At 30.3% G+C, this 57,671-nt stretch carries 52 protein-coding genes and 12 pseudogenes (2 of these 64 cut by a window edge); 51 read left to right on the forward strand and 13 right to left on the reverse strand.

Translation table 11 applies throughout. The annotated features are described in order from the left end of the window. Both ACZ1HD_RS11295 and ACZ1HD_RS11300 read left to right on the forward strand, forming a co-directional pair. A pseudogene (locus ACZ1HD_RS11295) lies at positions 1-437 on the forward strand (arsenate-mycothiol transferase ArsC); it begins 174 nt to the left of the window's first position. Between the two features lie 4 nt (positions 438-441). Further along, a pseudogene (locus ACZ1HD_RS11300) lies at positions 442-916 on the forward strand (DUF6428 family protein). A 71-nt stretch (positions 917-987) separates the two neighbouring features. Here ACZ1HD_RS11300 and ACZ1HD_RS11305 read toward each other — a convergent pair. Both ACZ1HD_RS11305 and ACZ1HD_RS11310 read right to left on the reverse strand, forming a co-directional pair. Next, positions 988-2,036: pseudogene (locus ACZ1HD_RS11305) on the reverse strand (RluA family pseudouridine synthase). 61 nt (positions 2,037-2,097) lie between these two features. Continuing rightward, the gene (locus ACZ1HD_RS11310; protein WP_340933163.1) at positions 2,098-2,655 is read right to left on the reverse strand and encodes a PASTA domain-containing protein; all 558 of its coding nucleotides are present in this window, start codon (positions 2,653-2,655) and stop codon (positions 2,098-2,100) included. A gap of 91 nt (positions 2,656-2,746) precedes the next feature. Between ACZ1HD_RS11310 and ACZ1HD_RS11315 the strand changes: the two are divergent. The 14 genes and pseudogenes from ACZ1HD_RS11315 to ACZ1HD_RS11380 all read left to right on the forward strand — a co-directional run bounded on the left by ACZ1HD_RS11315 (position 2,747) and on the right by ACZ1HD_RS11380 (position 13,003). Continuing rightward, positions 2,747-3,723 (forward strand): annotated as a pseudogene (locus ACZ1HD_RS11315) (D-alanine--D-alanine ligase). Positions 3,724-3,765: 42 nt separating this feature from the next. Continuing rightward, positions 3,766-4,224, forward strand: coding sequence for a pantetheine-phosphate adenylyltransferase (gene coaD / locus ACZ1HD_RS11320; RefSeq protein WP_079736968.1), 459 nt, complete (start codon positions 3,766-3,768; stop codon positions 4,222-4,224). 6 nt (positions 4,225-4,230) lie between these two features. After that, positions 4,231-5,974: pseudogene (locus ACZ1HD_RS11325) on the forward strand (M14 family metallopeptidase). 38 nt (positions 5,975-6,012) lie between these two features. Further along, positions 6,013-7,080: a lactonase family protein gene (locus ACZ1HD_RS11330; RefSeq protein ID WP_472689341.1), complete on the forward strand. Its 1,068-nt coding sequence runs from the start codon at positions 6,013-6,015 to the stop codon at positions 7,078-7,080. 45 nt (positions 7,081-7,125) lie between these two features. After that, positions 7,126-7,593, forward strand: coding sequence for a (2Fe-2S)-binding protein (locus tag ACZ1HD_RS11335; RefSeq protein WP_472687475.1), 468 nt, complete (start codon positions 7,126-7,128; stop codon positions 7,591-7,593). A gap of 69 nt (positions 7,594-7,662) precedes the next feature. Beyond that, on the forward strand, positions 7,663-7,923 hold the full coding sequence (locus tag ACZ1HD_RS11340) for a molybdopterin cofactor-binding domain-containing protein (RefSeq protein WP_472687476.1): 261 nt from the start codon (positions 7,663-7,665) through the stop codon (positions 7,921-7,923). Positions 7,924-7,940: 17 nt separating this feature from the next. Then, positions 7,941-8,345, forward strand: coding sequence for a hypothetical protein (locus ACZ1HD_RS11345; protein WP_472687477.1), 405 nt, complete (start codon positions 7,941-7,943; stop codon positions 8,343-8,345). Further along, positions 8,267-8,857: a molybdopterin cofactor-binding domain-containing protein gene (locus ACZ1HD_RS11350; protein WP_472687478.1), complete on the forward strand. Its 591-nt coding sequence runs from the start codon at positions 8,267-8,269 to the stop codon at positions 8,855-8,857. The genes ACZ1HD_RS11345 and ACZ1HD_RS11350 overlap by 79 nt, the downstream gene beginning before the upstream one ends. Before the next feature lie 119 nt (positions 8,858-8,976). Then, complete coding sequence (locus tag ACZ1HD_RS11355) at positions 8,977-9,420, forward strand: hypothetical protein (RefSeq protein WP_472687479.1); 444 nt, start codon at positions 8,977-8,979, stop codon at positions 9,418-9,420. Next, positions 9,369-9,797 carry a molybdopterin cofactor-binding domain-containing protein gene (locus ACZ1HD_RS11360; protein WP_472687480.1) on the forward strand — a complete coding sequence of 143 codons (429 nt, stop codon included), beginning with the start codon at positions 9,369-9,371 and terminating at the stop codon, positions 9,795-9,797. The genes ACZ1HD_RS11355 and ACZ1HD_RS11360 overlap by 52 nt, the downstream gene beginning before the upstream one ends. Positions 9,798-10,380: 583 nt before the next feature. After that, positions 10,381-11,397, forward strand: a complete 1,017-nt coding sequence (dcm, locus tag ACZ1HD_RS11365) for a DNA (cytosine-5-)-methyltransferase (RefSeq protein ID WP_472687481.1) — start codon at positions 10,381-10,383, stop codon at positions 11,395-11,397. 52 nt (positions 11,398-11,449) lie between these two features. Continuing rightward, entirely contained in the window at positions 11,450-11,851 is a 402-nt protein-coding gene (locus tag ACZ1HD_RS11370) for a DNA cytosine methyltransferase (protein ID WP_472689342.1), read from the forward strand. Between the two features lie 29 nt (positions 11,852-11,880). Then, a complete protein-coding gene (locus tag ACZ1HD_RS11375; protein ID WP_472687482.1) occupies positions 11,881-12,129 on the forward strand; it encodes a hypothetical protein in 249 nt (82 codons plus the stop codon). Continuing rightward, positions 12,101-13,003 (forward strand): HNH endonuclease, encoded by a 903-nt coding sequence (locus ACZ1HD_RS11380; RefSeq protein ID WP_472687483.1) that lies wholly within the window; start codon positions 12,101-12,103, stop codon positions 13,001-13,003. Before ACZ1HD_RS11375 ends, ACZ1HD_RS11380 begins: the two co-directional genes overlap by 29 nt. Before the next feature lie 29 nt (positions 13,004-13,032). On the opposite strand, the gene ACZ1HD_RS11385 is transcribed toward ACZ1HD_RS11380, so the two are convergent. The 4 genes and pseudogenes from ACZ1HD_RS11385 to ACZ1HD_RS11400 form a co-directional block, all read right to left on the reverse strand. Then, entirely contained in the window at positions 13,033-13,272 is a 240-nt protein-coding gene (locus ACZ1HD_RS11385; protein ID WP_472687484.1) for a hypothetical protein, read from the reverse strand. A gap of 91 nt (positions 13,273-13,363) precedes the next feature. Next, complete coding sequence (locus ACZ1HD_RS11390; RefSeq protein ID WP_472689343.1) at positions 13,364-14,689, reverse strand: SulP family inorganic anion transporter; 1,326 nt, start codon at positions 14,687-14,689, stop codon at positions 13,364-13,366. A 6-nt stretch (positions 14,690-14,695) separates the two neighbouring features. Continuing rightward, positions 14,696-15,255: pseudogene (locus tag ACZ1HD_RS11395) on the reverse strand (SulP family inorganic anion transporter); the annotation flags it as partial. A gap of 51 nt (positions 15,256-15,306) precedes the next feature. After that, a complete protein-coding gene (locus ACZ1HD_RS11400) occupies positions 15,307-15,831 on the reverse strand; it encodes an NUDIX domain-containing protein (RefSeq protein ID WP_472687485.1) in 525 nt (174 codons plus the stop codon). 78 nt (positions 15,832-15,909) lie between these two features. Here ACZ1HD_RS11400 and pyrE point away from each other — a divergent pair, with 78 nt between their 5' ends. Both pyrE and ACZ1HD_RS11410 read left to right on the forward strand, forming a co-directional pair. Continuing rightward, positions 15,910-16,551 carry an orotate phosphoribosyltransferase gene (gene pyrE / locus ACZ1HD_RS11405; RefSeq protein ID WP_077809748.1) on the forward strand — a complete coding sequence of 214 codons (642 nt, stop codon included), beginning with the start codon at positions 15,910-15,912 and terminating at the stop codon, positions 16,549-16,551. Between the two features lie 183 nt (positions 16,552-16,734). Then, the gene (locus tag ACZ1HD_RS11410; RefSeq protein ID WP_472687486.1) at positions 16,735-16,956 is read left to right on the forward strand and encodes a hypothetical protein; all 222 of its coding nucleotides are present in this window, start codon (positions 16,735-16,737) and stop codon (positions 16,954-16,956) included. Here the strand turns inward: ACZ1HD_RS11410 and ACZ1HD_RS11415 are convergent. Next, positions 16,953-17,630, reverse strand: coding sequence for a biotin--[acetyl-CoA-carboxylase] ligase (locus tag ACZ1HD_RS11415; RefSeq protein ID WP_472687487.1), 678 nt, complete (start codon positions 17,628-17,630; stop codon positions 16,953-16,955). The two genes, ACZ1HD_RS11410 and ACZ1HD_RS11415, sit on opposite strands and share 4 nt — an antisense overlap. A 140-nt stretch (positions 17,631-17,770) precedes the next feature. Here ACZ1HD_RS11415 and rsfS point away from each other — a divergent pair, with 140 nt between their 5' ends. From rsfS to ACZ1HD_RS11470, 11 genes and pseudogenes are all read left to right on the forward strand, one after another. Then, entirely contained in the window at positions 17,771-18,139 is a 369-nt protein-coding gene (gene rsfS, locus ACZ1HD_RS11420; protein WP_472687488.1) for a ribosome silencing factor, read from the forward strand. Between the two features lie 20 nt (positions 18,140-18,159). Then, positions 18,160-20,145, forward strand: a pseudogene (gene ftsH, locus ACZ1HD_RS11425) (ATP-dependent zinc metalloprotease FtsH). 21 nt (positions 20,146-20,166) lie between these two features. Beyond that, positions 20,167-20,751: an LUD domain-containing protein gene (locus ACZ1HD_RS11430; protein WP_077809752.1), complete on the forward strand. Its 585-nt coding sequence runs from the start codon at positions 20,167-20,169 to the stop codon at positions 20,749-20,751. An 89-nt stretch (positions 20,752-20,840) separates the two neighbouring features. Further along, positions 20,841-21,548 (forward strand): phosphatidate cytidylyltransferase, encoded by a 708-nt coding sequence (locus ACZ1HD_RS11435; protein ID WP_472687489.1) that lies wholly within the window; start codon positions 20,841-20,843, stop codon positions 21,546-21,548. 2 nt (positions 21,549-21,550) lie between these two features. Beyond that, positions 21,551-22,207, forward strand: coding sequence for a phosphatidylserine decarboxylase family protein (locus tag ACZ1HD_RS11440; RefSeq protein ID WP_079736983.1), 657 nt, complete (start codon positions 21,551-21,553; stop codon positions 22,205-22,207). A 5-nt stretch (positions 22,208-22,212) separates the two neighbouring features. Then, positions 22,213-22,485, forward strand: a complete 273-nt coding sequence (locus tag ACZ1HD_RS11445; protein WP_079736984.1) for an acyl-CoA-binding protein — start codon at positions 22,213-22,215, stop codon at positions 22,483-22,485. Beyond that, positions 22,482-23,096, forward strand: coding sequence for a YceI family protein (locus tag ACZ1HD_RS11450; RefSeq protein WP_079736985.1), 615 nt, complete (start codon positions 22,482-22,484; stop codon positions 23,094-23,096). Before ACZ1HD_RS11445 ends, ACZ1HD_RS11450 begins: the two co-directional genes overlap by 4 nt. A gap of 114 nt (positions 23,097-23,210) precedes the next feature. Then, a complete protein-coding gene (locus ACZ1HD_RS11455; protein WP_472687490.1) occupies positions 23,211-24,134 on the forward strand; it encodes a hypothetical protein in 924 nt (307 codons plus the stop codon). 152 nt (positions 24,135-24,286) lie between these two features. Further along, entirely contained in the window at positions 24,287-25,210 is a 924-nt protein-coding gene (locus ACZ1HD_RS11460; protein ID WP_472687491.1) for a hypothetical protein, read from the forward strand. A 217-nt stretch (positions 25,211-25,427) separates the two neighbouring features. Beyond that, on the forward strand, positions 25,428-26,744 hold the full coding sequence (locus ACZ1HD_RS11465) for a T9SS type A sorting domain-containing protein (protein WP_472687492.1): 1,317 nt from the start codon (positions 25,428-25,430) through the stop codon (positions 26,742-26,744). Positions 26,745-26,762: 18 nt separating this feature from the next. After that, complete coding sequence (locus ACZ1HD_RS11470; protein WP_472687493.1) at positions 26,763-26,942, forward strand: hypothetical protein; 180 nt, start codon at positions 26,763-26,765, stop codon at positions 26,940-26,942. Positions 26,943-27,556: 614 nt separating this feature from the next. On the opposite strand, the gene ACZ1HD_RS11475 is transcribed toward ACZ1HD_RS11470, so the two are convergent. Further along, positions 27,557-28,432 (reverse strand): TIGR01777 family oxidoreductase, encoded by an 876-nt coding sequence (locus ACZ1HD_RS11475; RefSeq protein WP_472687494.1) that lies wholly within the window; start codon positions 28,430-28,432, stop codon positions 27,557-27,559. 95 nt (positions 28,433-28,527) lie between these two features. Here ACZ1HD_RS11475 and ACZ1HD_RS11480 point away from each other — a divergent pair. The 6 genes and pseudogenes from ACZ1HD_RS11480 (at position 28,528) to ACZ1HD_RS11505 (ending at position 35,861) form a co-directional block, all read left to right on the forward strand. Next, a pseudogene (locus ACZ1HD_RS11480) lies at positions 28,528-29,671 on the forward strand (vWA domain-containing protein). Between the two features lie 59 nt (positions 29,672-29,730). Beyond that, positions 29,731-31,196 (forward strand): annotated as a pseudogene (locus ACZ1HD_RS11485) (MoxR family ATPase). 405 nt (positions 31,197-31,601) lie between these two features. After that, on the forward strand, positions 31,602-32,768 hold the full coding sequence (locus tag ACZ1HD_RS11490; RefSeq protein ID WP_472687495.1) for an HAD-IIB family hydrolase: 1,167 nt from the start codon (positions 31,602-31,604) through the stop codon (positions 32,766-32,768). 74 nt (positions 32,769-32,842) lie between these two features. Next, positions 32,843-33,694 (forward strand): amylo-alpha-1,6-glucosidase, encoded by an 852-nt coding sequence (locus tag ACZ1HD_RS11495; RefSeq protein WP_472689344.1) that lies wholly within the window; start codon positions 32,843-32,845, stop codon positions 33,692-33,694. A 4-nt stretch (positions 33,695-33,698) separates the two neighbouring features. Continuing rightward, entirely contained in the window at positions 33,699-34,973 is a 1,275-nt protein-coding gene (locus ACZ1HD_RS11500; RefSeq protein ID WP_340933126.1) for a glycosyltransferase, read from the forward strand. A 6-nt stretch (positions 34,974-34,979) separates the two neighbouring features. Beyond that, positions 34,980-35,861 carry a carbohydrate kinase family protein gene (locus tag ACZ1HD_RS11505; protein ID WP_472687496.1) on the forward strand — a complete coding sequence of 294 codons (882 nt, stop codon included), beginning with the start codon at positions 34,980-34,982 and terminating at the stop codon, positions 35,859-35,861. An 8-nt stretch (positions 35,862-35,869) separates the two neighbouring features. Here ACZ1HD_RS11505 and ACZ1HD_RS11510 read toward each other — a convergent pair whose 3' ends face one another. The 3 genes and pseudogenes from ACZ1HD_RS11510 to ACZ1HD_RS11520 all read right to left on the reverse strand — a co-directional run bounded on the left by ACZ1HD_RS11510 (position 35,870) and on the right by ACZ1HD_RS11520 (position 38,735). Next, positions 35,870-36,661, reverse strand: a complete 792-nt coding sequence (locus ACZ1HD_RS11510; protein WP_472687497.1) for a M23 family metallopeptidase — start codon at positions 36,659-36,661, stop codon at positions 35,870-35,872. A 1-nt stretch (position 36,662) separates the two neighbouring features. Beyond that, positions 36,663-37,990: pseudogene (locus ACZ1HD_RS11515) on the reverse strand (M28 family peptidase). 118 nt (positions 37,991-38,108) lie between these two features. Beyond that, a complete protein-coding gene (locus ACZ1HD_RS11520) occupies positions 38,109-38,735 on the reverse strand; it encodes a DUF2914 domain-containing protein (RefSeq protein ID WP_472687498.1) in 627 nt (208 codons plus the stop codon). A gap of 639 nt (positions 38,736-39,374) precedes the next feature. Between ACZ1HD_RS11520 and yaaA the strand changes: the two genes are divergently transcribed. Beyond that, positions 39,375-40,133, forward strand: coding sequence for a peroxide stress protein YaaA (yaaA, locus tag ACZ1HD_RS11525; RefSeq protein WP_472687499.1), 759 nt, complete (start codon positions 39,375-39,377; stop codon positions 40,131-40,133). Beyond that, positions 40,133-40,507: a ribosomal maturation YjgA family protein gene (locus ACZ1HD_RS11530; protein ID WP_472687500.1), complete on the forward strand. Its 375-nt coding sequence runs from the start codon at positions 40,133-40,135 to the stop codon at positions 40,505-40,507. The genes yaaA and ACZ1HD_RS11530 overlap by 1 nt, the downstream gene beginning before the upstream one ends. Here ACZ1HD_RS11530 and ACZ1HD_RS11535 read toward each other — a convergent pair. Next, positions 40,504-41,928 carry an L-serine ammonia-lyase gene (locus ACZ1HD_RS11535; protein WP_340933108.1) on the reverse strand — a complete coding sequence of 475 codons (1,425 nt, stop codon included), beginning with the start codon at positions 41,926-41,928 and terminating at the stop codon, positions 40,504-40,506. The two genes, ACZ1HD_RS11530 and ACZ1HD_RS11535, sit on opposite strands and share 4 nt — an antisense overlap. An 89-nt stretch (positions 41,929-42,017) precedes the next feature. Then, a complete protein-coding gene (locus ACZ1HD_RS11540; RefSeq protein WP_077811369.1) occupies positions 42,018-42,359 on the reverse strand; it encodes a DUF2853 family protein in 342 nt (113 codons plus the stop codon). A gap of 237 nt (positions 42,360-42,596) precedes the next feature. Between ACZ1HD_RS11540 and dnaK the strand changes: the two are divergent. From dnaK to ACZ1HD_RS11610, 14 genes and pseudogenes are all read left to right on the forward strand, one after another. After that, a pseudogene (dnaK, locus tag ACZ1HD_RS11545) lies at positions 42,597-44,503 on the forward strand (molecular chaperone DnaK). Positions 44,504-44,767: 264 nt separating this feature from the next. Next, a complete protein-coding gene (locus ACZ1HD_RS11550; RefSeq protein ID WP_472687501.1) occupies positions 44,768-47,662 on the forward strand; it encodes a sensor histidine kinase in 2,895 nt (964 codons plus the stop codon). Positions 47,663-47,666: 4 nt separating this feature from the next. Further along, positions 47,667-48,419, forward strand: coding sequence for a LytR/AlgR family response regulator transcription factor (locus ACZ1HD_RS11555; protein ID WP_077809770.1), 753 nt, complete (start codon positions 47,667-47,669; stop codon positions 48,417-48,419). 114 nt (positions 48,420-48,533) lie between these two features. After that, the gene (locus ACZ1HD_RS11560) at positions 48,534-49,934 is read left to right on the forward strand and encodes a hypothetical protein (RefSeq protein WP_472687502.1); all 1,401 of its coding nucleotides are present in this window, start codon (positions 48,534-48,536) and stop codon (positions 49,932-49,934) included. Next, positions 49,934-50,626: a hypothetical protein gene (locus tag ACZ1HD_RS11565; protein WP_472687503.1), complete on the forward strand. Its 693-nt coding sequence runs from the start codon at positions 49,934-49,936 to the stop codon at positions 50,624-50,626. The genes ACZ1HD_RS11560 and ACZ1HD_RS11565 overlap by 1 nt, the downstream gene beginning before the upstream one ends. Beyond that, entirely contained in the window at positions 50,586-51,101 is a 516-nt protein-coding gene (locus tag ACZ1HD_RS11570; RefSeq protein ID WP_472687504.1) for a T9SS type A sorting domain-containing protein, read from the forward strand. The genes ACZ1HD_RS11565 and ACZ1HD_RS11570 overlap by 41 nt, the downstream gene beginning before the upstream one ends. Before the next feature lie 93 nt (positions 51,102-51,194). Then, positions 51,195-52,082 (forward strand): metallophosphoesterase, encoded by an 888-nt coding sequence (locus tag ACZ1HD_RS11575; protein WP_472687505.1) that lies wholly within the window; start codon positions 51,195-51,197, stop codon positions 52,080-52,082. Positions 52,083-52,199: 117 nt separating this feature from the next. Then, the gene (locus ACZ1HD_RS11580) at positions 52,200-52,613 is read left to right on the forward strand and encodes a hypothetical protein (protein WP_472687506.1); all 414 of its coding nucleotides are present in this window, start codon (positions 52,200-52,202) and stop codon (positions 52,611-52,613) included. 64 nt (positions 52,614-52,677) lie between these two features. After that, positions 52,678-53,973 carry an NAD(P)/FAD-dependent oxidoreductase gene (locus ACZ1HD_RS11585; RefSeq protein ID WP_472687507.1) on the forward strand — a complete coding sequence of 432 codons (1,296 nt, stop codon included), beginning with the start codon at positions 52,678-52,680 and terminating at the stop codon, positions 53,971-53,973. A gap of 2 nt (positions 53,974-53,975) precedes the next feature. Beyond that, on the forward strand, positions 53,976-54,284 hold the full coding sequence (locus ACZ1HD_RS11590) for a hypothetical protein (protein WP_472687508.1): 309 nt from the start codon (positions 53,976-53,978) through the stop codon (positions 54,282-54,284). Position 54,285: 1 nt separating this feature from the next. Beyond that, positions 54,286-54,657 (forward strand): hypothetical protein, encoded by a 372-nt coding sequence (locus ACZ1HD_RS11595; RefSeq protein WP_472687509.1) that lies wholly within the window; start codon positions 54,286-54,288, stop codon positions 54,655-54,657. After that, on the forward strand, positions 54,635-55,126 hold the full coding sequence (locus tag ACZ1HD_RS11600; RefSeq protein ID WP_472687510.1) for a helix-turn-helix transcriptional regulator: 492 nt from the start codon (positions 54,635-54,637) through the stop codon (positions 55,124-55,126). The genes ACZ1HD_RS11595 and ACZ1HD_RS11600 overlap by 23 nt, the downstream gene beginning before the upstream one ends. Continuing rightward, positions 55,078-55,572: an AraC family transcriptional regulator gene (locus ACZ1HD_RS11605; protein ID WP_472687511.1), complete on the forward strand. Its 495-nt coding sequence runs from the start codon at positions 55,078-55,080 to the stop codon at positions 55,570-55,572. Before ACZ1HD_RS11600 ends, ACZ1HD_RS11605 begins: the two co-directional genes overlap by 49 nt. A gap of 77 nt (positions 55,573-55,649) precedes the next feature. Continuing rightward, positions 55,650-57,671 (forward strand): annotated as a pseudogene (locus ACZ1HD_RS11610) (TonB-dependent receptor) (it continues 137 nt past the right edge of the window).

The raw sequence follows: 57,671 nt of genomic DNA on the forward strand, positions 1-57,671 counted from the left end.
CAAATATGGGCACAAACACTTGCCAACTATTTTAATTTTAAAAATGTTACCACTTATTACGGTGGTACAGAGGCTACAGCAATGTTTCCTATGGTTGCAGAAACTTTAAAAAATACAGGTTTCGAAATTTTAGAATTGTCTGAAAGTAAAAACCCTGTATATGCAATAAAGTTTAACGACAACACAAATCCTATAATTGGTTTTTCTAAAAAATACGATGCAAAATTTAATCCTGCTTCGGTTTTGCAGCAATCATGACGTGTTCTCAAGCAGATGGTGGTTGTCCTTTTATTGCTGGTGCAGAAAAAAGAATACCAATTACTTACGATGACCCAAAAATGTTTGACAATACACCTCAGCAAGCAGAAAAATACCAAGAAAGAAGTTTACAAATAGCAACAGAAATGTTCTATATATTTTCTAACATAAAAAAGTAACCTTATGAAATTATCAGAAATTAAAAATCACTTAAAAGGTTTAGAAACCATAGGTTTTATATTACCTAACGGAGAGTTGGTAGCAAGTCATTTTCACGTTACAGAAGTTGGTAAAATCACCAAAGATTTTATTGATTGTGGTGGCAAGGTTAGAAATGAAACAGTTATCAATTTTCAATTGTGGGAAGAGAATGATTACGACCATAGATTGCATCCGAGAGAAATTGATAAATATTATTGAGTTGTCAGAAAAAAAGTTTCAGTTTGATGATTTAGAAATCGAAGTTGAATATCAAGGTAAAGAAACTATTGGTAAGTACGGATTGGATTTTGACGGAACAAACTTTTTGTTAACATCTAAAGTTACCGCTTGTTTAGCCCCAGATGCTTGCGGGATAACACCTTCGAAACCAAAATTGCAATTTTCAGAATTAAATAGCGGTGTAACAAGTTGCAGTCCTAACTCCGGTTGTTGTTAATCAATACCTTTAAAAAGCAAAAAAACTGTTATCTAACATAGATAACAGTTTTTTTTATTTCATAATATCGACTATAACAAATCGTCTGAATCTACGTCTTTCGAGTTTTCAGAATAAGTCCTCCATTTTTCTAAACACTCTGTAATATCCGAAGGTATTTCAGAATTAAACTGCATAAACTCGCCCGTAGTTGGGTGTGTAAAACCTAAGGTTTTTGCGTGCAATGCTTGTCTTGGTAATACTTGAAAACAGTTATTTACAAATTGTTTGTATTTTGTAAAAGTGGTTCCTTTTAAAATAGCATTACCACCGTAACGTTCGTCGTTAAAAAGTGTATGCCCAATATGCTTAAAATGTGCTCTAATTTGGTGCGTTCTACCTGTTTCTAATTTACATTGTACTAAGGTTACGTAGGTAAGTCTTTCTAAAACTTTAAAATGAGTAACAGCGTGTTTACCAAATTCCCCATCAGGAAAAACAGCCATTTGCAATCGGTTTTTTAAACTTCTACCAATATTGCCTTCAATTCTTCCTTCATCTTCATCTATATTACCCCAAACTAAGGCATAATATAAACGTTCTGTTGTTCTGTCATAAAATTGTTTAGATAAATGCGCCATTGCAAATTCTGTCTTTGCAACCACCAACAAACCACTAGTATCTTTATCTATTCGATGCACCAAACCTGGTCTTTCGTTAGAGTTGGTTGGTAAATTTTCTATATGATGAATTAGACCGTTTACCAAAGTACCGAATAATTACCATGCCCAGGATGCACAACCATACCTGCGGGTTTATTTACTACAATAACAGCATCATCTTCATACACAATATCGATAGGAATATCTTCTGCTACCAAAAGATTTTCTGCTGGCGGATACGCCAACACAACACGAACTACATCGTGTGGTTTTACTTTATGATTCGATTTTACAGCAACATCATTTACCAAAACATTACCTGCTTTTGCCGCTTGTTGTACTTTGTTACGTGTAGCATTTTCAATAAAATTCATTAAAAACTTATCTACTCTTAAAGGTACTTGCCCTTCACTAGCAGTAAACCTATGGTGCTCGTACAACTCTTCTTTTTCTAAATCTTGATTTTGATTTTCTTGCAAACCGATTTTCTTTATTTCTAATTAATTACTTACTACTCGCAATACAACAATAAAAAGTAAATTAATTACCGTTACCGTCTCCTAACACTAAATCTACAATAGAGTTTAAAGGCAGTTTATCGCCTTCATTTAAAACTTTTCCTTTGTAGCGCAAACCTCTAACAACATCTTTACCAATATCATTTACATACGTATAGTTTGTACCAACAATTAAGCCCATTGCTCTTAATTGAGAAGATGCTTGTCTTTTGGTTCTACCGTTTAAATTCTGAATAGTAACATCTCTGTATTTAGACGGATTTAAGGTTAAATAGATTTTACGTTTTTCTTTTACAAAATCACCTGCTAAAGGTGTTTGTTCGATTACAGATTTTTTTGGATAATCTGGATTAAAGCTAGCACTATCTATAATTTTATAAGTTAAATCTAATTCGGTTAACTTTCTTTCTACCTCATCTAAAGAGAGTTTTTGTAAATCTGGAACCTGTATTTTTTGGTTATGATTGGTGGTAACACCTAACCAAAATTTTAGTGCAAAAACAAACACCAATAAACCGATAACTACAATAGCTATTTGTACAAAAAAAGTTTTACTTTTTAAAAACTGAATTAAACTCATAATCATTTTTTTAATCACGCAAAGATATAAAAACTAAACGTTGCTATTTCTATTTATATTTTGATAAATTTGTTTTATTATTTTTTATAAAATGAAGCAAAATATTGCCATAGTAATGGGTGGTTATTCATCTGAAGTTCACATTTCTTTAAAAAGCGGAAATGTAGTTTATAACCATCTAAACAAAGACAAGTACAATGTCTATAGAGTCCTTATTTTAAAAGAAAAATGGGTTGTATTAGATCATAATGAGAAAGAATACCCAATAGATAAAAACGATTTTTCTTTTATTTATAACAATGCTAAAGTTACTTTTGATTGTGTTTTTAATGCCATACATGGTGCTCCCGGAGAAAACGGACAACTGTTAGCGTATTTCAACCTTATCAATATAAAGCACACCTCTGCCCCATTTTATCAAATGGCTTTAACTTTTAATAAAAGAGATACGTTAAGTGCGGTAAAAGCTTATGGCATTCAAACAGCAACATCTATTTACATCAATAAAGGCGATTTTATAGATATCGACGCTATTGTAAAAAAAGTAGGTTTGCCTTGTTTTATCAAACCAAACAATGCAGGTTCTAGCTACGGTATTTCTAAAGCGCATACAAAAGAGGCCATTTTACCTGCCATAGAAACTGCTTTTAAAGAAGATTCAGAAATTTTAATCGAGTCTTTTTTAGATGGTACAGAAGTTTCTGTTGGTGTTATTCAATACCAAGGTAAAGTTAGAGTGTTACCAATTACAGAGATTGTTTCTGAAAACGATTTTTCGATTACGAAGCAAAGTACCAAGGCAAGTCGCAAGAGATTACGCCGGCAAGAATTTCTTCTATACAAGAAGCAAAAGTAATAGCAGTTGCCAAAAAAGTATATACCATTTTAAACATGCGTGGTTTTTCTAGATCTGAATACATTTTTGTAAACGACGAACCTTACTTTTTAGAAATGAATACTGTACCAGGATTAACAGAAGAAAGCATATTACCACAACAAGCACAAGCTGCAGGCATTACTTTAGCTGCATTATTTGAAAATGCCATAACTACTGCTTTAAACAACTAAAAAATGCCACAGTTATACTGTAGCTAATTTAAAATATTAAACATGAAAAGAGCAATTTTTCCGGGATCTTTTGACCCAATTACACTAGGCCATTTCGATATTATCGAAAGAGGTGTTACCCTTTTTGATGAATTGATTATTGCCATTGGTGTAAATGCCGATAAAAAATATATGTTTTCGTTAGAAGAACGTAAAAACTTTATTGAAGAATGTTTTAAAGACAATCCAAAAATAAAAGTAGTGACCTACAAAGGTTTAACAGTCGATTTTTGCGAGCAAAATGATGTTGATTTTATATTAAGAGGTTTAAGAAATCCGGCAGATTTCGAATTCGAAAAAGCCATTGCACACACCAATAGAGATTTAGCAGCTATAGAAACAGTGTTTTTATTAACTGCGGCTAGCACTTCTTATATTTCTTCTTCTATTGTAAGAGATGTAATTAGAAATAATGGTGATTACACCAAATTAGTTCCGAAACCTGTTAGAGTAAAACAATAAACTACCATGAAAAAACTACTACTATTTGTCTTAACTCTTTTTATAATTTCTTGTAATAAAGATGCAAAAGATACCATCGATTTTACAACTCAATTCGAAAAATCCAAAGGTAAAGAAACTCCGAATACAAAGATGTAATTTCTTATTATGAAAATTTAGCAGATGCTTATTCAGAAATTTCTGTATTTACCTTCGGACAAACAGATGCAGGTGAACCCTTACATTTAGTTACTTACAATAGAGAAGGTATTTATAATGTTGATGAAATTACCAATTCTTCTAAAAACAGAATTCTGATAAACAATGGTATTCATCCAGGAGAATCAGACGGAATTGATGCATCGATGATGCTTCTAAGAGACATCGTTCAAAATGATTCTTTGCAAAAAAAATACGAAAACTCAATAATCGCTGTAATACCGGTTTATAATGTTGGTGGTTCTTTAAATAGAAATTCGCACACAAGAACCAATCAAAATGGTCCTGTAGCCTATGGTTTTAGGGGCAATGCTAGAAACTTCGATTTAAATAGAGACTTTATAAAACAAGACACTAAAAATGCGGCGGCTTTTGCAGAAATTTTTCATACGGTAAATCCTGATGTTTTTATAGACAACCACGTTAGCAACGGTGCAGATTATCAATATGCAATAACACACTTATTTACGCAGCACAATAAATTAGGCGGAAAACTGGGGCGCTTTTTAGAAGCTACCATGAGACCAGAAATAGAACAATCCTTAGAAGAAAAAAACATTATTATTACGCCATATGTAAATGTTTGGGGTAATACGCCGAAGCAGGTTTTTCTCAATTTTTCGATTCGCCAAGATACTCTACAGGCTACACAACTTTATTTCATACCCTGGGTTTAATGGTAGAAACACATATGCTAAAACCTTATAAAATAAGAGTAGAACAAACCTATGAATTAATGCTTTCTGCTTTTGATTTTACTGAGAAAAATTCAGTAAAAATTAAAGAATTAAGAGCAAATGCTTTAGAAGAAATTCTTGCTAAAAAAACATATCCTATTGCATTTGGTGTAGATGTTAACAATCCTACAACACTAAATTTTAAAGGGTACGAAGCAAGCTATATAGATAGTAAAGTTACAACAGGTAAAAGGTTGTTTTATGACACAACCAAACCTTTCGAAAAAGAAACAAAATACTATAACAACTTTAACATCAAAAAAGAAATCAACATACCAAATGCCTACATTTTAAAACAAGGTTGGCATAAAGTTGTAGATCGATTAGAAAATAATGCAATAGAGTTTTCTCGTTTTAAAAACGATACAACAATTACTGTAGAGGTTTCTCATATTAAAGATTTTAAAAGTAGAAACGCTCCATACGAAGGACATTATTTACATTATGGTACAGAAACTATAAAAACCGTAAAAGAAGTAAAATTTAGTGCTGGCGATATATTTATTCCTACAAACCAAAACGGCCTTCGATATATTATAGAAACTTTAGAAGCAGAAGCAACAGATTCGTTTTTTAATTGGAACTTTTTTGATACAATTCTTCAACAAAAAGAAGGGTATTCTGCTTATGTTTTTGAGGATATTGCAGAAAAATATCTTGCAGAAAATTCTAAATTAAAACAAGAACTAGAAGAAAAAATGAATACTGATGAAACATTTGCAAAAGACCCAAGAGCTCAATTAAACTTTATTCATAAAAACTCACCACATTACGAACCAGCGCATTTACTATTACCTGTTTTTAAGCTTTATTAAACTATGAAAAATTTGTATGTATTCTTCTGTTTTTTGCTATTGTTGGTTGCAAAACTTCTAAATTAAAAAATAATAAGAATTTAGATTTCTATGTTGGTACTTTTACAGATAAAGAAAGCAAAGGTATTTATAAATACAGTTTAACAAATACCGGTAAATTAACAAGCTTGGGCTTGGTAGCAGCAGTTAAAAACCCTAATTTTATTACAAAATCGAAAGACAATAAAACATTGTTTGCTGTTGGCGAAACCACAAAAGAAGGTAAAGGTGTTATTAGATCTTACAACATTAAAGAAAGCTCTTTAGAATTTATAAATAGTGCAGAAACTGGCGGAGCAGTTCCTTGTTACGTAACAGCCAATCATCAAAACTATATTTTAACAGCCAATTATGTGGGTGGCAATGTTGGTTTGTTAAGTTTTAAAGATTACGGCCAGTTAAATCCGCTACACTATGTGCAACAACACACCGGTAAAGGATCTACAAATAGACAGAAAAAACCACATGCACATTCTGTTTGGTTTCATCCAACTAAAAACGAAGTTATTTCTGCAAACCTTGGCACAAATGAGTTGTGGTTTTCTAAAATAGATAAAGCACAAAATAAACTTATGTACACCCATCAGAAAAAATTAAAAATGGCTGTAGGTGCAGGACCTAGACATTTAGTGTTTCATCCCAACAATAAATGGTTTTATGTTTTAAACGAATTAAATAATACTGTTTCTCTTATCAAAGAAAAAAACAATATGTATTATGTAGATTTCTCTATAAGTACTTTGCCAAAAGATTTTAAAGCCTTTAGCAAAGCTGCAGATATTCATATTTCTAAAGATGGTAAATTTTTATATGCCTCTAATCGCGGGCACGAATCTATTGTTATTTATAACGTAAATTCTAAAAACGGAAAATTAAATGTTATAGATTATCAAAATGTTTTAGGAGAACATCCAAGAAACTTTTCTTTATCTCCGGACAACAAGTACTTATTAGTTGCCAATCAAGACACTAATACCATCATTTCTTTTAAGCGAAATACAGCCAATGGTAAATTAACTTTTACAGATAAAATTACTGCACCAACCCCTGTTTGCATTTTATTTTAAAATATAGTTTGGTTTATGTAACTTGTAGACTTAAAACTTCTACAAGTGAATATCAATATATCTATAAACGGAAAACCGCATACTATAAACACGCAAGAAGATACGCCACTTCTTTGGGCAATTAGAGACATTGTTGGCTTAACAGGTACTAAGTTTGGTTGCGGTGTTAGCCAATGCGGTGCTTGTTCTGTACTATTAGATGGTAAATTAACCAAATCTTGCAGTGTACCGGTTTCTTACGCTCTAGACAAACAAGTGTTTACAATCGAAGGGAGTTCTAAAAATCTAGAAATCTTAAGACAAACTTGGTCAGAAAATAATGTACCGCAATGTGGCTATTGCCAATCAGGGCAATTAATTGCAGCTACTGCTCTACTCGATACTATTACAAACCCTACAGACCAAGATATAGACAAAGCCATGAGCGGTAATATTTGTAGATGTGGCACTTATACTCGAATTAAAAAAGCGATACACCAAGCAGTAGCTCTTAAAAACAAAGCAGATGAGTAACATACAAAAAATAGATAGAAGAAATTTTGTAAAACTATTTGGTTTGGCCTCCGGCGGAATAATTTTAGGATGCACAGCTACTACAGTAGAAAAAAATTTAAACCAGCTATCGATTCAGATTTTTTTGAGCCGAATTTATTTGTACAAATTGATACATCCGGTACTGTTACTTTAATTGCTTCTAGATCTGAAATGGGACAAGGAATAAGAACTTCTTTAGCATCTGCAATTGCTGATGAGTTGGAAGCAGATTGGCAATACGTAAAAGTAAAACAAGCCACAGGACATGAAAAATACGGAAACCGAACACTGATGGTTCTAGAAGTGTAAGAACAAGATTAGAACCTATGCGTAAAATGGGTGCCGCAGCAAAAATGATGCTAATATCTGCCGCAGCCCAAAAATGGAACATCGCTGAAAAAGATTGTAAAGCAGAAAATCATTTTATTGTAAATACCTTAAATAATGACAAGTTATTTTATGGTGATTTGGTGGCATTGGCCTCAGAACTTGAAGTACCTAATCAGACAAAAATTGAATTAAAAAAAGTAGCCGATTTTAAATATATTGGTAAAACCTTAAAAAGCGTAGATTTAAAAGAATTTACCACCGGAACCGCTACTTATGGTATCGATATACGAATACCCAATATGCAATTTGCAGCCGTTGCCGGATGTCCGGTAGCTTTTGGTTCTGTAAAAAGTTTCAAAAAAATAAGGCAGCACAAGTTTCGGGTGTTTCACAGATTATAGAATTACAAAGACTTACTCCACCTATTGGTAAGTTTTTTGGTATGTTAGGTGGTGTTGCGGTAGTTGCCAATACTACTTGGGCGGCTTTTCAAGGAAAATTAGCTTTAGATATCGATTGGAATCTAGGAGAAAATGTTTCTTTTGATACAGAAAAATTTAAACAAACACTTACAGAACGTGTGGGCAAAAGAGGTAAATTGGTACCTGGTGGCAACGGAAACGTAAATAGTGCATTTAAACAAGCCAACCAAATCGTAGAAGCTACTTATCATGTGCCTTTTTTAGCACATGCACCTATGGAGGTACCCAATGCCACCGCATGGTTTCAAAAAGATAAAATTGAAGTTTGGGCACCTGTGCAAGACCCACAAACTGCTAGAAGTGAATTAGCTCACTTTTTTAAAATTCCGATTGAAAACATCACCATTCATGTTACTTTTTTAGGTGGCGGTTTTGGGAGAAAATCAAAATCTGACTTTGTAGTGGAAGCCGTTGCTATTTCAAAAAAATAAATGCACCTGTACAAGTTGTATGGACTCGTGAAGACGACATACAACACAGTTTTTATCACGCAACAAGTGCACAATATTTAAAAGGAAGTTTAGACAAACAAGGCAATGTAACCGGCTGGTTGCAAAGAGTTGGGTTTCCTTCTATTGTTTCTTCTTTCAAACCTTTGTCTGATTATGCCTCTGGTTTCGAACTTGGTCAAGGTTTTACCAAACCCATATATCAACTACCAAATTTTAGATTAGAAAATGTAAAAGCCGAAGCAAATCTTAGAATTGGTTGGTTGCGTTCTGTAGTGCACATACATAGTGGCTTTGGTAACAACTCTTTTGTAGACGAATTGGCTTATGCTGCAAAAAAAGATCCGGTACAGTTTCATTTAGATTTATTAAAAAAAGAAACGAATAATGTAAAATTAGTGCCATTGCAATTTAATAGCAACAGAATGATGGACGTATTAAATCAAACTGCTAAAATGGCCAATTGGGGTAAAAACTTCCTAAAAACCACGGGTTGGGTGTTGCCATACATTATAGTTTTTACAGTTATGTTGCCACAATTGTAGAGGTTTCTGTTATTGATAAAAAAGTAAAATTAGAAAACGTATTTACCACAATAGATTGTGGTTTGGCTTTAAATAAAGACAATATAAAAAATCAATTAGAAGGTGCAACTATGTTTGGCATGTCTTTAGCTATGCATGGTAAAATTTCGACTAAAGATGGTGCTGTAGAACAACACAATTTTTTCGATTACCAAATGGCGCGTATGCAAGATGCCCCCAATATAAACATTCATATTATGGACAAAATGCACGAACCACCAACAGGAGTTGGCGAACCTGGTGTACCTGTAATGGCACCTGCTATTTGCAACGCTATTTTTAATGCTACTGGGCAACGTGTAAGAAGTTTGCCTTTAACAGATGTAGGCTTTTTATAAACAATTATAATGTTTTTAAAAGTAGTTTCTTTTTAAAATCTTTAAATTTCCATGAAAAAAAACCATCTTAAAAAGGACTTTTTAAGTTTTAAAAACGTATATTGTAAAATGTGCATACACACCTATAAAACAAGGACATACAAGCAACTCTTGTAAAAAACTACAATTTCCTAAAATTTATACTAGTATAATTACAAAAATATACTAGTATATTTTCAAATATATTCTACAACTTTTACAAACAAGCTCCTGTGCGATGTAACAATTGCTCAGTAGCTATGTAGCATTAGCTACTGAGCTGTGTAGTGATTGGTGCCTGATTAGTTCTATTACTCCTTTATTTTTTCATAAATTCGTTCGAATAATTCTATCTTATATATGTTAACAATGAAGAAAACACTGCAAGTTACTTGTGCAATCATTTTATTTGACGAAAAAGTTTTAGCAGTTCAAAGAAGTAAAACAATGAACTCCTCTTTAAAGCAGGAAATTTATGTTGAATCAATTTAATACAGAAAAATTTAATAAGCGATAGGTTTTCCATATTTTTGGACTATTTTTGTCCTAAAACAAGATATTAAATATGACAGTAACTTTTGGAGAGTATATAAAAAAACGAAGAACGGAACTTGGATTTACGCTAAAAAAAGTAGCTTCACATTTAGATATAGATACTTCAACATTAGGTAAAATAGAGCGTGAAGAAAGAAATATATCAGAAAACCTTCTTAGTCCTCTTGCCGAAATATTAGAAACTGAGCAGAGGAGTATACTAAATTACTACTATTCCTCCAAAGTAACACAAGAAATTAAAAACTACTCTCATTATAAAGATGTCTTAAACATTGTAGAAGAACAATTAGAACTCCATTTTACTGAAACAAATCACGAGGAAAATTGGACAGAGAAAGAATTCTCTAATCCAAAAGCTAAAATTAGAGTAGCTACAATGTTTTCAGGAATCGGGGCAATCGAATATTCCTTTAAAAGATTAAAATTAGATTCTGAAATTATTTTCGCTAGTGACATTGATAAATACGCTAAAAAAAGTTATTTTGCTAATTATAAAATAGAGGAAGAGAATTGGTATGATGATGTTAAAAAAATAAAAGGAAAAAAATATAAAGGAAAAGTAGACTTGTTAGTTGGAGGAAGTCCATGTCAATCATTTTCAATGGTTGGAAAACGTAAAGGTTTTAAAGATACTAGAGGAACTCTTTTTTATGAATTTGCAAGAGTTGTAAAAGAAAGTCAACCTAAGATTTTTATTTTTGAAAATGTTAAAGGTCTAATTAATCACGATAGTGGCAATACATTTGAAACAATAAAAGCTACTTTTGATGAATTAGGTTATAAATATTATTACCAAGTTTTAAATTCAAAAAACTATGGAGTACCACAGCACAGAGAGAGAATATTTGTCATTGGTTTCAAAGACAAAAAAATAAAATTTGATTTCCCAAAACCTATTAAGCTTGAATATAAAATGCAAGATTTTCTTGAAGATTATACAGATAGTAAATATTATTTAAAAGAAAAAGGTGTCAAATTTGTAACAAGTTCTAAAAACAGAAAAAAGATACACCCAAATAAATGGTGAAATAGCTATCTGCCAAAAAGCAAATCAACAATTTAATTGGCATGGAGATTTTATCTTTGAAAGTCAAGAAAAACCAGAATTTAATGAACTAGTTTTTGACGTAAATGAAGTTGAAGAAAAATATTACCTTCTTGAAAAGACAAAAAAATATGTTCTCACTGAAGGAACTAAAAATTTCAAAACATCTATTAAAACCGATTTAGAGGTTGCAAGACCGTTACTACAATCAATGCATAAAATGCATAGAGCTGGTGTTGACAATTATGTAACACACAATAAAGGAAGAATACGCAAACTAACTCCAAAGGAATGCTTAAGATTAATGGGATTTAGAGATGACTTTAAGCAAGAAGTTAGTGATACTCAAATGTATAGACAAGCAGGTAATAGTATTGTTGTCGATGTATTAATTGCATTATTAAAACAAATGGATATAACTAAATTTGGAATATAAATAAAATCTACAAAGAATCAACACCTATAATGGAAAATCTACAAAAAATAAAAATTGAAAGTCAAGAGTACTATATCATAGATTCTATCCAAGATTTTAGAGCTGAAGATAGTTTTATCCACAGAAAAAATAAGCTAGCACAATTCAAAGGAAACGGAGAATCAAAAAAACATGTTGGAACCTATAATGGAGAGAAAGGAGAAAGAATGTCAAATTTTTTCAATTATTCAACTTGGGGGAAAGAACATTATGACTCAGAAAAAAAGAAAGACCTTTGAGTCGGCTAAAGAAAGTGGAGCATTAATAAGTGAAAACAGGTGTTTTTTTAGTAAAACAAATTTTCAAAAATATTTAGGAGATGCTAAAACAGAATATTTTGCTCAAGAACAACATTACCATAATAATATTAACGAATACTATAACCAAAGATTAGAAGAAGTAAACAATCTGAAAAATAATCAAATATTCTTTAGTGTTTACGATGCTTCCGACAACCTTTCCCAAAGACAAAATAGAGGCTATATTCGTTCTGATGATTCTATATGGAAATTATGGAGAGAATTAATATTACCAAGCATTAGCTATCTATCAATTTTAAAATTAGTACCAGTAAACAACAAAAGCGCAGTACCTTTATTTTACTTTAGAATACTGCTAGATTATCAATTTAGATCTTTTATACACCCTAAATCTATAGATAAAGAAGAAAACCTAGAAAAAGAAAAAACTGAAAAAGACATTATAAAAAAACGAACGCACAGAATAGGTTCTGAAAAATATAGACGTGAAGTAATCAATTATATGCCACAATGCCCCTTTACAAAAATAACAGATGAGCGATTATTAATTGCAAGTCATATAAAACCTTACAGCATTTGCATTAAAAATCATGAAAATGAGCAAGCATTGGATTACCTTAATGGCCTAGCTTTATCTCCAACTTATGACAAATTATTTGACCAAGGATATATAACTTTTACTAATAGTGGAGAATTAGTATGCGGTACACAGTTAAGTTCTTATACTTGGGAGAAACTTAATATTAATCCAAATGCCAAAAATAAAATGAGAATATTCCCTGAGGATAGAGAAATATATTTAGATTACCATAGGAATTATGTGTTTCAGGACGATATAAATGATTTAATTTAAAACTAAATTACATTTTTTTAATTGAAATATTATTCAAAAATTTGCCTAAGCATAATTTTAATGGCTTCTTCTTTGTCTAAAATATTACCAATTTCATCTAGAGACTCATCGTCTTTATAAATACCATTTTTGTCATTCCAAGACAACCAATCAATTAATTCTAGGCGAGACCAATTTTTCAATTCAAATAGTAGTTTCTCTCTACTCATATCCATTATTTTATAATACGGATGCCTCAGTTTTTCTTTATGATTAATAACTTTTAACATAACTTTAGTTTTTACTAAAAATAACTAATTCATTTGAAAAAAGCAAATAAAAAAAGAATTAAACTACTATAAAACAAGAACATAAACACTCTTAAAACTTATATTCACCCAAAGGTTTCGGAAACTTCTCTGGGTTTGCAGCTAAGTGATAACGAGGATCGTCGATACCTTCTTCTATAACTCCGTCAAAAATAGGAGATGCTTTGTATAAAAGTACTTTACAATCTTCACTTAAATGCTTTAATGTAACTTTTTTACCCGCTGCTTGGTATTTTTCTACCAAAGCAAATATTGCCTCGATGGCAGAGTGGTCTGAGACTCTAGATTCTACAAAATCAATTTCAATGTTTTCTGGATCAGTTTTAATATCAAACTTATCATTAAAAGCAGTAATGCTTCCGAAGAACAAAGGTCCCCAAATTTCGTAAATCTTTGTACCATCTGCTTTAAAACGTTTTCTTGCTCTAATTTTCTTAGCACTTGTCCATGCAAAAGATAAGGCAGAAATAATAACCCCTACAAATACTGCAATGGCTAAATCGAAAAACACCGTTACTGCAGATACAATAATTAATACGGCAGCATCTGACATTGGTATTTTCTTTAAAATTCTAAAACTAGACCAAGCAAAGGTTTCTATAACCATCATAAACATTACCCCAACCAAAGCTGCAATAGGCACTTGCTCTATATATTTATCTGCAAATAAAATAAAGGTTAATAAGGTTAATGCCATCATTACACCAGACAAACGGCCTCTACCACCTGCATTGATATTAATTACAGTTTGCCCAATCATACCACAACCACCTGTACCACCAAACATACCGCTTAAGATGTTACCGGCACCTTGTGCTACACATTCTTTATTACCATTACCTCTAGATTCTGTTAACTCGTCTACCAAGTTCATTGTCATTAGCGTTTCTATCAAACCTACAGAGGCAGCTAAAAAGGCATACGGCGCAATAAATTTTAAAGTATCTAGATTAAAAGGCAGGTTGCTCCATAACTCTAATACATTTAAGTTTTTAGAAAGTTCTGCTATTCCGTTTAAGCCTGCTCCTCCTCCATCTCTAATAAAGTCTCCCACATTTATAGAACCTAAACCACTAAATATAGACACCAATGTAACGATTAAAATAGCGGTTAAAGCTGCAGGTATTTTGGTTGTTAATTTAGGCAAGCCCCAAACAATAAACATGGTTAGCAAAACCAAACCAATCATAACATACAGTGTTTTACCTTGCATGGTTGTTTTTACCACACCACTATCTTTTACAGTGTAAAAACCTTCTTTATCTGCATTGTAAAGTACTTTTTTTGTATTAATATCAAAAACCTGACCTTCTGAAACTAAAAATGCGTCTTGGTTGGTATTTGCGTTTTTAATGGTACTACCTTCTATTGTAAACAACACTGTGCCGAAGCAAGATCTTTTACTTGATTATTCTCTACTTTATATACCAATTCTTTGGCTGTTGTTTTACGCATATTTTGTCCATAAACATCTTTCTTGTTTTCTGTAAACATACCCAACTGTGCCATAAAAATAACAATAGCCAAACCGTTTACAAATCCCATCATTACAGGGTGCGGAATTAGCCTTACAAACTTACCTAGTTTAAACAAACCGGCAATTACCTGTATAACTCCCATTAAAACCACTGCTGCTAACAGGTAGAAATACCCCATATTTTCTACAGGTGTGTCAAAAAGCAATCCTTTGGCGTGCCCTTCTTGTATCATATTTACAAAAATAACGGCTACAGCACCAGCTGCTCCGGAAATTAATCCTGGTCTACCACCAAAAACAGCAGAAATTAATCCAATAACAAAAGCACCAAACAAGGCCACAATTGGGCTAATTTGCGCTACAAAAGCAAAGGCTACCACCTCTGGTATCATTGCTAAAGAAACCGTTATACCTGCTAATGCATCATCTTTTGCATTTGGCATTATTTTTTTGATAAATCCTGTCATTTTATTGTAGCTTTTTAGAAGTCGGCAAAGATAGAATGTTTTTTGAGAATATTACATATTTAGGTAAGTATCATAAACTAAAGCGATGTTTTTATACGAATTTGTTAACGCTATTGCTGCCTCTTTTTGTTTCTTAAAAACAACCTTTGTAATACCCTCTTCTAATTGTGGTGTTAAAGCGCCCGCATACGTCGTCGTCATCAAATACCAAAAGGTTTCTTTTAGTTTCATTCCGTTTTGAAAATAAACATGGTAGGTAGTAAGTAATGGTTGTTCCAATTGCAAGCCATCTATACCACATTCTTCTTCTACCTCTCTTACAGCAGCTTCTTCTACAGACTCGCCTTTTTCGATTCTTCCTTTAGGTAAATCCCATTTATCAAACCTGTAAATACACAATATTTCTTTGTGGGTATTTAAAACCAAACCACCGGCTGCAGAAACGATATTAAAAGTTTTTAAAAAAGCGCGCCAACCTTCCTCTAAATTGGGCGTATAAAGCGTTATCCCCTTAACACTGTTACTTTTAAGTTTGTGTATAATTTCTTCTGTTACAGAATTTTTTAAAATATACAAAGGAAAATCATTCTCTTTTTTTGAGAAGATGTTACAATTATTGGCTTATCATTTACAAAAACTTTATACATTTGCGGTATGATTTTAAACAAAGATACGGCAAAAAAAACAGCTGAACTTTTACTACAAGTAAAAGCAATTAAGCTAAACCCAAGCGATCCTTTTAATTGGGCATCGGGTTGGAAATCGCCAATTTATTGCGATAACAGAGTAACGCTTTCATATCCTCCGGTTCGTATTTTCTTAAAAGAAGAAATTGCAAAAATTGTAGAGAAAGAATACGGTAAACCAGATGTAATTGCTGGTGTTGCAACGGGTGCAATAGCAATTGGTATTTTAGTAGCGCAAGAATTAGGTGTACCTTTTATTTATGTAAGACCAGAACCTAAAAAACATGGTAGAAAAAACCAAATTGAAGGGCATTTAGAAAGCGGACAAAATGTAGTGGTTATAGAAGATTTAATAAGTACTGGTAAAAGTAGCTTAAATGCAGTAGATGCTTTAAAAGAAGCGGGCGCTGTTGTTAAAGGTATGGTCGCTATTTTTTCTTATGGCTTTGAGGTTGCGACAGACAATTTTAAAGAAAAGAACGTTGCACTTACTACGTTAAGTAACTACGACAACTTGTTAGAACAAGCACTAGAAAGTAATTATATTTCTGAAAAAGAATTGATTACCTTGCACGAATGGAGAAGAGAGCCTAGTACTTGGAATCAATAAAAAAAGATTAAAAACATGAATATTACAGGAAACAAAGTTGTGATTGATAAATCGCAAGAAGAATTATTTAACTTTTTTAGCGACTTAAATAATTTTGAAAAAATAATGCCGAGAAAATACACAAAAGTTTGAGGTTGACGGCGATTCTTTTTTATTTAGCTTACCAGGAATGCCGAAATAAGATTGGTATTAAAAGAAAAAACTGAATTTTCTAACATTACCCTTGGTGCTGCTAGCAGTAAATTATCTTTTGCATTGGCTGCGGATATTGTTAAAATTGAAGATACTAAAAGTGAGGTTTCTTTAAATTTTAATGGAGATTTTAACCCAATGATGGCTATGATGGTAAAAAAACCATTATCTAAATTTGTAGATACTTTGACAGAAAATATTTCGAAACTTTAAAGTAAAGAAATTTCTTTAATGCCAAATTCTAAAATGGTTTCATCTTCTACTTCTACTTGAAGCTTACCATCTATAGAAATACCTCGAATTACACCCATAAATAAAGCATTTTTACTATCTTTAAACATAGTAGGAATGTTTTTTTTATGCAACACATGTAAATAGTCTTTTTCTAAAGTCTCAAAATGATCAGATTCTAAAACTGCTATCTTCTCTTTCAACTTTAAAATAAGTAAATCTAAAATTTCTTCTAAATTATAAGGTTTGGGTCTTATCAGTTTTAAAGAACTCGCTTTTTCTAAGTGCGCAGGAAAAACAGTTTGATTTACATTGAGTCCAATTCCGATTACAGAGGATGCTATTTTTGCCCCTTTTAAACTATTTTCAACTAAAACTCCGCAAATTTTCTTGTTTACTGCCAAAATGTCGTTAGGCCATTTAATGGTTACTTTCGGAATTTCTAAAGCTGTTAAAACTTGATAAATGGATAAAGAAACTGCAAAATTCAAGTATCTTCTTTTCGAAATATCCAAATCAGAAAAACGAACAAAAACACTAAATATCAAGTTCTTATAAGGCTCTGACACCCAAACACTGCCTTGTTGCCCACGACCATTTACTTGACTGTCTGTAACAACAATTGTGTAATTTTCTAAGACAGAATTAGATGCCATTTCTTTTAAAAAAGAATTGGTAGAATCGATGGCACTAAGTTTGATTATTTTCAAGTGTTAAATAAAGTGTAAACAAGTTCAATATTACATAAAATAGTCGCAAAAAAATAATAACTTTGCGTTTAAATTAGAAAAAATTAATGACAAATAAACAAGTAAGTACAGATGATTTAATATCTGTTATAATTCAGGGAATTGAGGAAGTTAAAGGAGAAGATATTCAATTACTTGACTTACGCGAAATTGAAAATACCGTTTGCGATTATTTTATAATTTGCTCCAGTAACTCCAACACACAAGTAAAAGCAATTTCTGGTTCGGTTCAAAAAATGGTAAGCAAACAGCTAAAAGATAAGCCTTGGCACATAGAAGGTGAAAATATTGCTGAATGGATTCTAATGGACTACGTAAACGTTGCAGTACATATCTTTCAAAAACAAACAAGAGATTTTTATGACATTGAAGGTCTTTGGGGAGATGCAAAAATTACAGAAATAAAACCAGCTTAAATTTTTAGATTTTATAAAAAATGAACGAAAATAAAAAAGACAACAACACAAATACACCAAAATTTAAGTTTAACGCTTATTGGATTTACGGTGCAATTTTAGTATTACTAATTGGATTTCAGTTTTTTAGCAGTGGTGACTTAGCTACTAAAAGCATTTCGAAAAACGAGTTTAATGAAGTTTTAAGAGATAACGATATTTCTAAAATAATTGTAGTTAATAATAACGTCGCTCAGGTTTTTATAAAAGAAGAAGCTATTAAGAAAGAGAAATATCAAAAATTAATAAATTCTACATTTTACAGAAAAGGATCTTCTTTGTACGAATATAATTTTGGTGATTTACAAAATTTTGAAAACAGCTTACAAGAAGCTAAAAAAGAAAACGATTTAACTTTCGATTTAAAAAACGAAAGTAGAACAAGCATGTTAGATACCTTAATTGGCTTTTTACCTTTTATTATCTTAATTGCTATTTGGTTATTCTTTATGCGTAGAATGTCCGGCGGTGGTGCTGGTTCTGGTGGTGGTGGCCAAATTTTTAACATTGGTAAATCGAAAGCAAAGTTATTTGATAAAGACACGAAAGTAAAAACAACTTTCGAAAATGTAGCAGGTTTAGAAGGTGCTAAAGAAGAAGTGCAAGAAATTGTAGATTTCTTAAAAAACCTAGAAAAATATACTTCTCTTGGTGGTAAAATACCAAAAGGTGCTTTATTAGTAGGACCTCCGGGAACAGGTAAAACTTTATTAGCAAAAGCTGTTGCAGGTGAAGCTGGTGTACCTTTCTTTTCATTATCTCGGTTCAGACTTTGTAGAGATGTTTGTTGGTGTTGGTGCCTCTAGAGTTAGAGATTTGTTTAAACAAGCTGCACAAAAATCGCCTTCAATAATATTTATTGATGAGATTGACGCAATTGGTAGAGCTCGTGGTAAAAATAGCATGACAGGTGGTAACGATGAAAGAGAAAACACATTAAACCAACTGTTAACAGAAATGGATGGTTTTGGTACAGATACAAACGTAATTGTTATTGCTGCAACCAACAGAGCAGATGTTTTAGATAGTGCACTTATGCGTGCTGGTCGATTTGACAGACAAATCTATGTAGACTTACCTAATATTAATGAGCGTAAAGCAATTTTTGAGGTTCATATTAAACCTTTAAAATTAGCAGATGATGTAAATGTTGAGTTTTTAGCACAACAAACACCTGGTTTTTCGGGTGCAGATATTGCTAATATGTGTAACGAATCTGCTTTAATTGCTGCCGTAAATGGTAAAACTGCGATTCATCATCAAGACTTTTTAGATGCTGTAGATAGAATTGTTGGTGGTTTAGAAAAGAAAAACAAGGTAATTACACCAAAAGAGAAAAAAGTAATTGCTTATCACGAAGCTGGTCATGCAACAGTAAGTTGGATGTTAGAGCATGCTGCACCCTTAGTAAAAGTAACTATTGTACCAAGAGGACAATCTTTAGGAGCTGCATGGTATTTACCAGCTGAAAGGTTAATTGTGCAAACAGAACAAATGTTAGATGAAATGTGTGCTACACTTGGTGGTAGAGCTGCAGAAAAAATCATCTTTAATAAAATATCTACAGGTGCTTTAAGTGATTTAGAAAAAGTTACTAAGCAAGCAAGAGCAATGATAACGGTTTATGGTTTAAATGAAGAAGTTGGTAATGTTACCTATTACGATTCTTCCGAAACGATTCTTTTGTGAAGCCTTACAGTGATGATACTGCAAAAAGAATTGATGAAGAAATTTCTAAATTAATCGAGAATCAATACCAAAGAGCTATTGAGTTATTAGATAATAATAAGGAAAAATTAACAGTTTTAGCAGAGTTGCTTTTAGAGAAAGAAGTTATCTTTAAAGACGATTTAGAAAAAGTATTTGGTAAAAGGCCATTTGAAGCATTAGATGCAGAAGTAAAAGTAGAAAAATTGATTGAAGAAGAAGCGAATGTTCCCCCAGCAGCAGAAAGCACTGAGGAATAATCTAATATTCGACAATTAAGAATGAATTTTTTAAAAAAGATATTTAACATACCGGTTAAAGAAGATAAAGAAATCCAAAGACAAGAAGTAAACTTGTCTTTGGATGATCTTTTTGTACATAATTTCATAGAAAAAGGTGGTAAATTTCTATATTGTTTAAAGAAAGAAGAGGTTTTAGAGAACCTAAAAAGAATACTTTCTGAAAACGATTGGAAAGAAATTTTACTAATAAATGACAATTTACGCAGATTTATAGACGAAGATAAAATTGCAATACACAGTAATTTTAAAAAATCGGTTCCTTTTCTTACTTCATGCGAACATTTAATTGCAGATAAAGGAGAAGTTTTATTTTCTTCCAATCAATTAAAGAGTACCAAATTATCAGAATTATCAGAAAACTTTATTGTTTACGCCACAACTAGTCAACTAGTTAGAAACACTGGCGAGGGTTTAACAGGTATCAAAACAAACTCTAAAGATACTTTGCCAACAAATATATCTTCAGTAAAAAATTATGAGATTAATAAAAAAGATGATAATTTTTTAAATTATGGCAACAGTAATACAAAAAACTTATATTTGCTGCTGTTAGAAGATTTATAATATGCGCAACCTTTTAAGAAGGAGTTTTTCTCGGAATCATATATGTTTTAATTTTTATATCTGCTATTCTTTTTTCTAAAGAATCTTATATGGCTTTAATTGCATTTTTTGGTTTTGTTGCCGTTTGGGAACTTTCAAAAATGATTCAATTAAAAAGTATCGGTGCTTATTTACTTTTTGGTTTTTCGCTATTTCTAATAATTAAAAGACCTTACAATTACGCTATCAATATTATTTTGGCTATAAATATTGCATCTTCATTATTTTTAATTTTTCAGTTATTCAAAAAGAAAGAAATTAAATTTAAAACAGAAAGAGATAAACTAGGCTTAACAATAAGATATCTTATTTTTTCTTTTTGTTTCTTAATTTTATTACCTTTTGTAAATGAAGAGTACAGACCTTATATAATGATATCAATCTTAATCCTTATTTGGGTAAACGATAGTTTCGCTTTCTTGGTCGGTAAAAACTTAGGTAAAACAAAATTGTTTGTTTCTGTTTCTCCTAAAAAAACCATCGAAGGTTTTATAGGTGGCTTTGTGTTTTCTTTAGTGGCAGCATATTTTATTAGTAGATTAAACAACGATTTTTCTTTACTAAATTGGTTTATCATAGCTACAATTGTTTCTGTAATTGGTACAATTGGTGATTTGGTAGAATCTAAATTGAAAAGACAAGCAAAAATTAAAGACAGTGGTAATATTATGCCAGGTCATGGAGGTATTTTAGATAGGCTAGATAGTTTATTATTTGCGGCTCCGTTTGTATATTTGTATATTAACTTTATTATTTAAGTATGATTCGTTTTCATAAAGAAGGGTATAAAATTATTGTAATTGCTTTTATTTTATCTATTGCAGGTATTTTATTGGCAGATAAATTCATTGAAATTATTTGGCTTGTAAAAGTTATTCAAATAGCGATACTAATATTGCTTTTTACAGTACTTCAATTTTTTAGAAACCCTAAAAGAATTACCACTTTAGATGAAAGAACTATCATTGCGCCAGTTGATGGTAAAGTTGTTGTGATAGAAGAGGTAGAAGAACCAGAATATTTTAAAGATAAAAGATTACAAGTATCTATCTTTATGTCTCCAATAAATGTACACGTTACTAGATATGCAATGAGCGGTATAATTAAATACAGCAAATACCATCCAGGTAAATATTTAGTTGCATGGCATCCAAAAGCTTCTACAGAAAATGAAAGAACAACGGTTGTTATCGAAAACAATGTAATAGGAGAAGTTTTATACAGACAAATTGCAGGTGCTTTAGCTAAAAGAATTGTAAACTACGCAAAAGAAGGAGAAGAAGTGGTGCAAGGTACCGATGCTGGTTTTATTAAGTTTGGATCTAGAGTAGATTTATATTTACCATTAGGTACAGAATTGGCTGTAAAACTAGGTGATAAAGTAAAAGGAGGCACACAAATTGTAGCAAGAAAATAAATAATATGAATAGTGATTTAGACAAAGAGTTTAAAGAAGCTTTCATTAAAATATCTGAGCTTAAAGAGGCAGTTACACCGGATATTATGCTTAAATTTTATGCGTATTACAAACAAGCTAATTATGGAAGTAATTTACCTTTTGAAAACGATTTAAATGTTAGAAATGCATTTAAATTAAATGCTTGGATGCAATTAAAAGACATGTCTTCTGAAGAAGCAAAACAAGAATATATAAAATTAGCAAACGCAGTATTAAATAAAAAACAATCAAAATGAAAAAAGCATTTATTTTATTATTATTAGTTGCAACAAACATCAGTTTTATCTCTTGTAAATCTGATAAAACAACAGCGAAAACAACACAAAAAGAAGACAATGCTAAGTTTTCTGTAAATAAAGCTGAAAAAGAAATTAATTTTACAGCCTATAAATTTACAGAAAAAACACCTGTAGGTGGTCAATTTAGACAAGTAGATGTAATTTCCGGTGGTACTGGAGAAACGATTAAAGAAGCAATTAACAATACAGAATTTTCTATTCCTGTTAGTAGTATTTTTACAAAAGATTCTAGTAGAGATTACAAAATTCAGAAGTTTTTCTTCGGAGTAATGTCTGACACAAAATTACTTTCTGGGAAATTAAATATTGAAAATGATTCTATTGGTAGTGCAACAATTAAAATGAACGGTGTATCTAACAAAGTACCTTTTAAATACACAATTGTAAACAATACTTTTGCCATGAGTGGTAAAATGGACGTTAGTAATTGGAATGCCTTAGATGCTTTAGCTTCTTTAAATAAAGTTTGTGAAGCTTTACATACTGGTTCTGACGGAGTTTCTAAGACTTGGAGCGAAGTTGCACTAAACATCACTACAAAATTCTAAAAATTTGTAACAATAATTCAAAAAATATATTATATTTGGCTGTTAAATTTATGTTAACAGCCTTTTTTTGCTCTAACATAAGTTTAAATTAACCTTTTTTTACCCCTAATATAAATGACTAAAAAAATTACCCCTAATTTTTTAAGGCACTGTCTTGCCTTAATTATTTTTTCACAATCATTAAGTTTCTTTTCGCAAACAGTAGACATAACTATTCGATATAGTTGGCCAAATTATTCTAAAGAAAATAGAATTGAGTTATATGCTCCTAACAATGATCTAATTGCAACATTAGATGATGGCTATACAGGTAGTACGAGTAATACTTCTGCGAACAATTTGGATTCTCCATTAGTAGTTTCTAATAGAAGTATTAATGATAACATACCTTCAGGATCAGGATACTATGTTATTTTATACGATACTTACGGAGATGGATGGAATGGAAACGGGTATGCCACAATTAATGTTGATGGTGAAGATATATTAACAGTTAATGATAATAACTTTACCGGATTATCTTCTAGTGGTGGTGGAACAGTTGTTTCTAATAGAATATACTTTGCTGTAAACAAGGCTCCTAATTTAGACGACGCTTCGTTTACTTATCCAAATAATAGTTATTCAATTTCAGACACAGACCCTATTCCTACAATTACAGGAGAAACAGGTGGTACTTTTACTGCAACAGCCGGTTTGGTAATCAATGCTACAACAGGTGTTATCGATCTTTCAGAATCTACTATTGCTAATCATACAATAACGTATACTACAAACGATCCAGATCAAAGTAGTTCTCAGCAAAACATTTCAATTAATTTTGCTACATCTCAATACCATAATACTTCAAAAAAATATATAGAATATATACCAGGTACAATGCCTGTTATTATTTCGGCTCCTCACGGTGGGAGACTTACCGGCGGAGAATTAACTACTAGAAGTTGTGGTACAGGAGAAATGGATGATAACACAGACGTTTTAATTAGAGAAATTCAAAAAAATGTTTTGATGAATTTGGTGTATATCCTTATATAATCATCAATAATCTTAGAAGAAATAAACTAGATCCTAACAGAACTAAAAGTGTTGCGACTTGTAATAATACAAGTGCTTACGAATACTTTGATGCTTACCATGATTTTATAGATCAAGCAAGTGCAGATGTTAATACTAAGTTTGGTAAAGGTTTGTATATAGATTTACACGGACAAAGTCACTCGATACCAAGAATTGAAGCTGGTTACAATTTACCAAGTAACTCTTTTGATGAGGATTTAAATAATACATCAACTAATGCTGCAGAATTAGCAAGAGTTACCATCAAAAATTTAATTGAAAATAACTTACAAAATTTAACTTTTGAAGATTTAATTAGAGGCTCTGAAAGTTTTGGAGGTTTAATGCAAGTTACCGGAGGTTCTGAATATGCTGATTTGGGACATGCAGGTTGCGGAAGAACTGAAGGATACAGAACTGTACCAAGCCATATCGGAAATGGTGGACAAGGCTCTTGTGATGATACGAATCCTGGTAGTAATGCTTATTTTGCCGGAGATTATTATAGTAATATTAGACATGGTTCTGGTAGTACAAGTAACGCAAACTCTGTTGTAGGCGGCGGTGGTACTGTAAACGGTGGTGGTGGTACTATTGATGGTATTATGACTGAAGTAAATAGAAGAGTTAGAGATTTAGGAAATGCGTATGCTTCTACTTACGGTGTTTCTGATTCTAGATCAGCTACAATTCCTTATTTTTCTAGAGATTACGCTAAAGTATTAGAAAAATTTATCGATTTACATTATAATGATTTTTCTAATTTTTCTTATGATAACACTAGCTATTCTATAAACGGAGTTAATACAACTCCAACCATACAAGGAATTTCGGGTGGAGAGTTTTCTTCAACTTCTGGTTTAGACTTAAACACTACTACCGGAGAAATTAACGTTGCTTCTTCTACCCCAGGAACGTATACAATTACATATACTGCACCAAACGTAGGTAGTTTTTATAAAAAAGAAACAGAAATTACCATTAATACAGATGAAGTTACTAATGAGTTTGCAGTTACTTCGGTAATTGGTCTGAACCTTCTAATTGGAGTTTAAATAGAGAACCAATAGCAACAGATAATGTTTTAATTCCTTCGGAAATACTGCATATTTAGATGGCAATCAAAAATCGATTAATGATGTTACTGTAGAAGGAAATTTAACTATAAATTCAGATAGATCGTTAACGGTTGCGGGTAATTTAGTTAATACAGGTAACTTTACAATAGCATCTGGTGCATCTTTAATTGTAAATGGTATCGCTACAGGTAACTTGGTTTACAACAGAAATATTGATGGAAATAAATGGTATTTAATAGGATCTCCACTAGCAGGACAGACTATTGTAGACTTTGCAAACAATCACCCAAGTATTGCTAAAGGATCTGGATCTGGAACGGATAGAAACATTGCTTTGGCTCCTTTTGACAATTCAAAGGCAAATTCTTTAAGATGGTCTTATTATAAAGTTGGTCAAGTTGATGAAATTAATGGTGATGATACTGCAGATTTGTTAGCTCCAGGAAAGGGTTTTACCACTAGATTAACTTCCAATGGAACTTTAGCCTTTACAGGTACAATAAATACCGAAAATGTTGCAAAAACGGTAACTCAAGGTACAAACTCTTTTAACTTGGTTGCGAATCCTTATACTTCTTATTTAAGTAGTGCCGATTTCTTAACTCAAAATTACGGTGTAGGAAAAAGTTTAAAAACACAAACTTTATGGGTATGGAATCAAAATTTAAACGGTGGATTAGGTGATTATGATACAAGGGTAACTGTTCAAAATTTTGAGATAGCACCAGGACAAGCCTTTTTTGTTGAAGTTGAAAATACTAATGATATCAATTTTTCTGCGGCTGCACAAAGTCACCAAAATACAGATACATTCTTAAAATCTGAGAGACCAGAAATTAAATTGAATATTACAGACGGTACAAATATTAAATTTACAGAAATCTATTATATAGACGGAACAACAACAGGTTTTGACAATGGTTATGATGGAGAAATCTTTAACGGAGTTAGCTCTAATTTTCAGGTTTTTAGCGGTTTAGTTTCTAAAACTGATGAGAAAAAATTAAGTATCCAATCTTTACCTAACAGTAATCATGAAGCAATGATTATACCAATTGGTATTAATGCAAAATCTGGAACAGAAATTGAATTTTCAACAGAAATTAAAAACCTACCAGCTGGTTTAAATGTTTATTTAGAAGATACATCTAAAAATACATTTACAAAATTAAGCGATAGTAACAGCAAACATAAAATTGTTTTAGAAGAAGATTTAAACGGAACTGGTAATTTCTACATACATACTAGAGCCAAAGTATTAGCTACAGAAACAGAAGTTTTAGATAACACATCTATTTATAGTTCTAAAGGTAAAGTAACTATTAATGGTATTGTTAATTCTGATATTAACTTATCGATTTTTACTATTCTTGGTAGTAAAGTTTACAAGACAAACTTTACATCTAATGGTAGATCAGAAATTACATTACCAAAATTATCTAAAGGAGTTTATCTTTTACAAATAAAGAGTAGCACAAATAACATCACAAAAAAAATAATTTTAGAATAATCCCTATACATTCAATAAATGGAAAACAATAAAGACATTACAAGAAAAGAAGCCATAAAAAAAATTGGTAATTATGGTAAATATGCTGCTTTAACGGCTCTAGGAACTTATATGATTTTAAATCCTCAGAAAGCACAAGCGCAATCACCGAGCCACCTGGTGCAAACTTTTAAAACAATTTTTACTCATGATTTTTAAAAGTCTAATAAGCCCCAGATACTTTTTAAAATCATAAAGAGAAAGACGAACTTTATAGTTCGTCTTTTTTTATAATATTATTTTAGAATAACTACTAGCTACGAAATTGATAATTTTTAAATGTTTTATTATGAATAAATTTATTGCTACCCCAAAAAAAGCAAAAAGATAAATTATAGGGTGTTTTTCCTGTATTAAATAATTAAACAATCAAAAATTAACATACTAAAGTAGGTTAAAAAATAAATCGAAAACGTTTTCGATTTTCCGCAAACGTTTTCGATTTAATTTTTTTTTTGATTCACAAAACTGTAATAATTTTACATCGTAGAAACAAAAGATTATTAATCAGGAAATTAATTAAAAAAACTCTATTAAAAACCCCCATGTTAGACTATAGAGATTTCAAACGAAGCCCTAACTTCGTTTACATAAATCCCTAGCTTTTATTACCTATAAGTTATACCCCCATATATTTTATAGGTTATAAAAAACAAAAAAGACGAACTTATCAGTTCGTCTTTTTACTTTAAACTACACCAAACATAACATTCCCCCAAACGTTATATTTAACATATCATAAACTTAATTTATATAAAATAAGCTTGTTTTTATTACATTTTACGCAATGCTTTCTCTAAACTTTCAAATTTAAATTTAAAACCAGTATTTAAAATTTTACTACTAGATAACCTACTACCTTCTAAAAGGATAACTGCCAACTCTCCGAAAACTAATTTTAACAAAAAACCAGGTATGGCTATTGGTAAAAAAGGTCTACCGATAGATTTTGCTAATATTTTAGAAAAAGATTTACTTGTGTGAAATTCCGGAGAAACGGCATTAAAAACTCCTTCAAAATTTTCTTCAACAGATTTTAAATATAAATTACATAAATCTTCGATATCTATCCAAGACATATATTGGTTTCCAGAACCTAACGGAGAAATTATAGGTGTTTTCATTTTTTCTAACGCACCACCTTTTTTAGACAATACAATACCTGTTCTTAATATTGTTACGGATACATTTAACTCTTTAAATTTATTTGCCGCATTTTCCCACTTTAAACAAACCTCTCCTAAAAAATCATCTCCAGATTCATCACTTTCTTTAAAAACATTATTCACTGTTTTTGCTCCGTAGTAATTACTACCCGAAGCAGAGATAAAGCCTTTTAATTGAATATCTAATTTTTTAATTTTATCGAAAAGTAAATTTGCAGTCTCTACCCTACTATCAATAATAATTTGTTTTCTTTTATCAGTCCATCTTTTATCTGCAATACCAGCTCCGGCTAAATGAATTATATAATCGATATTTGTCAATGCTTTTTCATCAACAAATCCTTTAGAAATATCCCATTTAAATTCATTCTTATTTGAAGGGTTTCTGCTAAGAATTCTTACTTCATGATTATTAGCTAGTAAAACTTCTGTTAATTTACTACCAACTAAACCTGTACCTCCTGTAATTAATATTATAGACATACGACAAATATATAGAATTTTGTTTAATCTTTTTGTATTTTTGTAAAACAATAAGGTTTTTAAATTAACTTTTTAGAAAGATTTAAAATAACTAAATGTTGTATTTTTATTATGATGAAAAAAATAAAATAAGAAAAGGATTTGTTTTTAAATCTTACGAAGCAGAAAACATCTCTCCTTTTGAAAAACTTTTCGAAATATTTAAAGAACTAATTACACATACTTCGGTGATTTTGATGAAGCCATCGACTGGTTAAGATCTTTGGATGTAGAGTATAAATTAACCGATGAAAATTATACGATTGATGATTTTGTAGAAGACCTAAAAAAGAAAGGCTACATCAAAGAAGAAATCGATGGTAATGGAGTTGGCGGAACAAAAATTACTGCAAAAACAGAGCGTGCTATTAGACAACAAGCGTTAAATCATATTTTTGGTAAAATTAAAAGAAGCGGTGCTGGTAATCATAAAAGTAAATCGCCAGGAATTGGAGATGAACATACAGGTGATTTTAGAGCATATCAATTTGGAGACTCCTTAGACAAGGTTTCTATGACAGAAAGTATAAGAAACGCACAAGTTAATAACGGAATTAACGATTTTAATCTTACAGAAAATGATTTAGTTGTAGAAGAAACGCTGCATAAAAGCCAAATGAGTACTGTTTTAATGATAGACATTAGTCATTCTATGATTTTATATGGCGAAGACCGAATTACGCCTGCAAAAAAAGTTGCCATGGCTTTGGCTGAATTAATTACAACAAGATACCCAAAAGACACTTTAGATATTATCGTTTTTGGTAACGATGCTTGGTCTATCAAAATTAAAGATTTACCATATTTACAAGTTGGTCCTTATCACACAAATACGGTTGCGGGTTTAAATTTAGCTATGGATTTGTTAAGAAGAAAAGAAACACCAACAAACAAATATTTATGATTACAGACGGAAAACCAAGTTGCTTACGTTTACCCGATGGTCAATATTATAAAAACAGTAATGGTTTAGATAAATACATTGTAAACAAATGTTATGCAATGGCACAACAAGCAAGAAAATTACACATTCCTATTACAACTTTTATGATTGCACAAGATCCGTATTTAATGCAATTTGTTAGAGCATTTACCCAAGCAAATCAAGGAAAAGCATTTTATACCGGTTTAAAAGGTTTAGGAGAAATGATTTTTGAAGACTACGAAACCAATAGAAAAAAAGAATTAAAGGATAAATAATACAAGTAGTAAAAATAGAACTATAAAATATTAATTACTGCAAGTAAAAGAAAACTCAAATGAATATAAGCGGCATAAATACATTAGGAGATTTAAAAAAATCGGATACGAATCGAAATCTATAAAAGATGAATTAAGAGAAAACCTCATCAGTAAAATGATGAATAAAGAAACCATTTTTAAGGGTGTACATGGATACGAAAATACAGTAATACCAGAACTAGAAAGAGCTATTTTAAGTAAACATAACATCAATTTATTAGGTTTGCGTGGTCAAGCAAAAACTAGATTGGCAAGATTGATGTTGACCTTGTTAGACGAATACATTCCGGTAGTAGAAGGTTCTGAAATTAATGACGATCCTTTAAACCCAATATCTAGATTTGCAGTAGAATTAATCAAAGAAAAAGGAGATGACACACCTATTTTTTGGTTGCATAGAAACGAACGTTTTGCAGAAAAATTAGCAACACCAGATGTTACTGTAGCTGATATAATTGGTGATGTAGATCCTATTAAAGCTGCCAATTTAAAACTAAGCTACGCAGATGACAGAGTTATTCATTACGGAATGATACCAAGAGCAAACCGTTGTATTTTTGTAATTAATGAATTGCCAGATTTACAAGCTAGAATTCAGGTTGCTTTATTTAATATTTTACAAGAAGGAGATATTCAAATTCGTGGTTTTAAATTACGCTTGCCTCTAGATATGCAATTTGTATTTACTGCGAATCCAGAAGATTATACAAACAGAGGTAGCATTGTTACACCTTTAAAAGATAGAATTGGTTCTCAAATTCTTACACATTATCCTGCAGATATAGAAACAGCTAAAATAATTACCGCACAAGAAGCAAATAAAGTAGCATCACAAAAAGAGTTTATAGAAGTACCAGAACTAGCTAAAGATTTATTAGAACAAATTGTTTTTGAAGCAAGAGATAGCGAATATATAGATGCTAAAAGTGGTGTAAGTGCAAGATTAAGTATTTCTGCATTCGAAAACTTATTAAGTACTGCAGAAAGAAGAGCCATTATATCCGGCGATTCAAAAACAATGATTCGTCTAAGCGATTTTGACGGAATAATACCTGCCATTACTGGTAAAGTAGAATTGGTTTATGAAGGCGAACAGGAAGGTGCACACGTAGTTGCAGAAAAATTAATTAGAACTGCTATTAAAAATCTTTTTCCTGATTATTTTCCTGAAATTAAAAAATTAGAAAAACAAGAAGAAGAATCTCCTTATGACACTATTGTTTCTTGGTTTTTTAATATTGATACTGATTTTGAGTTATTAGATGATTATTCTGATAAACGATACAAAAGTGAATTAGATAAAATAGAACCCTTGCAAAAATTAATTACAAAGTATCAACCAAACATGAATGATACAGATACTTATTTTATGAAAGAATTTGTTCTTTGGGCTTTGGTAGAGTATAAAAAATTAAGCAAACAACGTTTTACAGAAGGTACTCAATTTAAAGATCCTTATGGTAATTTTATAAACGGATTATAATTTACTTAAAGACCTCACAGATATAAAAATTTGTGAGGTCTTTTTTAATGAATTAAATACCTTCGGATAATCTATATCTAAAACCGAAATAAAAGACTTCACAACCTCTTCTATACTTTTATTTAAATTGATAGTACTATCAATTTAAAAAAGACACTTATTTTTCAATTTAAAGAGTTTTAATAATTAGGTAAATAAAGATACTTAATTATTAAACACACAATTCTTCGTCATTTTTAAAATACGATTCTACTCCACTTAATATTCCTTATATAATATTTTTTGATGGGCTTAATTATCACAATCATAAAAATTAAATCTTAAGCTCATTACGTCTTGCCTAACCTGTTAATTTTTAATAATTTAAGAGAAAAATATAATTTTCTACTTAAAAATTACACTAAAATGAGCGTAAATAACTTAAAAATTGAAAATGAAATCAAGCTATTATCCTTTGATATAGACAACACATTAATCGATTTTCATACCTACAAAAGTAATTTCAAAAAAGTTTGGGATAAGTACAGAAAAAATAACAAAACAATTCTTACATATAACACTGGGCGTTTAATAGATGATGTTTTACATCTTATTAATAAAAACATTTTACCAAAACCCGATTATATTATTTCTGGTGTTGGTACACATATTTATAATTTTAAAGACAAAGCTGTAATTAAAGAGTTTAATGATGTTTTAGATGATGGGTGGAATTTAGATGCTGTAGAAAACATTATTAAAAAAATAGAACACCCTATTAGCGATCAACCAAGTAAATTTCAACATTCTTATAAGAGAAGTTACTTTTTTCATGATGCAAACACAGAACTTATAGAAAGTATAGAGCAAGATTTTATAGATGCCAACATGGATGTTAACGTTGTATATTCCGGTAATAAATTTTTAGATATTTTACCAAAATGGGCAAACAAAGGTAACGCCTTGCAATGGCTACTTAAAAAACTAGAAATTTCTACAAACGAAGTTTTAGTTGCTGGAGATAGTGGTAATGATTCTGCAATGTTCGACCTTAAAAACGTCTATGGTATTGTTGTTTCTAATGCACATGAAGAACTATATATTTATACAAAACATAAAAAAGTTTATCACACAGAAAAAACAAAAGGAGACGGTGTTATAGAAGGGTTAATTTTCTACGGAATATTTCCTGAAAAAGCCATAAAAGATATAGTTATAGATCATTCTGATGACTTTTTTATAAAAAGAGAAAAGGAAAACATAGCACAAGAAGACACAGACGAAAAAATTGCCTTAATTAAAGAAGGATACATAAAAGCGATAGAAGCTTTAAAGAAAAATATTACACCACTTGGTTTTTCGGCTTGTTCTATTAAAGATAACATACCAAATGGCATCGACGAAAATTACCACAGCGTTTGGGCAAGAGATGGCGCAATTACAGTAATTGGTTCTCTCTCTTTAATAGATGATGAAGAAATTCATCAATGTCAAAGACAAACATTAATTACGTTATTAGAACATATTTCTAGAAACGGACAAATACCTGCCAATGTTCGCTTAAAAAATGAAGAACCAGATTATTCGGTGTAGGCGGAATTTGCTCTATCGATAGCGGAATTTGGGTAGTTATTGCATTTTATGAATATGTAAATGTTACAAAAGATATTGCCTTTTTAAGAAAATACATTGATGCCATTAAAGAAACCATGCGTTGGTTAGGTGCACACGATAGTAATAACGATGCACTTTTAGAAATACCAGAAGCTGGTGATTGGACCGATCTATTTGGAAGAAGTTATAATATTTTATATGATGAGATTTTATGGTACAGATCTAACGTTTGCTTTGGTAGAATGTTAGAAATGTTAGGTAATTATGAAGAAGCTGGTGAATATATTAGGTGGTCTCAAGTAATTAAAAAAGAAATCGTTCAAAACTTTTGGCCTTCTACGCAGCAAAAATTATTTCAATCTGTATCATTTGCAGAAAAACAATTTACACTTGGTGATACTTCTTATTTAATAGCACAAACTACTCCTTTCGATTTTAGTTGGCGTTGTGATACTTTAGGTAATATTTTAGCCTTTTTACACGGCACAATAGATGCAGAAAAAGCGCATCAAACATTTAAATTTATGTTGGGTGTTGGTGTAAATGATCCTTTTCCTGTTGCCAACGTTTACCCAGTAGTTAGTCCTGGAGACCCAGATTGGAAACCTTACTATACCGTAAATCTTTTAAATCTACCAAACCATTACCACAACGGCGGAATTTGGCCTTTTGTTGGTGGCTTTTGGGTGAAATTTGTTAACAAACTTGGTTTTAGAGATATCGCAATTGCAGAACTTTACAAGCTTGCACTTATAAATAAAGAAGGTATAACAGACGAATGGGAATTTACAGAATGGGCTCATGGCACAACAGGTAAACCAATGGGTAAAGCTTACCAAGCTTGGTCTGCCGCACAATATATTTCTGCGTGTAGTAATTTAAAAATAATCAATACAAAAAAATAAAAATATGAAATCGATTTTAATGATCTCTTTACATGGGTATGTTGGAGCAAATGCAGAACTAGGAAAACCGGATACAGGAGGCCAAGTAGTATATGTTTTAGAATTAGCAGACAGGTTTAGTAGATTAGGCAAACGTGTAGATTTAGTAACAAGACAATTTGAAGACCAACCAGAATATGATCATGTAGATGATAATTTTAATATTTGGAGGATTCCTTTTGGTGGAAAAAAATTCATCAGAAAAGAAGATATGCACGACCATCTTAAAAAGTTTGTTACAAACACTTTAGCTGCCATCAAAAAAGAGAATAAAAAATATGATGTTGTTTATTCTCATTATTGGGATGCTGGTTGGGCAGGACAGAAAATAGCAGAAGAATTAGGTATTTGTCACGTTCATACACCACATTCTTTGGGTTGGTGGAAACAGCACACCATGGGAAGTGATATGGACGAAATAGAAATGGAAAAAACCTACCGATTTAAAGAACGTATTAGAAAAGAATATTTTGTCTATCAAATGTGTAATTATGTAATTGCAACAACGTTACCTCAAGTAGATTTATTAATTCAGCAATACGACGTTTTGTCTAGAAATTGTAGTATGATACCTCCGGGAATAGACGAGAATCGATTTTTTCCTGTTCCTTCAAAAGAAAATGACAAGATTCGTTTAAAATACGATATAAAACCTACCGATATTTTAGCATTAGGAAGAATGGCGCATAACAAAGGATACGATTTACTTTTACATGCTTTACCAACCGTATTTGAATTGTGTCCGGAAGCGAGATTGGTCGCTGCAATTGGTGGAGATTCTCAGCAAGACAGAGATGGTATTGAAAAATTAAAAGAATTGGCAGAAGAACTTGGTATTACAGATAAAATAAAATGGAAAAATTATATTTCTGATGAAGATTTAGCAAACGTATACAGATCTGCAAGTATCTTTGTAATGCCTTCTAGATACGAACCTTTTGGTATGGTTGCAATTGAAGCAATGGCTTGTGGCACACCAAGTGTTGTAACTGTGCATGGTGGTTTGTGCGATTTGATAGATTTTGGAAATCAAGCTTTATTTGCAGATCCGCATAGACCAACAGAGTTTGGTGCAATGATGGCAATGCCGCTCTTGTACCCTAATTTAAGAAACGAAATGTCTGTGGAAGGAGCTCGTTTTGCAAGACGAAATTTTGGTTGGACAGGTATTGCTAAAAGAATGTTGACTATTTTTAATAGCTCTATAAATCAACAAACAATGGAAACTAATATATTTTAATATTCTATGACAAAATTTGTGTGTTTTGGTGAAGTTTTATGGGATGTTTTTGATACTCATAAAAAAATTGGAGGCGCTCCTTTAAATGTTGCCAATAGGTTAAAGTCTTTTCATAATGATGTAGCCATAATAACTGCCGTTGGCAATGATGAGTTAGCAAAACCTATCTTAAAATTAATAGAAGATTTAAAAATTAATTTAGATGCAGTTTCTATTTTAAATGATTACAATACTGGCGAAGTCAATGTAACATTAAATAATAAAGGTTCGGCAACTTATAGCATTCCACAACCAAAAGCATGGGACAAAATACCTTATACAAAAGCATCAGAAAACTTAGTAAAACAAGCTGATGCCTTTGTTTTTGGAAGTTTAATAACAAGAGACAACGTTTCTAAAGAAACTTTATTTAAATTACTAGAAGTATCTAATTATAAAATTTTCGACGTTAATTTAAGAGCTCCTTTTTATCAGAAGGAGGTTTTAATAGATTTAATGCACAAAGCAGATTTTATTAAATTTAATGATGAAGAACTCTATGAAATTTCTGATTTTCTAGGTTCAAAATTTAATAATTTAGAACAGAATATTCATTTTATATCAGAAAAAACAAAAACAAAGCATATTTGTGTTACAAAAGGAGAACACGGAGCAGTTTTATTGTACAACGATTTTTTATTTTACAATAGCGGTTATAGAATTAAAGTAAAAGATACTGTAGGTTCCGGCGATTCTTTTTTAGCTTCTTTAATTAGTAAATTGCGAAATGGTGCTACACCACAAGATTCTATAAACTTCGCCTGTGCTGTTGGTGCTTTGGTAGCTGCAAATGAAGGTGCAAATCCTGTTATTACAGCAAAAGAAATTAATGCTTTTAGTTTGATATAATTATTACATTAATTATGCAATGCGTATTTACCTTTCTTGTATTTAGAACTTGGTATACTATCTAATATAAACGGAATTGAAACCAAACCATTTTTTGTTGGCTTATAAATAGTGAAATGCAAATGCGGTTCTGAAGAAAAACCTGTATTACCGTAATAACCAATAATTTGACCTTTTTTAATCGAATCACCTTTACTAACTAACACGCCATCTTTCTTAAAGTGCGCATATTGGATATAAGTACCGTCTTTATGCATTGCAAAAACAACATTTGCTTTGTTTAGATACTTTTTACTTGTACCATTTTTTTCAAAATGACTTTTTGCATCTACAACTATGGCATCTCTTATTGCACATACTTCTTGACCAATTTTCATTTTAAAATCTATAGCATATTTTGATGTTATTTTATTGTGAGAATAACTACCAAAATTACCTTGTAAAACTCTATAACGTTTCCCTTTTAAAAAAGGCAATTGGTAATTATAAAGCGTATCATAATTCTTTAAATTAGAAGTACCATAATAACCATAGAATTTGTAGTGCTCTAATATATAATTGGTATCAACAACAGATTTATTGAATTTTAATAAGATTTTTTCACTATTCTTATCAATATCTATAAATTGTTCTTTGGCAGCTCTATCTACTATTTTAATAAATATAGGAGAAACATTCTTGTTTTTGGTAGTTACAAAAATTGAATCTGTAGTTAGATTGAATTTAATATAATTTGGTTTTTTATATGTTTCTGAACACGAGACTAATAAAAAACCAATAATTAAAATTCTAAAATTCACTTTATCTCCATATTTTATTCGGAAAAACTACAACACTTTCATGACCGTTCTCTCCTACTGCAGAAACACCAAAAAAGAAATTATCTATAACAATACCTTCTAAAGTAAACTCTGTAGTTTCTACATATCTAGAATGATCCCAGGTTGGTGAAGTTGTATCTCTCCAATAAATCTTGTAACCTTTAGCTCCGTCAACTTTACTCCATTTTAATTTTGCACTAGCTTGTACAATTCCGCCAATGGCAACTTCTTTAGGAGCTTCGGTGCCCACGCTAAACTTGCTAAATTAATTGCATTTACAGCCGTTAATTTTTTAGCATACGGAAAATTAACATGCTCAAAAGTATCACCATAATTAATTCCGTTTTCGGTTCTAATATCTTGGTGCTGCTGTGTGTAATTTTCATGAGCTTCCATAATTCTAATTCCTGCAAAACCTAAATCGTTAAAAGGTCTATGATGCCCACCTCTACCAAATCTATCCAATCTATAAATCATCATCGGATTCATTTCTGGCATATATGTTTTTACATTATTATGAATATATCTTGCCAACTGTCTAGAAATACCATCTACTTCTCCACCATAAAAACGTCTCATTCTTCTTTGTCTTTCAGATTCATTTGCTGGCACTGGTTCAGAAAAAATTCTAAAAGATCTATTATCAATTACTCCATCAACTCCTTCGATATTACCAATCATATCATTGTTTAAAATTCCGATAATATCCCAATTATTATCTTTTGCATATTTAGCTAAACCTGCACCTCCAAAAAGACCTTGCTCTTCACCCGAAAGTCCAACATAAATAATACTACTTTCAAATTTATATTTACTTAAAACTCTTGCCGCTTCAATGGTTCCTGCCATTCCGGATGCGTTGTCGTTTGCACCGGGTGCATCCGTTGTAAAATCCATAGTATTACTAGCTCTCGAATCTATATCACCACTCATAATAACATATTTGTTTGGATATTTTGTTCCTTTTTGAACCGCAACAACATTTACAACCCAAGCATCATGTGGCACTCTTCCGTTTCCTTTTTTGGTAACAAAATCTTTCTGATAAAACACATCAATACAATTGTTACAGTCTTTAGAGATAGATTCGAATTCAGACTTTATCCATCTTCTTGCAGCGCCAATACCGCGTGTGTTAGAAATAGTGTCAGAAAATGTATTACGAGTACCAAATTCTGTTAACCTTTTAACATCAGCTTTAATTCTATCTGCAGAAACAGCATTTATAATATCATAAATTTTTGCGTCTGTTTGTGCTGAAAGTGATACTGAAACAAACAAGAATAGTAGTATTGTAATTTTTTTCATGATTGATGTATTTAAGATTTAAAATGATTTTTTTAAATCTATAAAGTTGAATGAATTTGAATGATTTGTTAAAAATATGAATTTTTAAACAGATAGAAAATCTACAAATTATATTGTATTAAAATTCTCTAACTTTTAAATTGGTTTTTCTTGAAGATTTACCTGTTTTTATGTTAAAATCTACTACACCCAAAACCAAATCTTCTTCTGTAACTACCTCTACCTTCCACATACCATCTTTTACGTTGTTTTTATAACTGTAGCCTCTATAACCATTGTCTCTTCCGCCAGTAATTTCAAATCCTATTTTATCGAGATTTTGCCAACTATCTAAACTTTTATTATACCATTTCCATTGATGATATATTTTCTTTTTTAAATCTGTTGGTGCAAATATCGAAGTAAAAACATATACAGGTTTGTTTATAGTTCTATTGAAATCTATTTTATGATCTCGCCAAAAGATATACCAATTGTCTATTTCATAAGAAACTTTATAATTACCATTTTGTATTTGAATATTGTGTGCAACTACACCTTTATCTAATGCTAATGGCACAGGCGGAATTAACCTGAAATAATAAAAAGCATTTATAAGTATGTAAATACTAAAGATTAAACCAAACATTTTCCACTTTACCATTGCTACTCTTGTAGAGTAACTATTTTTATAAACTAAAATTATTAGTAAAAATGTAGATACTAGGCTTATTAAACCGTAAATAATAAATATTTCTGTGTTCATTTTTTTAAAATTACCGGAATAAAAAAGCTAAAAAAGTGAAATTCACAAAAAAATAAGCGCCAAATTGCAAGTATTTATTTGAAACTCTTTTCTTAAAAAATTCATTTGCAAACAATAAAAAAAGTAAAATAAGAAAAAAAGATGCGGTCTTAGATAAAGAAACACTTCTAGAAAAATAAATTACATACGCACTTGTTAATCCTCCTAAAAAAACTGAATGGCTAAAGGTAAATACGCTTCATTTTTTCTGAAAAAAGTATTTTTCCATTTCTCACCATCAACCAAATTATAAATGTAAATACTAGCTGTTAAAAGCGTTATATAAGTGCATAGTATTACGATATCATAAACACGATCAATTCTACCAAGTGTTAAAGAATCCCAAGTAAAACCACCTATAAAAAAAGTAAAGGCGCGTATTTTTGATGTCTTTTTATATACTGATAAAAACGAGACTCTTTGTACGTAATGTTTTTACTAATTCTTATCATTAAAAACTATAATTTTTATTAGTGAAGATAAATAAATTTTATCGATACAAATATCAGAATTTACTACTTATAATCTTTTAAATTTAACACAATCATTTGTACTTTTATCAAACAAAATTACAATTCTAATTTTTCAATTTTAAATAAAATGAAAATCATAATATCACCAGCAAAGTCTTTAGATTTTGAAAGCAAAGCATCTACAGAAATCTTTACACAACCACGTTTTTTAGATAAATCTGAAAAATTGAGTAAAAAATTAAAATCGATTTCTAAAAATAAATTATCAGAATTAATGAAAATTTCTGATGATTTAGCTGCACTTAACTATGATAGAAACCAAGCTTGGAGCACTCCTTTCACAAAAGAAAATGCCAAACAAGCAATTTATTCTTTTACCGGAGCCGTTTTTCAAGGAATTGATGTAACAACTTTAAAAGAAGATAAAATACCGGTTTTACAAGATAAGCTTAGAATTCTTTCTGGCTTATATGGTTTATTAAAACCTTTAGATTTAATTCAACCATATCGCTTAGAAATGGGAACAAAATTAAAGGTAGGTAGAACAGAAAACTTATATAAGTTTTGGGATAATGACTTAGCAGATTCTCTTAATAACGAATTAACTGATGACGAATTACTTGTAAATTTAGCAAGCTCAGAGTATTTTAAGGCTTTACCTAAAAAAACATTAAAAGCACCAATGATAACACCTGTTTTTAAAGATTTTAAAAACGGACAATATAAAACTATTATGACCTATGCCAAAAAAGCTCGTGGTTTAATGGTACGCTATATTATAGAAAACGATGTTGAAACTATAGAAGATTTAAAAGGCTTTAATGTTGATAAATATCGTTTTTCTGAAGAAATGTCTTCTGGTAACGATTTGGTTTTTACTAGATAATGCAAATCAATAAAAAATATCTTTTATTCTTTTTACTAATATTTTTTGTAGAAATTTTAATTGCTTTATTTGTAAGAGATCAATTTATTAGACCTTTTATAGGCGATGTATTGGTAACCGTTTTACTGTTTGCTTTTTGTAGAATATTTTACAAGGGTAACGCTTTAAAATTAGCTTTTGGCGTTTTAATATTCTCTTTTACCATAGAGTTTTTACAATATTTAAAATTGATAGAAATTCTTGGTTTACAAAATAACAAAATAGCGGTTACAGTTTTAGGCGCAACTTTCGATTGGTTAGATCTTTTAGCATATCTTTTAGGTGTTTTAATTTCTTATTTTATTGATAAAAAATTAATTACTCCTAAAAATTAACAATCTACCATTCTTACGGTTACAGCCAAACCACCTTCTGATGTTTCTTTGTAATTCTTATTCATGTCTTTCGCAGTTTCCCACATAGTATCGATCACTTTATCTAAATGCACTAAAGATTCTTTAGGATTGGTTTCTAATGCAATTTCTGCTGCATGAATCGCTTTAATTGCGCCCATAGAATTACGTTCTATACAAGGCACTTGTACCAAACCAGCAATAGGATCGCAAGTTAAACCCAAATGGTGTTCCATTGCAATTTCTGCTGCTGATAAAGATTGAGCTGGTGTACCGCCTAACAATTCTGTTAATGCACCCGCAGCCATTGCAGAAGAAACACCAATTTCTGCTTGACAACCACCCATAGCTGCAGAAATCGTAGCATTTTTCTTAAAAATACTACCAATTTCGCCCGCAGTTAATAAGAATTGTTTAATTTGTTTAAAATCTGCTTCATGATTTTCAATAACCAAATAATACATCAATACTGCCGGAATAACACCTGCACTTCCGTTTGTTGGGGCTGTAACCACCCTTCCTAAAGATGCATTTACTTCGTTAACAGATAATGCAAAACAGCTTACCCATTTTAAAATTTCTCTAAACTTAACTTCTGTACTTCGAATTGCCTTAATCCATTCTTGTGGATTTTTATAAGTAGCGTCTTTTATTAATTTTTGATGTGTACCAAAAGCTCTTCTCTTTACATTTAAACCACCGGGTAATGTACCTTCTGTATGACAACCAATATACATACACTCTAACATTGTATCCCAAATTCTAGATAATTCTGCGTCTATTTTATCTGCGGAATTTATTTCTAATTCATTTTTAAAAACAATATCAGAAATTAATAAGTTTTCTTTTTCACAATATTCTTCTAACTGTATCGCTCTGTTTATTGGATACGGAAAATTCTTTTTATTGATTTCTATCTCTTCTTCTAAATGATCATTTTCTTGCACAATAAAGCCTCCACCAATAGAAAAATAAGTTTCTGTAGAAATTTCTTCACCTTTACAAAAACCTCGAAAAGTAACACCGTTAGAATGAAAAGGTAAAAAATCTCTATTAAAAACTATAGAATCTTTGTAAAAAGGTATTGTTTTACCTCCTTTAAAATAAAGTTCTTCTTGTGTATTAATTCTATCAACAATAATAAAAACGTCTTCGATAGGTATATACTCAGGATCTGCTTCACTTAAACCTAATAAAATTGCCAAATCTGTGGCGTGCCCCTTACCTGTTAAAGATAAAGAACCGTACAAATCTACTTTAACAGCATCTAACTTTTCTAAAAAATTATGCTCTCTTAACGTTTTAACCCACTGTTCTGCAGCGCGCCAAGGACCTAAAGTATGTGAACTAGAAGGGCCAACGCCAATCTTTAACATATCAAAAACACTAATAAATTGCGACATTCGTAAAAATGATTAATAAATATGCTGTAAATGTAAAAAATCCAACTCAATGAGTTGGATTTTTTTATATAATTTAAAAAGATATATTTCTACATTCCGTAAACAGACTCTTTATTAAACTCTTTAGCTAACATATAGTAAACAACTGCTCTGTATTTATTTCTTTCAGATTTACCTATTGCATCTACAACTTTAGCAATAGCTTCGTCCAATTTTGGTCCATCTTCTAAACCTAACTTCTTCATTAAGAAATTTTTCTTAACAGTTAATAATTCTTTTGCATCAGAACCGGACACAGTTTCTGCATCTCTTTTATAAATAGATGGCCCTAAACCTTTAGTTACTGCTTTTAATAAATCAGCATCATAACTTAGACCTTTTTCGTCCATAAACTTAGAATACTGTGCTACTTTCTCGTCAAATTTACTCATGATTTTTTCTTTATTTTTTAAAAAATTAATTGAACTATCCAAATATAAGGAATTTAAAATTGTATTCAAATATTCTTTGTGTTCAATAAATTAGACGCAATTTATGTCATAATGTCACATAAATAATTCGTCATTTTTAAAAAAACTGACATTTCATAATAAATAACCAGTTGGCACACCCTTTGACTATAGTGTGAATGTAAAATTGAATTTAAAAATTAATATAAAATAATTATTATGAGTAAAATAATTGGAATCGATTTAGGAACAACAAACTCTTGTGTTTCTGTAATGGAAGGAAATGAGCCAGTTGTAATTCCTAATGCTGAAGGAAAAAGAACTACACCATCTATTGTTGCCTTTGTAGAAGGAGGAGAACGTAAAATTGGTGACCCTGCAAAAAGACAGGCAGTAACAAACCCAACAAAAACAGTTTCTTCTATTAAACGTTTTATGGGTAATAAATTTTCTGAATCTTCTAACGAAGTTAAAAGAGTACCTTATAAAGTAGTAAAAGGAGATAATGATACACCTAGAGTAGATATTGATGGTCGTTTATATACACCTCAAGAAATTTCTGCAATGGTTCTTCAAAAAATGAAAAAAACTGCTGAAGATTATTTAGGATCTGATGTAACTTCTGCAGTTATTACAGTTCCTGCATATTTTAACGATGCACAAAGACAAGCTACTAAAGAGGCAGGTGAAATTGCTGGTTTAAAAGTAGAAAGAATTATTAACGAGCCTATTGCAGCTGCTTTAGCTTATGGTATGGACAAAGCTAATGATGATAAAAAAATTGTTGTTTTTGATTTTGGTGGTGGTACACATGATGTTTCTATCTTAGAATTAGGAGACGGAGTTTTTGAAGTTTTAGCTACAGATGGTGATACACACTTAGGTGGAGATGATGTTGATGCTAAAATTATCGATTGGTTAGCTGCAGAATTTAAAGCTGATGAAAACATGGATTTAACTACAGATCCTATGGCTTTACAACGTTTAAAAGAAGTTGCAGAAAAAGCGAAGATAGAATTATCTTCTTCTGCTTCAACAGAAATTAACTTACCTTATATTACTGCAACTGCAAGCGGTCCTAAACACTTAGTTAGAACTTTAAGCAGATCTAAATTTGAGCAGTTAATTGATGATTTAATTAAAAGAACTATTGAGCCATGTAAAACTGCATTAAAAAATGCTGATTTATCAACTTCTGAAATAGATGAAATTATTTTAGTTGGTGGTTCTACTAGAATACCTGCAATACAAGAAGCTGTAGAAAAATTCTTTGGAAAATCACCAAGTAAAGGAGTAAACCCAGATGAGGTTGTTTCTTTAGGTGCTGCAATACAAGGTGGAGTTTTATCTGGAGATGTTAAAGATGTATTATTATTAGATGTTACACCTTTATCTTTAGGTATCGAAACAATGGGGAATGTTTTCACTAAATTGATAGATGCAAACACAACTATTCCTACAAAAAAATCGCAAGTATTTTCTACTGCTGTTGACAACCAACCTTCTGTAGAAATTCACGTTTTACAAGGTGAAAGAGCAATGGCAGCAGACAACAATACAATTGGTCGTTTCCATTTAGATGGTTTACCACCAGCACAAAGAGGTGTACCTCAAATTGAAGTAACTTTTGATATTGATGCCAATGGTATTATTAAAGTTTCTGCTTTAGATAAAGGTACAAACAAATCTCATGAAATTAGAATCGAAGCTTCTTCTGGTTTATCTGAAGAAGAAATCGAAAAAATGAGACAAGATGCTGAAGCTAATGCTGAAGCTGATAAAGCTGCTAAAGAAACTGCGGAAAAAGTAAATGGAGCTGATTCTATGATCTTTCAAACAGAAAAGCAATTAAAAGAATTTGGTGATAAATTATCTGATGATAAAAAAGGACCAATTGAAGCTGCTTTAGTAGAGTTAAAAGCTGCACATGAATCTAAAGACTTAGCACAAATTGATGCTGCTATGGAAAAGATAAATGAAGCTTGGAAAGTTGCTTCTGAAGAAATGTATGCTGCTGAACAAGCTGCAGGTGGCGCAGATGCAGGTGCACAACAAGGTCAACCGAAGCTGGTAATGCAGATCAAGGTGACAATGTAGAAGATGTAGATTTCGAAGAAGTAAAGTAAGCAGATTACAAAATTTCATTAGAAATTTTAAGTAAATAGCTTTTGCTAATTTAATTTTAGCACTTATTCAAAAAAAGAAAATTATATTCTTTAAATATTTTAAAACGCAATCATTAATTTGATTGCGTTTTTTCTTTTAACAAACTTTAAATTCTTAAATAATTTAAGATAAATAACTACTCATTACAAGAAATAAACGCTTCACTAAAAAATTGAAAACTAAAATATTTAAATTAGTAAATTTATAACCAAATATAAATCCTATTGAAATTATTAAGAATTTTATATCTATTTCTTATTATTTGTAATGCTATTTCTAGTAACGCACAAGAACCAGTATCTATACATTTAACAGATAAAGATGGTTTACCGGACATAGAATTTTATTCTATGAAAGAAGATAAAGAAGGATTTATTTGGTTTGCATCTGATAAAGGATTGCATAGATATGATGGTAAAGTTTTTAAACAATTTTCTCATCCAGATAAAAAAGGTAGATCTCTATTTAACCTAAAAATTGGTCCAGAAGGAAGAGTTTGGTGTAATAATATTGCCGGCCAGTTTTTCTATGTAGAAAATAATAAACTTGTTTTATTTAATGACTATCAAAAAGAATTAAAAGGTCAACTGGCAGACTATATTTTTTTCAATAAAAAACTTTTAATAAGACAAAGAGACAACATTCTCTCTGTAAATATTAAAACAAAAGAAATCAAATCTATTTATAAAAATGCAAATACAACAAGTATTGGAATCACAATGCCTAATCAATATCTGTTTTTAAATAGAGATAATAATATTGTTTTACTAGATACTCTACTTAAAAAATCTAGTTTTAAATTAAAAACCAAAGAAAATATTACATTTTTCTCTCATTTTACAAAAGCAAACAATAAGGTGTTTATTGCTTTTAGAGACAATATATTAAACAGGTCTTTATTGGTTTCTGTAGATATAGAACATAAATCTACAACACAAATTAAACTTCCTAAAAAAATTAAAAACTCTAAAATTAGTAGGATTACAAACATCAATAATCAATTATACTTAGCTACAAATAAAGGAGTTTTTATAACAGAATCTCATCAAGGTAAATTAATTCTTACAACTCATTTTTTAAAAGATAAAATGATAACAGATATTATTGAAGATAAAAATAATATCATTTGGGTTGCCACATTAAAAAACGGTGTTTTTGTAATACCTAATAAAAACTTAAAGCAGTTTAATACTTTTAAAAACGTACAAATAATAGAGCAAAAAAATGATTCGATTTGTTATTTAGCTAAAAGAAATGGCGAATTATTAGAGTTAAATATCAAAACTAATAAGCTACATAAAAATTTAATTATAGATGAAACACCTATACGAGCTTTAGATTATAATAAAAGCAACAATACACTTTTATACTTTTCCGATTATCAAAACTTGGTGTATTCTAATAATTATAGCAAGAAAAAAGAGATAACTAAATTTGGATCTATAAAATCTGTTGCTTTTGTTAATGACACTACGTTTCTTATAAGTTCTTCATCAGGTACAAAAATTGTGAATCCTAAAAATAATTACACAATAAGTAATATTAGATCACACGAGTCTATTTATTCTGCAATAAATAAAAAAATATTTTTGGCAGATGTAGAAGGTTTAAAAGTGTATGATGAAAGTTATTTAAAAGAACCAAGTATCACCTACAAAAACAAACCTATTTATGGTTTTAATATTGTAGAAACAAACAATGGTTTAATATGGGTTGCTACTTACGATAACGGTATTTTAGGTATTAAAAACAATAAAGTTATTTATCATTTAAATGAAACGAATGGTCTTGCATCTAATGACATTAATTGTATCACTGCAGATAATGAAGGTTTATGGATTTCTACAGATAAAGGTTTACAATACTATAACAGCAACTTAAACGAAGTAAAAGTACTAACCAAGCAAGACGGTATAAATTCTTACAAAATTAAAGATTTAGAAATTTTAGGAGATTTTTTAATTTACACCAATAATCTAGGTGTTTATGGCTTTAATAAAACTAAAATTTTTAAGCAAAAAGAACCACCTTCTATATATCTTACAAAGATTTCTATTCAAGAAAAACCAGTAGAAATTAAAAATAAATATGTTTTAGACCACAATAAAAGCAATGTTGATATTAGTTTTAATACCAAAGAATTTCAATCTGTAAAACACATTATTTACGAATACAAATTTGCAAAAGATAAAGATTGGACGGTTTTAAGAGAAGAGGTAGATTTTGTTAAATTCATAAATTTGGCACCTGGTAATTATATCTTTCAATTACGTGCAAAAAACAAATTCAGTAAAAATTACTCGAAAACAATAGAACTAAATTTTGAAGTACTTGCCCCAATTTATCAAAGATGGTGGTTTATTTTAATAGGTTTCCTTTTAATTGTATTGCTAACGATTACTTATGTAAACACAAAAACAAAAAGGCTAAAAAGATTACAAGCAAAAGAATTAGAAAAAGAGAGAATTAGCAAAGCTTTGGTTTTTTCTCAATTAGAAAACCTTAGATCTCAAATGAATCCTCATTTTATATTCAACGCTTTAAATTCCATTCAGGATTACATCATTTTAAACGAAAAAAAATTAGCGAGACAGTATTTAGTTAAATTTTCTAGATTAATTAGAACCTATTTAGAACATAGTCAAGAAACAAATATCACTTTAGAAGAAGAAATAAAAGCTTTAAAACTCTATTTAGAATTAGAAAAAGATAGATTTAATAACGAACTTATTTTTACCATTTTTATAGATGATGAAATAAACACAAAAACAATATTTGTACCGTCTTTATTTATACAACCTTATGTAGAAAATGCCATAAAACATGGTTTATTACATAAAAAAGGTAGAAAAATTTTAAATTTAAATTTTTCCTTAAATTCAACCAACAAAAAAATTATTTGTGTTGTTGATGATAACGGAATTGGCAGAAATGCTTCTGAAATTATAAAAAATAGAACTAAATTTCCTAAATCTTTTGCAACAAAAGCAAATCAAAAAAGAATAGATCTAATAAACTCTACAACAACAGAAAAAATAGAAATAGAAATTATAGATAAAGTAGCCGATGATAACAAACCAACGGGAACTAAAATAATTCTTACAATACCAATACAATAATTTTATGAAAGTTTTAATAATAGATGATGAAAGTCATGCTAGAAATGTTTTAGCTACATTACTAGAAGAAGAATGCAATGGTGTAGAAAATATTTATCAGGCTACTAATTTAAGCGAAGGTGTATCTATTATAAAATCAAAAAAACCTCAACTAATTTTATTAGATATAGAAATGCCACAACAATCTGGTTTAGAAATTTTAGATTATTTTAAAGGTGAACCTATAGATTTTAAAATAGTATTTACAACTGCCTACAATCAATATGCAATTGAGGCTTTTAAAACTTCTGCGGTAGATTATTTACTTAAACCCATAGATTCTGATGAACTAAAATCTGCTGTAAATAAAGTAAAAGTAATATCAGAAAACTTATCGGTAAAAGATAAAATATTAACTTTAGAAAAATCTTTTCAGCAATTAGCACTTAATAAAATTGCGTTAGACTTACCTCGTGGTATTAAGTTTATATCGCATGACAAAATTTTATTTTTTGAAGCAGATGGTGTATACACTAAAGTACACTTGGTAAATGGATCATCTGAAACTATTTGTAAAACTTTAAAGCATTTTACAGATCAATTAGCAGACAAACCTCTTTTTTACAAACCACACCGTTCTTACTTAATTAATTTAAAATTTATGGACGAACTTATTAAAAAAGACGGAATACACATTGTTATGCAAAATAAAAGAACCATACCAATTGCTAGAGATAGAAAAGATGCATTCTTAAAAATGATTAACAATACATTTTAAACAATTTAATTAAAAATTACAGTTCACTAAATTTTTTAAACGGTTCACTAAATAATTTACTCTAACGACTAGTACTTTTTTCATTTTTACATCAACAAATTAAAAAAAGAAAAAATGAAATTAAAATTACTATTATTAGTGTTATTTGTAACGGTAACAACTTTTGGACAAAACTGGTCTCAAGTTGGTACAACACAATTTACCAACTTTGCTTCTGACGCCGTCATAACAACAGACCCATCTACCGGTGAACCATATGTTGCTATTGTAGAACCTCTAAGTTCTAGCAAAATATCTGTTAAAAAGTTTGATGGTACAAATTGGGTTTCTCAAGGTACTTTAGTTGGTGAAAATGCAATAAATATCGCTTTAGCCATTAATCCGATTAACAATCAACCTGTTGTTGCATATAGAGACACAACAGATTCTACTTTATACGCCTATACATTTGATGGAACAGCATGGTCTTTAATAATGAATTATAATGTTACGCTTAAAAACCATAAAGTTCAAATTCAATTTAACGCAGCAGGTGACATGCGATTTTCTGGACATGAAAGCAATGATAGATTGGTAGTAGTTGAAAAGAAAATGTCGGGTCCAATTACTAAATATACTACTCCGAAATATTATGGTACCGAAAATAAATTTGATTTTAATGCTTTTAACAAATACTACATTGCAAATAGAGTCTATCAATCTAGAAGTGAATGGGAAATTCATAAAATATCTGTAGATAGATATGGTATAACAGATTTTACGATAAGACCACGTTCTTACGGTGGAGGAACAGAAATCACTTTAAAAAATATTTACGGAATTTCTGATAATGATTTTGTTGCCGCCTTTGATGTATCTGCAAGATATAACAGCACTACAGGTATAACAGAACCTGCTAATGAGGTTGTAATTTACAATAATACAACAGAGGTAAAAAGAATTGGTGCAGTAAATGACATTGTTCAATTCAGAAAAAACTTTGTAAATAATCAATTATATGTTATGTATGCAGAAAAAAATTCTGCTGATATTGCTTTTCAGAGTTATAATTCTATTACAGATAGCTGGTCTAATTTACCAACAACTAGTATTGATAGTAATAGTAGCGCCAACTTCTTTATAAACATGGCTATCGATAAAATAGATGGTTCTATTTATGTAGTATATTTAGATGGTTCTAAAGCTTCCGTTAAGAAGTTTTCAATAATCAAACCTGCTAATCAACCTATAATTTATGTAGATAAAAACTCGCCGAATGTAAATGGAAACGGTAGCTCTTGGGCAAATGCAAACCCTAGTTTACAAAGTGCTTTACAAAATATTACTAGTTTAACTGAAGAAATTTGGGTTGCAAAAGGCACATATTATGCAAGTACAACAAACAGAAGTGAATCTTTTAACATTATATCTAATAATAACTTAAAACTATATGGTGGTTTTGATGGATCTGAAACCTCTATTTCTGAAAGAGATATTTCTAGTAATCCAACAATATTATCTCGGCGATTTAAATAATGATGATTCTCGGTGCATTGGCATTTAACAATACTACAATGGCAGAAAACACTTACAACATTGTAAAAGTAAGTGCAGAAGATGTATTATTAGATGGTTTTACAATTACAAATGCAAATGCAAATGGTAGTACACAAAATGAACAAGAAGGAAGCGCTATAACGCTTTTACCAACTGTAAAAAACTTTGTACTTAATAATAGTATTATTTCTAATAACATCAACAAAAGAGCTGGAAGTATTAAAAGTATAGATCCTTCGGCTAACGTATCAATATTATTTTCAAATTCAATTTTTAAAAATAATTTAGCAGCATTTGCAAATGCATTGTACAGCAGAACTATTTACGGAAAAATATTAAATTTTACCAGTGTAAATATGTTATATGATAGTAATATAATAGATAATGTAAACGGCTCTGGTGTATTTTGGTTTAGAAATGATCAGGGTGCATGTACAGTAAATGCAAAATTTATAAATGATACTTTTGTTAATAATACAGGTAATAGAGTGCCTTCTGCCGGTAATGATTTACCTGTTATAACCGTTGGGCAAACCAAAGGAGTTATAAAAACAGATATTTCTAACAGTATTTTCTGGAACAATACAGATGGTAACGGCAATATTGTACCTGCTTTGGGTAGAAACGGAAATGATGCATACCCGAGATATAACAAATATGTTAGTAAGTAATAGTTTAGATTCAGATGGTTTTTCTAAAGTTACATATAAACAAAACATTATAACTTCAGATCCATTATTTACTAGCGCAACAGATTTTAGTTTACAAGCAAATTCTCCTGCCATAAACATGGGTGATAATTCTAAAGTACCTGCAGATATTAATACAGATATACTTGGCAATACAAGAATATTTGATACCACTGTTGATTTAGGAGCTTATGAGTTTGGCGCATCTGCAGTAGCAGGTTTAAGCGACATTAATAAAATAGCATTTTCTGTATATCCTAATCCAACAGTAAATGTTTTAAACATCAAGTTAAATGAAGATATCAAATTAGCAGAAATCTACAACTTACAAGGGCAAAAAGTACTTTTTAGCAAACTAAAAACAATAAATACTAGCAAACTTAGTACCGGCATTTACCTTTTAAAAATAACAACAACCGATAATAATATTGGTTTAAAGAGATTTGTAAAAGAATAAAATCCCCCAAAAAAAGAAAAAGATACTAAAACGCAATCATTAATTTGATTGCGTTTTTTTGTAATGTGATATATTTGTAAAAAACATATTCTAATGAAAAAAATAGTTTTCTTTTTAATTTCAATAATCAGTATTGTTTCTTGTAAAAAAGAAGAAAATACTAACTTTAAAATTGGTGTAATTTCAGACTGCCAATATTGCCATTGCGACGTAAAATGGGATCGTTATTACAAAAAATCACCCACAAGATTAAAAGAAGCAGTACATACTTTAAATAAAGACACTTTAAGTTACACAATTCATTTAGGAGATTTTATAGACAAAGATTTTAAGAGTTTAGATAGTATTTTACCAACTTGGCAAAAATTAAAATCAGAAACATATCATGTTTTAGGAAATCATGACTTTGAAGTAAAAGATTCTTTGAAAAAAGAAGTTATTAAAAAATTAAATTTAAAAAACAGATATTACAGTATTGTAAAAAATGATTGGCGTTTTATTGTTTTAGATGGTAATGACTTAAGTTTTTTTGGCGCTCTTTCTAAGGATAAAAAAAGACAAACTGACTCAATTTTTAATTTACTAAAGGATAAAAACCTGCCTTTTGTAAAAAAATGGAATGGTGCATTAAGCTTAAAACAATTAAGTTGGATTAAGAATGAATTAGATATTGCAACAAAAAATAATGAAAAAGTTGGTTTTTACTGTCACTTCCCTATTTATCCAATCGATCAACATAATATCCGGAACAGAGAACAATTCTTAGCACTAATTAAGCCCTATACCAACGTTAAATTTTTCTTTAACGGACATAATCATGCCGGAGCATATGAATTAAAAGACAACGTGCATTATTTAACCTTTAAAGGTATGGTAGATACAGAAAATGAATCTGCCTTTGCAAATGTAGAATTCAAAAAAGATACGATTATTGTGAACGGTTTTTATAGAGAACCTTCTAGAAAATTAGTGATTAAATAATTACGATTGAAAACCTATAACAAAACAAATTTTTTTAAACACACTTTTTGTGAATTTACACAAATTGATAATTTTGATTTTCCAGAAAGCACAATCTACGTAAGCAAATCTAATAGTATGTATTTCTATACAAGTGAAGGAGTTTACAGAAAATCAAACCATTGGGGAAGAGTTGCTAATTGCAGATGGAAATTAATTGCAGATAAAAATTATAAAAATCAGAATACGGTTACTGCTTATGCAAAATGGAGCTGCTTTTACCCTATTAATTCATCAGAAAAAAACTTTTATATTGAAGCTAATTTTGATGAAAAAACAGCTAAAATCAACCCTAAAAAAGAAAACACAACCAATTATTTATTTTCTTTTTCTGAAGCTCAAAAAAGAATCAAACAAATAACTCATTTATTTAAAGATGATAAGTGGGCTAAATATTTTGAAGATGATCTTGAAATTATTAGAAAGAACATTATTTCAGAGTTTATAAATTCTGATAAAACATTGCAAGAAATAAAAATAAGATTCAAATAAGAAATCATCTGTTTTCTGTAAATTTGTCTTTCTCAATATAAAATCTAAAAGTTTTAACATCAATATGAACATACCACAAACTAGTTTTCCAAGAGTTGTAATTATTGGTGGCGGTTTTGCAGGTTTAGCTGCAGCAAAAGGATTAGAAAAGCAAGAATTGCAAGTTGTCTTATTAGACAAGCATAATTATCATACTTTTCAACCTTTGCTATATCAAGTAGCAACAGGTGGTTTAGAACCAGATTCTATTGCTTTTCCGTTAAGAAAAAGATTTAATGATGTAGATAATTTCTATTTTAGATTAGCAGAAGTAGATAAAATAAATACTGATACAAATACGATAGAAACCTCTATTGGAAATTTAGAATACGACGAATTAATAATTGCAACAGGTTCTAAGACCAATTTTTTTGGAAACACAAACATCCAAAAATATGCCATGGAAATGAAATCTGTACCACAATCTTTAAACATTAGAAGTTTAATTTTAGAAAACTTTGAAGAAGCACTTTTAACTTCTAATTACGAAGAAAGAAAAGCTTTAATGAATTTTGTAATTGTTGGTGGCGGACCAACAGGTGTTGAGTTAGCTGGTGCTTTGGCCGAAATGAAAAAAGGAATTTTACCTAAAGATTATCCAGATTTAGACATTCGCCAAATGCAAATAAATTTAATACAAAGTTACGGTGAAATTTTAAAAGGAATGAGCTCACAAGCTTCTGAAAAAGCAGAAGATTTTTTAATAAAATTAGGCGTTAATGTTTGGAAAAATTTACGTGTATTAGATTACGATGGTAAAACTGTAACCACAAACGGAGAAGATCATTTTAAAGCAGAAACTGTAATTTGGGCGGCTGGTGTAAAAGGACAAACTATTGATGGTTTAGAAGCAGAATGCGTAATAGAAAGAGCCGCAAGAATTAAGGTAAACGAGTACAATCAGGTTTTAAAGCATACAAATATCTATGCGATTGGAGATGTTGCTTGTATGTCAAACGAAAAAAATCCGTACGGGCATCCTATGATGGCGCAACCTGCAATACAGCAAGGTAAATTAGTTGCTAAAAATATCATTGCAAAATTGTTTAATAAAGAGTTAAAACCATTTGTTTATAATGACAAAGGTTCGATGGCTACGATTGGAAGAAACAAAGCTGTTGTAGATTTACCAAAATGGAAATTCCAAGGAATTTTTGCTTGGTTCGTTTGGATGTTTGTTCACCTTTTTTCTTTAATTGGTTTTAGAAACAGAGCTATTGTATTTTTAAATTGGGTTTATAATTATATACGTTTCGATAGAGAAACTCGTTTAATAATAAGACCTTTTAAAAAGAAAAACTTTTACTCTTTTAAAGATTAATTATGGCTTCTAAAAGAATCGTAAAATGCCCTAATTGTGGTGTATTTAATACAAACAGAGAGTACTGTAAAAATTGTAACACCTTAATTTCTCATCAAAAAAAGAGAGAATTAAAAAAACAAGCAGTTGAGCAGCAAGAAATAGAAAAAGTAATTTACGAAAAAGAGAATCCTAATTTAGCAGAAAGGCTTAAAGATCATTCTAATATTTTTTATAGAATATTCGGTTGGATTTTATATTCTGTAATTACAATTGTTAGTTTAATTGGCGCTGGTTTAGCTTGGTTAATAGCAATGGTTGCTGCTGGTTAATATGAAAAAGCTATTATTTTATTATTTTATCTTCTCTTTAATTACAGGTACAACTGTTTATTTTTTACAATATTTTTCTGTACCATTACCAAGAATTATTCGCTATTATTTAAATGATTTTTTAATAATACCAATTGTTTTATATAGTTGTTTGGTTGTGCTAAAATGGTCTAGGAATGATAAAAATTTTACTTTAAGTTTAGCAATAATTTTATATTTATGTACACTATATAGTGTATTGTTCGAGTTTGTTTTTCCTAAATATTTAGCAAGATATACCAAAGATTTTATAGATATTATTCTTTATTTTACTAGCGGAATTACGTTTTATATTCTTCAAAAAATACAACATGAATTCAGCAAAAATAGCTAACCATAATATTGCTCGATTAAATAAAGCAATTGTATTTATAGAAAATAATTTATCAGAAAAACTGTCTTTACATATTATTTCTAAAGAAGTATATTCTTCGCCTTTTCATTTTCACAGGTTATTTAAGATTGTGGTTGGCGAGACTTTACAAAATTTTATAATTAGATGTCGAATTGAAAAAGCAGCTTCAATTTTAATTCATCAAAAAGAAAAAAGCATTACCGATATTGCCACAATAGTTGGTTTTGAGAGTTTATCTTCCTTCTCTAAATCATTTAAAAATTTCTACGGAATTTCTCCGAACAAATTTAAAACCGAAACTTTACAAAAGTTTATTAAAATATCTAAAACAGAAAGCAAGATTGGTAAAGTTACTGTAACATTTGAACAATATATTTGCAATCTAAACAAAACTATAAATTGGTTAAAGATGAAAACATCACCGAAAATAAAAAAATACCAAGATTAGATTTAGCATACATTTCTTATAAAGGTAAAATGGAAGCCATTGGCAGTGTTTATAATAGATTGGTAAAATGGGCAACGCCAAAAGGATTGATAAATGAAAAAACTAGAATGGTGACAATTTATCATGATAGTCCTAAAATTACAGATCCAAATAATCTTAGAATGAGTGCGTGCATGGTTTTAGATGATCCGATTGATTTGGATGGAGAAATTGACCTTAGAATTTTAAGTCCAACAAAATGTATTGTTTCTAGGTTAGAAATTACTCCACATCAATTTCAGCAAGCTTGGGAAGCTTCATTTGCTTTTATGGTAAAAAACGGTTACGAAAAATCGAATATAGATCCTTTTGAAATCTATTATAATAATGCTGCAGAGCATCCGAGAGAACAAGTTTATTGTAGATTTATGTATTCCTATCAAATAATTTTACAATTCGTCTTTTAAAAATTACAACTCGGTATTTCATTTTATTTTTATAACCGATGTCGTTTCATCTTTGTAATATCAAAAAACCCAAACCGATGAAACGTATTTTATTTTTTCTATTTACAATAAGTCAAATATCATTATTTGCCCAAACAACAATTTCACGGTAAAGTAACAGATTCTAAAAATTTCCCTATAGAAGGTGCTAACGTGTATTTAGATGGAACTTATGATGGATCTTCGACAAACGAAAAAGGAGAGTTTTCTTTCTCTACATCAGAAAAAGGAAATCAAACAATTGTTATTTCTTATATTTCTTTTGAAACATTTATAAAAACTGCCAGTGTTACTTCATTAAAAAATTTAAAAGTAAAACTAAGAGAAGATGTAAATTCTTTAGATGCAGTTACTATTAACGCTGGAACTTTTGAAGCTGGCGAAAAAGCAAAAGTAACCGTCTTAAAACCTTTAGATATTGTAACTACTGCAAGTGCTTTAGGCGATGTTATGGGCGCTCTACAAACTTTACCTGGTACATCCACTGTAGACGAAGATGGCAGGTTGTTTGTGCGTGGTGGAGAAGCAGAAGAAACTCAGATTTTTATCGACGGAATGCGAGTATTTACACCATATGCACCGGCAGCTAGAAATATACCAACCAGAGGTAGATTTTCTCCGTTTTTATTTAAAGGAATTTCTTTTTCTACAGGAGGTTATTCTGCCGAATACGGACAAGCATTGTCAAGTGTTTTACAATTAAATACTATTGATGAGCCTTTAGAAGAAAAAACAGATATATCTTTTATGACACTAGGTTTAGGTGTTGGAAACACTCAAATTTGGGGTAAAAATTCTTTCAGTATAAATGCTTCATATATCAATCTAGCGCCTTATCAAGCAGCATTTCCGAGACAGAAATACTTGGACCAAACCTGTACAATCTTTAAACGGAGAAATGGTGTATAGACACAAATTCGAAAATGAATCTTTACTCAAATTATATGGTGCTTTTAGTTATACTTCTTTCGATTTAATTCAAGAGGATATTAACTTCGAAAACGGATTTCAGTTTGGTTTAAAAAATCGAAACTTATATTTTAATGCATCTTACAAAAATAAATTTGCAAACAATTGGAGGTTAGAAACTGGTTTAAGTTTTACAAACGATTATTCTGATATAAACATTTTTGATGATACAGTTTTAGACAACGAAAACTCAATGCATGTAAAGGTTAAATTAAGAAAAAGGTTTTCTAATAGATTTAAACTAAGCTTTGGTGCTGAATATTTTATTACAAATTTTAATGAAGATTACATTTCTAACACAAACGATTTTTATGAATTTGATTTTGACAATAATATTTTTGCATCGTTTGTAGAAACAGATATTTTCTTTTCTAAAAGTTTAGCAGCAAAAGTAGGTTTAAGACTAGAAAACTCAGAACTTCTAAATGAATTTACCGTTTCCCCTAGAATTTCTATTGCGCATAAAATTAGTAAAAACTCTCAAGTTTCTTTAGCCTACGGACAGTTTTACCAAAATCCGAAAAATGACTATTTAAAATTCAACCAAAATTTTAAAGCAGAAAACACATCGCATGTAATTGCGAACTATCAAGCAATCAAACAAGGTCAAATCTTTAGAATTGAGGCATATCTAAAAAACTACGATAATCTTGTTAAATTTGATAGAAATACACCTGCATTTTCTAGTAATTATAACAATAATGGTTATGGTTATGCAAAAGGTTTCGACATATTCGGCGACAGAACAGAAAAATTAAAAATACAGATTACTGGGTTTCATATTCTTATTTAGATACAGAAAGAGATTATAGAAATTACCCAACAGCGGCAACACCAAGTTTTGCATCAAAACATAATCTGTCTTTAGTAGCAAAGCATTGGGTAGAAAGTTGGAAAAGTCAACTTGGTTTTACGTACAACTTTGCATCAGGCAGAAACTATACAAACCCTAACGAAGTTGGTTTTCTTAATAATAAAACAAAAAACTACAACTCTTTAAGTGTAAATTGGGCATATTTAATAGATCAACAAAAGATACTTTACTTTTCTGTAAATAATGTTTTGGGCACTCAAAATGTATTTGGTTATAA

This window comes from Polaribacter sp. HA6-7 (genome assembly GCF_055693625.1).

Excerpts from the sequence above, each read along its gene's own strand:
- ACZ1HD_RS11600 (WP_472687510.1), top strand. The coding sequence starts at position 54,635 with ATGAATTCAGCAAAAATAGCTAACCATAATATTGCTCGATTAAATAAA.
- ACZ1HD_RS11575 (WP_472687505.1), top strand. The coding sequence starts at position 51,195 with ATGAAAAAAATAGTTTTCTTTTTAATTTCAATAATCAGTATTGTTTCT.
- ACZ1HD_RS11540 (WP_077811369.1), bottom strand. The coding sequence starts at position 42,359 with ATGAGTAAATTTGACGAGAAAGTAGCACAGTATTCTAAGTTTATGGAC.
- coaD (WP_079736968.1), top strand. The coding sequence starts at position 3,766 with ATGAAAAGAGCAATTTTTCCGGGATCTTTTGACCCAATTACACTAGGC.
- ACZ1HD_RS11580 (WP_472687506.1), top strand. The coding sequence starts at position 52,200 with ATGTATTTCTATACAAGTGAAGGAGTTTACAGAAAATCAAACCATTGG.
- ACZ1HD_RS11500 (WP_340933126.1), top strand. The coding sequence starts at position 33,699 with ATGAAATCGATTTTAATGATCTCTTTACATGGGTATGTTGGAGCAAAT.
- ACZ1HD_RS11530 (WP_472687500.1), top strand. The coding sequence starts at position 40,133 with ATGCAAATCAATAAAAAATATCTTTTATTCTTTTTACTAATATTTTTT.
- ACZ1HD_RS11590 (WP_472687508.1), top strand. The coding sequence starts at position 53,976 with ATGGCTTCTAAAAGAATCGTAAAATGCCCTAATTGTGGTGTATTTAAT.
- ACZ1HD_RS11475 (WP_472687494.1), bottom strand. The coding sequence starts at position 28,432 with ATGTCTATAATATTAATTACAGGAGGTACAGGTTTAGTTGGTAGTAAA.
- ACZ1HD_RS11380 (WP_472687483.1), top strand. The coding sequence starts at position 12,101 with ATGACTCAGAAAAAAAGAAAGACCTTTGAGTCGGCTAAAGAAAGTGGA.
- ACZ1HD_RS11595 (WP_472687509.1), top strand. The coding sequence starts at position 54,286 with ATGAAAAAGCTATTATTTTATTATTTTATCTTCTCTTTAATTACAGGT.
- ACZ1HD_RS11445 (WP_079736984.1), top strand. The coding sequence starts at position 22,213 with ATGAATAGTGATTTAGACAAAGAGTTTAAAGAAGCTTTCATTAAAATA.
- ACZ1HD_RS11560 (WP_472687502.1), top strand. The coding sequence starts at position 48,534 with ATGAAATTAAAATTACTATTATTAGTGTTATTTGTAACGGTAACAACT.
- ACZ1HD_RS11490 (WP_472687495.1), top strand. The coding sequence starts at position 31,602 with ATGAGCGTAAATAACTTAAAAATTGAAAATGAAATCAAGCTATTATCC.
- ACZ1HD_RS11585 (WP_472687507.1), top strand. The coding sequence starts at position 52,678 with ATGAACATACCACAAACTAGTTTTCCAAGAGTTGTAATTATTGGTGGC.
- dcm (WP_472687481.1), top strand. The coding sequence starts at position 10,381 with ATGACAGTAACTTTTGGAGAGTATATAAAAAAACGAAGAACGGAACTT.
- ACZ1HD_RS11450 (WP_079736985.1), top strand. The coding sequence starts at position 22,482 with ATGAAAAAAGCATTTATTTTATTATTATTAGTTGCAACAAACATCAGT.
- ACZ1HD_RS11375 (WP_472687482.1), top strand. The coding sequence starts at position 11,881 with ATGGAAAATCTACAAAAAATAAAAATTGAAAGTCAAGAGTACTATATC.
- rsfS (WP_472687488.1), top strand. The coding sequence starts at position 17,771 with ATGACAAATAAACAAGTAAGTACAGATGATTTAATATCTGTTATAATT.
- ACZ1HD_RS11555 (WP_077809770.1), top strand. The coding sequence starts at position 47,667 with ATGAAAGTTTTAATAATAGATGATGAAAGTCATGCTAGAAATGTTTTA.
- ACZ1HD_RS11470 (WP_472687493.1), top strand. The coding sequence starts at position 26,763 with ATGGAAAACAATAAAGACATTACAAGAAAAGAAGCCATAAAAAAAATT.
- yaaA (WP_472687499.1), top strand. The coding sequence starts at position 39,375 with ATGAAAATCATAATATCACCAGCAAAGTCTTTAGATTTTGAAAGCAAA.
- ACZ1HD_RS11310 (WP_340933163.1), bottom strand. The coding sequence starts at position 2,655 with ATGAGTTTAATTCAGTTTTTAAAAAGTAAAACTTTTTTTGTACAAATA.
- ACZ1HD_RS11535 (WP_340933108.1), bottom strand. The coding sequence starts at position 41,928 with ATGTCGCAATTTATTAGTGTTTTTGATATGTTAAAGATTGGCGTTGGC.
- ACZ1HD_RS11385 (WP_472687484.1), bottom strand. The coding sequence starts at position 13,272 with ATGTTAAAAGTTATTAATCATAAAGAAAAACTGAGGCATCCGTATTAT.
- ACZ1HD_RS11565 (WP_472687503.1), top strand. The coding sequence starts at position 49,934 with ATGATGATTCTCGGTGCATTGGCATTTAACAATACTACAATGGCAGAA.
- ACZ1HD_RS11340 (WP_472687476.1), top strand. The coding sequence starts at position 7,663 with ATGCACAGCTACTACAGTAGAAAAAAATTTAAACCAGCTATCGATTCA.
- ACZ1HD_RS11435 (WP_472687489.1), top strand. The coding sequence starts at position 20,841 with ATGGCTTTAATTGCATTTTTTGGTTTTGTTGCCGTTTGGGAACTTTCA.
- pyrE (WP_077809748.1), top strand. The coding sequence starts at position 15,910 with ATGATTTTAAACAAAGATACGGCAAAAAAAACAGCTGAACTTTTACTA.
- ACZ1HD_RS11505 (WP_472687496.1), top strand. The coding sequence starts at position 34,980 with ATGACAAAATTTGTGTGTTTTGGTGAAGTTTTATGGGATGTTTTTGAT.
- ACZ1HD_RS11415 (WP_472687487.1), bottom strand. The coding sequence starts at position 17,630 with ATGGCATCTAATTCTGTCTTAGAAAATTACACAATTGTTGTTACAGAC.
- ACZ1HD_RS11570 (WP_472687504.1), top strand. The coding sequence starts at position 50,586 with ATGATGCATACCCGAGATATAACAAATATGTTAGTAAGTAATAGTTTA.
- ACZ1HD_RS11350 (WP_472687478.1), top strand. The coding sequence starts at position 8,267 with ATGTCCGGTAGCTTTTGGTTCTGTAAAAAGTTTCAAAAAAATAAGGCA.
- ACZ1HD_RS11440 (WP_079736983.1), top strand. The coding sequence starts at position 21,551 with ATGATTCGTTTTCATAAAGAAGGGTATAAAATTATTGTAATTGCTTTT.
- ACZ1HD_RS11345 (WP_472687477.1), top strand. The coding sequence starts at position 7,941 with ATGCGTAAAATGGGTGCCGCAGCAAAAATGATGCTAATATCTGCCGCA.
- ACZ1HD_RS11520 (WP_472687498.1), bottom strand. The coding sequence starts at position 38,735 with ATGAACACAGAAATATTTATTATTTACGGTTTAATAAGCCTAGTATCT.
- ACZ1HD_RS11430 (WP_077809752.1), top strand. The coding sequence starts at position 20,167 with ATGAATTTTTTAAAAAAGATATTTAACATACCGGTTAAAGAAGATAAA.
- ACZ1HD_RS11455 (WP_472687490.1), top strand. The coding sequence starts at position 23,211 with ATGACTAAAAAAATTACCCCTAATTTTTTAAGGCACTGTCTTGCCTTA.